The organism is Ruegeria sp. CL3, from assembly GCF_056536505.1.
The window spans coordinates 167,961-224,079 of the sequence record NZ_JBQFPT010000001.1 but is presented as its reverse complement, the minus strand read 5'-3'; the positions used below and the strand labels follow the sequence as shown (position 1 = coordinate 224,079).

Genomic DNA, 56,119 nt, shown 5'->3' with positions numbered 1-56,119 from the left:
CTGCGCGATGTCATCCATCGCGTCTTCATCCTTGCCCGAGGCTGCATTGGCATCCCCAAGGAACTTCACATAGCCGCCAAAGGGCAACAGCGCAATCTGCCACCGCGTGCCGCGCTTGTCCACGCGGCTCCACAGAACAGGGCCGAACCCGATCGAGAACACCTCGGCATGAATGCCGGACCAGCGCCCGACGATGTAGTGCCCATATTCGTGAACCGCGACGATCGCGGACAGGGCAATCACAAAGGCCACAATCGTCCAGAGCAAATTTCCGAACTGAGGGATCAGCGAAAGTACGTCCAAAACTCTATCCTGCTCGTTTGATCACGGCTTCATCCGCCCACTGCCGTGCGAGATGGTCCGTTTGCTGTACGTTATCAAGGGTCAAAGGGGCGTTAATAAGGCCATCTTCGGCATCAAATCGGTCCAGAACGCGTGAGACGACCTCCGCCATGGTCGTGAAACCGACCCGGCCCGCGATGAAGTGATCCAGCGCGCGCTCTTTCGCGGCGTTGAAAACCGCCCCCGAAAGGCCGCCTCGGGCCATCACGTCGCGCGCCAGTTTCAGCGCGGGATAGCGGTTCAGGTCGGGATGGGAAAAGCGTAACTGGCTGAGTTGCGCCAGATCCAGCCGCTCAACCGGCAGATCGCGGCGTTCGGGCCAGTGCAGAGCATAACCAATTGCATGCCGCATATCAGGCGGGCCAAGATGTGCCATCAGCGCCCCGTCCCGAAACCCGACCATCGCATGCACAATGGATTCAGGATGTACCAAGACCTCGATCTGGTACGGGTCGACGCCAAAGAACTCTCGGGTTTCAATGACTTCAAGCGCTTTATTGAACATGGATGCGCTATCAATCGTGATCCGCTGCCCCATGTCCCAGTTTGGATGGCTGGAGGCTTGCGTAACGGTAGCGGACGCCAGCTCTTCGAGCGGCCAATCCCGGAACGCTCCGCCGCTTGCAGTGATGATAACGCGTTCGACCGCGTCCATATCCTCACCGACCAAAGCCTGAAACACCGCTGAATGCTCACTGTCGACGGGCAGCACACGCGCATCGTTCTCGCGGGCCATCTGCAACACAAGGGCGCCCGCACAGACTAAAGTTTCTTTATTGGCAAGCGCCAGCGTTGCGCCTTGTTTTAACGCCTCAATTCCGGGGGCGAGACCGGCGGCGCCAACGATCGCGGAAAGCACCCAGTCCGCGGGGCGCGCGGCGGCCTCAACGATCGCGCTCTGACCCGCTGCCACCTCGATCCCGCTGCCCTGCAATGCATCGCGTAGGTCCTGCAATCGGTCCTCAAACGCGGTGACGGCGAGTTGCGCGCCAAGCCGCCGGGCATCCTCGGCCAGTTGCTGGATATTTGCGCCACCTGTCAGGGCGACCACGTCATAGGCTTCGATATCGCGCGCAATGAGGTCAATCGCATTCTGACCAACTGATCCGGTCGCCCCAAGGATCGAGACTTTGCGCATCACATCTCTCCGGGTGCGTAAACCAGCCCCGCGATCAGCACAAACAACGCCGCGCCCATCATGCCGTCAAACCGGTCGAGAAACCCGCCATGCCCCGGTATGAGGTTCGAGCTGTCCTTGACGCCGAATTTCCGTTTGACCGCGCTTTCAACGATATCACCCGCCTGGCTGGCCATTGATGCCAGAATCGAGACCAGAACGAATGGCACCCCAAACCCGCCATACAATGCGAAGCCCGCGCCAACCAGGCCCGCCGCGACCCAGCCACCTGCTGTTCCTGACCACGTCTTCTTGGGGCTGACCTTGGGCCAGAATTTCGGGCCACCAATGGCCTTGCCCACGAAATACCCGGCAACATCCGTGGCCACGACGACCGCAATCAGCCAGACCATCCAGCCGAAGCCCATGTTTTCACGGATGGAGATGAAACCCAGACCAGCGCCCGCGATCCACAAGGCGAACAGAAAGTACAACCCGCGCGAACGGGTGACCTGCCCTGCCCCGACCAGCGCCGGAGCCACCAGAAACGGCAACTTATAGAGCGGCGGCACGTGATAGCTGATGATCACCGCAACCCCGGTCAGAATACCGAGTTGCATGGCCATGCCTCCGCGCTGCGGTTCGATCATGCGTACCAGTTCCCAGGTCATCAAACCGCAGGCAACCGCGATGAAGCTTTCAAACCACAACCCGCCCAGCCATACCTCAACCGCGCCGATTGCGACCAAAACGACTGCGGACAGAATCCGTGCGGTCAGATCAGACCATCGGCCTTCGCTCATGCCAGAACCGCTCCGAAACGCCGCTCGCGCGAGCCGTAGTTGCGGCACAGACGCTCCAATTCGGCCGCAGTGAAATCCGGCCAGAGCGTGTCAATAAATTCGTATTCGGAATAGGCCGACTGCCAGAGGAGAAAATTTGAGATCCGCGCCTCTCCGCTGGTGCGAATGACCAGATCGGGATCGGGAAGAACGCGTGTATCCAGATACTTGGGCAGGGTTTCTTCATCCACATCCTCGGGCTTCAGCCGCCCTTCGGCCACATCCCGTGCAAGACGTTTTGTGGCCCGCGCCACCTCATCCCGGCCGCCATAGTTCAACGCGACGGTCAAATGGACCAAATCGTTGTCCTTCGTTGCCTCTTCCAGCGAATCCATCAGGTCGATCAGCTTGGCATCCAAGCGGACCCGATCACCGATAAAGCGCACGCGAATGCCGTTCTCGGCCAGAGTGCGCGTTTCCTTGATGATGTAGCGCCGAAACAGGCTCATGAGGCCAGCAACTTCGACCTGAGTTCGCTTCCAGTTTTCCGTCGAAAACGCAAAGACAGTTAGGTATTTAATGCCCAACCCCGGACAGGCCTCGACCACCTCACGTACGCGCCGCGCACCTGCGTGGTGACCAAAAAGCCGAGGCCGGCCACGCGCCTGCGCCCACCGACCATTGCCATCCATGATAATTGCGACATGCTTTGGGCCAGCCTGCACGTCCGTATGGGGATCCTTGGGCATCAGTACCGGCTCAGACCTGCATGATTTCCGACTGCTTGGTCTCAAGCGCGGCATCAACAGCTTTGATCATCGTGTCGGTCAGATCCTGAACTTCGCTCTCCCAGAACTTCTGATCATCTTCGGACATTCCGTCCGATTTCGCTTTCTTGATCTGATCCATACCGTCCCGGCGCACGTTGCGGATCGAAACCCGCGCGCTTTCGGCATATTGCCCGGCAACTTTGCCCAACTCGCGGCGGCGCTCTTCGTTCAGTTCCGGGATCGGCAGCATGATGATTGTGCCGTTCAGCTGTGGATTAATACCCAGCCCGCTTTCACGGATCGCCTTTTCCACCTTGCCCACAAGGCCCTTATCCCAGACATTCACCGTCACCATCCGAGGTTCAGGCACATTGACCGTGCCAACCTGGTTGATCGGTGTCATCGAGCCATAGGCATCCACCATCACCGGCTCCAGCATCGAGGCCGAGGCCCGCCCGGTGCGCAGAGAGGCAAATTCAGTTTTGAGATTGGACATCGCGCCGTCCATGCGGCGTTTCAGATCGTCGGTGTCCAGTTCGAAGTCGTCAGACATGCTGCTCACTCCCCGTCTTCAAGTGCTGTTTGGATGGGTCTTAAGCCATCGCATTTGGGATGTATAGCAATCATGAGCATGAATTGTGGCAATGACCAGAACTGTTTCGGTCCTTTTGCCGCCCAGAAGGTTAAGCCAGGGCAGTTCTGCCCCGGCTGTTTTCTTGGATCAGGCGTTTACGTCGACGACAACGCGGCCCTTGACCTGACCTTTCAGAATATCCGCACCCAGTTGCGGCAAATCGGACAGAGCTGCCGGATGCACCATGGCCTCCAGCTTGTCCATCGGCAGGTCGGTCGCGATGCGCTGCCAAGCTCGCAAGCGGTTGTCATAAGGCTGCATCACGCTGTCGATCCCCAAAAGGTTCACACCGCGCAGTAGGAAGGGAATCACTGTTGCAGGCAACCCCGCACCGCCAGCAAGTCCAACTGCAGCGACCGAGCATCCGTACTTCATCTGCCCTAGAACACGCGCCAGCATATCACCGCCAACGGCGTCAACACAGCCCGCCCAGGTTTCACTTTCAAGCGGGCGCTTCGTGGTCTCGTTCAGCTCTTCACGCGGCACGATGGTCGTGGCACCGAGCGATTTCAGGTAATCTCCGGTCTCGGGGCGTCCAGTCACAGCAGCGACCTCGTAGCCCAGCTTGCCCAAAATGGCCGTCGCCACCGAACCAACGCCGCCTGCAGCACCAGTCACCAACACAGGCCCGCGATCCGGCGTCAACCCGTGATCCTCCAGCGCCATGACCGCCAACATGGCCGTAAACCCGGCTGTTCCAACGGCCATCGCCTGCCGAGCGTCCAGCCCGTCCGGCAAGGGTACCAACCAATCGGCCCGAGCGTTGGCCTTCTGCGAATACCCGCCCCAATGGGCCTCACCCACACGCCAGCCGGTCAGAACCACCTTGTCACCGGGCTTGTAGCGGTCGTCCGAGGACGCCTCGACCGTCCCGGCATAGTCGATACCGGGAATGTGCGGATAGTTCCGAACCAGACCACCACCCTTGGCCGACAGGCACAAACCGTCCTTGTAGTTCACCGTTGAATACTCAACAGCGACCGTCACCTCTCCGTCAGGCAGATCCTCCAGCGAGAGCTGCTTCACCGAGGGGCTGGCCAAACCGCTTTCTTCATCTTTCTCCATAACCAACGCATTGAACATATTGCTATCCTTTCATTTTTTGGCGGCCAGCCCAATCCTTCACCTGGCCCAAAATATCCCGGGGGAGTCGCGCAGCGACGGGGGCAGAGCCCCCTGCCTCCGCTAGATCCAAAACTGCCCCTGCACCGTCGCGCCCCTCATACCGTCAGGCGTTTCAACCTCGACCTTGGTTCTGGCGTCCCAATGGCTCAACTTGACCATACCTATCGAAACATTGGTCGAGAAATCCGGAGACCAAGCAGAAGACGTCACCTGACCCACCTGCTTTCCGTCCGCAAGAACAGGCCACGGCTGAACACAGGGCGGCACCGCATCTCCGTCAATTGCAATCGGTCTGATCTGCTGCACCGGGCCCTCCTTGGCCACACGCAACAACGCATCCCGACCCACACAGCCAATGGCGGTATGCGTATTGCAGAACTTGCCCAGCCCGCATTCATGCGGTGTGTTGTCGTCGGTCATGTCATTGCCGTAGGACAGCAACCCACCTTCGATCCGCTCGATCAGGTTGGGACACCCGGCCCGTACGTCCAAGTCTTCGCCCGCCGCGAACAGAGCGTTCCACAGAGGCATACCGATGTCGCTGCCCTCGACATAAATCTCGAACCCGCCCTGTTTCGAGTAGCCCGAGCGGGCAACCGCAAGATCGCGCCCTTCGAATTCGAACATGTCGAACTTGAAGAAACGAATATCACGTACACGGTCTCCGAAAACGCGGGCCATCAGTTCATCTGCTTTTGGCCCCTGAACGCCCAAGGGCGACACGTCCGGCTCATCAACCAGCACATCCAGACGATATCCGTTGGCCAACCCTTTGACCCATAGCAACAAATCGCTGTCGGCGATGGAGATCCACCAGCGGTCCTCCGACAGCTTCACCGCCACGGGATCGTTCAGCATACCACCAGTTTCGTCCACAATCGGCACGTAGAAACACTGCCCGGGAAGCATGCCACGCAGGTCACGCGGTGTCAGCATCTGCATCAGACGGGCAGCATCCGGCCCGCGCAGCTCAACCTGACGCTCACAGGAGACGTCCCAGACCTGAACGTTCTTTTTCAGGTGATGGTAGTCGGCCTCGACACTTTCAAAGACCGTCGGCAACAACATCCGGTTGTAAACCGTGTAGCCTTTGACACCAGCGGCTTCAACGCCTTCGGAAAACGGCGTGCGACGCAGGCGACGAGACAGGGATATTTGCGGCATTCAGCCCTCCTTTGGCATGAAGCAAAGATCGCTGACCGGGGCCTCGGAACCGGCTTCGGTCAGCATTTTGTGGAGTTGTCCACGATGATGGGTTTGATGATTGAAGAAATGCATCACACATTGCGCGTAAGGCAATGTAACATCAGCCTCTTTTGCGGCTGAGTACCAAGTGAAAGGACCGGAAAGAACCTCATCGCCAAGCGTATCCGACCAGTCCGAGATCCGGTCATCCATAGCCACGCGCAGAGCCAGCCAGCTGTCGAGATCGGGGCAGAGATGCACGCTTTCGTGGATGCCGCCTCCGGGTCGGTGGATGTTGCTTTCTGGTCCCGGCCCTTTGTCAAAGCGTGACATCCAGATCCAGTCGCCCCACAGCAAATGGTTCGCTGTACCCATAATCGAGCCGAAAAACGCACCGCGTTCCTGCACCAATTCCTCGGGCGAAAGCGCTTGAAGAAATTCTGCCAACTGGCTGTTTTGCCAATGGTTATAGCGCGCCATTTCCCTTGCATAGGCTCCAGTAATCATCACTTAGGCCCATGCCAGTCAATCGGGCAGATCTCGGCGGATTTACCACCGAAATCCCAGACGCGCCCATAATCGCGCACTTTCGATTTATTTCCGCGCGCAACGATGATGTCTGGCCCCATCCAGTATTTGGAGTTCGACACCATCACCGGATGCTCAGGGTCTTTACCGCCCAGCATCTCGATCTCGCCTTGGATTTTACGACCGATCGCGATCCTTCGCTTGTTGCCGTCCCGTTCGATCTGGACCGGAGCACGTTCAGCCCCGATGATCTCACTCACCAGCATGGTGAACAGGCCAGTGGTGCCGCCGGCCTGACCGCTAAAAATCTGCAGCAGCCCGTTATAGGCCTTGCCGCTGGCCCGTTCATCGACATAGGCGGCGACTTTCCACTGCCCCTCGCCCATGCGACCCGGGATATCGACCAGAAGACCAACATTCAGGCCCGACAGATCCTCGCCCTCATAATGCCCTTCGTCGATGATCACACCCATCCACGCGTGGCAATGACCCTCGGTCGGAGGGTGCGCGCCCAATGAGACCACACAAGGACAGAACACATCGCATGAGCAGTTCAGGATCAGCTCGCCCTTGATGGACCAGTCCGTCGGGCTCATCTCACGCCGTTTGGGGTTGGGCATACGGCTGTCGATCCGCTGACTAATCGGAAGCCGGTCGGCCTCGGGTTTTCTGTTTTTCGCCATCAGCTTATCCTCCGTAAGCAAAGGGATAGATCAGCAGCGCAATACCGCCTGCGATCAGTATGAACCCCATGGGTCGGGTCACAGCATGCCCGATCTGGGGGAGTTTTTCCAAAACCATGAACAGTGTCGCCAACCCCATCCACAAAAGGCTCATGACGCCACCAACAAAGCCGAGCGCCATGAAGCCCCAGCAGCAACCGACGCAGAACGCGCCCAGGCCCAGCCCCATTCTCACACCGCCCGCAAAGCCGGTTTTCCAATGGCTTAAAAAATACGTCATTGGGGCGTGACAGACGCCGTGGCAAACCTCTTTCGCGCGAGTGAACTGGAAGGCGCCGACCACGATCAGCAGCCCTCCGGCCACCCAATGGGACTTGGCGATGCCCAGCATATCGACAAACCCACCGAACAGCAGGGCGAGTTGCACAGCCGCAATGAACGCCGCAAATCCCACCCAGACGATGAAATACCCGGCCAGAACGCCCAGCCATCCAGCCCGCGTACCATTGGCGCTGCGTATCAGGTCGTCATAGCTGCGGAGCGTCGGCACAAGCGTCGGCAGCATCATTGCAGCCATCATGATCGCCCACATCCAGAACAAAGGTCCGAACTCGGCCATGGGCATATACATATCCATGCGTGGGTCCATCGCCGCCATGGCCTGTCCCATCGGCCCTGGCCGGCCAATGAAGTCAAGGTCCATGTCGCGGCTCATCGAGAACATGACCCACCACGCCCACAGGATCACAGCATAGAACGCCAGCCACATTCCGCTGCGGAATAATGCGCGACTCATGTGATCCTCCGACTCAACTCTCTTGCTTTTCAAATGTCAGACTTTTAAATGTCAGACAAATAAAATTTTCAGACCGGCTGTAAAATGAAGATAGACCCCGCCAATCCCGCAGACCTCTCTGCCCAGATTGCACAAGCCATTCGGAACGCGATAGTGTCCGGAGAATTGATCGTGGATGAGCGCCTGCCCTCTGAATCGGAGCTTGCGGATCAGTTCCAGGTGTCGCGACCTACGGTTCGAGAGGCCCTGAAGCGCTTGGCTGCTCAGTCCCTGATCCGCACCCAACGCGGTGCAACTGGTGGGGCCTTTGTGAACCGGATCAGCTTTGAGGACGCCTATTCGCAGCAAATCACCACCTCGACCCTGCTTCTGTCGATGAACGCCGTCAGTTTCGATACGGCCTGTGAGGCGCGGTATGCGCTGGAACGCGCCTGCGCGCCCTTGTCGGCCGAACGCCGCACCGCGGATCAACTGGCAACAATGCGGGCCGAGATTTTCCGTCAGGCTCAGCCGGGCCTGACAGATGAGGCATTCTGCGCCTCAGACGTCGCCTTTCACCGCGCGCTGGTTGATGGCGCGGACAATCCAGTGCTGTCCTATCAACTCGCGGGTGCGGTCGAGGCCATGCAGCCGCTGATGAACATGATCACCTTCACCGCGCGCTCACGCGAAGAAATAATCGCGCTGCACACCAAGATAGCCGACGCGCTTGAGGAACGCGATGCCCCATCGGTGGACGCGACGCTGATCGAACTTGAAACCTATACGCGCCAGCTGGCCCGGGATGTGGCCGAGCGCAAACGTAAAACCGCCTGACACCCAGGCCCGAAATCTGACGCAGACCAACAGGCAGAAAGGAAGCACGAGCAGGCAGGATGTCACCCGGCGCTAAGACCGGAACTCTCAGAACGAATTGAAGATCAATGATCTTACGGGAGGATGTTATGAACACAAGACCGGACCCAACCTTTTACCCATCTGCCAAGCTGGCGATGGAGGGCCCCACTGAGACGCTTGCTTTTACGCTGATGCTCAGCCCGGATTTTTCGCAACCTGACGGGCTGGCGGTTGTGAATGTCGATCCAACTTCTGACGACTATGGAAAAATCGTCCATCAGGTCATCATGCCGGAAAAAGGCGATGAGTTTCATCACTTTGGCTGGAATGCTTGCTCTTCCGCGCTGTCACCGCTGACGGGCCACGCGTTTCTGGAACGGCGCTATTTGATCATTCCGGGCATCCGCTCCAGCCGGATCTACGTGATCGACGTGAAGACCCCGCTTGAGGCCAAAATCCACAAGATCATCGAACCCGAGGAAGTCTTTGCAAAGACGGGGTATTCTCGCCCTCACACCATTCATTGCGGGCCTGAGGGCATCTATGTCAGCACCCTAGGTGGCGGCGGAGAGGACGGGACCGATGGCCCTCCGGGTATCTTCATCATGGATTGCGAAAGCTTCGAGATCATCGGACGGTATGAGATCGAGCGCGGCGTGCAAGACAAGCACTATGATTTCTGGTGGAACCTGCCTCGCGACTACATGGTCAGTTCTGAATGGGGTCTGCCGCCACAGTTCGAGAACGGGATCGTGGCCGAGGACCTGCTGTCGAACAAATACGGACACAGCATCCATTTCTGGAACCTGCGCAGCCGCACCAATATCCAAACCATTGATCTGGGGGAAAACCACCAGATGGCGTTGGAGATTCGGCCCGCACACGATCCGGTCAAGCAGTATGGGTTCTGCGGCGTCGTTGTGGACACAACCAACCTGCAAGGCGCGATCTTCACATGGTGGCGAAACGACGACGGCACGTTTGAGGCCAAGAAAACCATCACCATTGACCCGCAGCCGGCCGACCCGGATGACCTGCCAGACTTGTTGAAAGGCTTCTCGGCCGTTCCACCGCTGGTGACGGATATCGACCTGAGCCTCGACGACAAATACCTCTATGTCGCCTGCTGGGGCACCGGTGAGATGCATCAATATGACGTCTCGGACCCGATGAACCCGACACTAGCGGGCAAGGTTGAAATTGGCGGGATCGTCAAAAAGACCAAACATCCAAACGGTCAGGACTTTGGCTATGGCCCGCAGATGGTTGAAATCAGCCGCGACGGCAAGCGGGTCTACTGGACAAACTCGCTCTATTCCACTTGGGACGACCAGTTCTATCCGGGTGAACGGGGCGCAGCCATGGTCAAAGCCGACGTCGGCGAGAACGGCGGTCTGACCTTGGATCCCAAGTTCTGGGTCGAGTTCCCCGAAGGCTATCGCAGCCATCAGATCCGGCTGGAGGGCGGAGACTGTTCGACCGACAGTTTCTGCTACCCCTCGGTCTGAGTTGGAATTTCTGATGACATCAACGGCTGGCCTCTGGCTGGCCGTTGTTCTCAGCGGCGCCTATCACGGGCTGAATCCCGGTATGGGCTGGCCGCTTGCTGTCTCCTCCGCGTTGATGGAGCAGCGCCAATCGGCCCTCTGGCGTGCGTTGGCGGCCCTTGCGGGCGGTCATTTCCTGGCGATGCTGGGAGTCCTGCTGCCATTTGCGATGATGGCCGTGTTGATCGACTACCAACGCGAAATCCGCATCGGGGCTGCGCTGATCGTCATTGCGATGGGGCTGTATATTGCCGTCACGCGCAACCACCCTCGGTTTTTGTCGCGCGTGCCGCCCAGCAAACTCGCGCTGTGGTCCTTTCTGGTCGCGCTCGCCCACGGCGCAGCCTTGATGCTGGTTCCGATCTATCTGGGCCTGTGCAACTTGGATGAGCTGGACGCCGGGCATCAGGCTATCTCTCAGATCATGACAACAAATACCCTGCTGGTTCTGGCGGTGGCCGCGCTGCACACGGCCGCCATGATCCTGGGAGGTGGCCTTCTGGCCTATGGCGTCTATCGCTGGCTTGGGCTTCAATTCCTCTCACGCACCTGGTTCAACCTTGAACTCATCTGGGCACTCAGCTTGATTTTGGTCGGCGTGTTGGGGCTTTGGTCCGCAATCTAGTCGCCGCACGATCACCTTGCACATGTTTTGAAAAACCGCTTTGTCCTGCTTTGAAAGAAGTTAGGAGTTTTCGAAGTGTCCCAGAACACGCGTCCCACGGAATTGCTGCGCCAAGGTAAGGCAGCCGACTGGCAGGCCGCTACCACCCATGCCTTCACGCGCGAGCTGTCAGAAGGCACCCTGCCCGAGGACAAGATGCGCTGGTATCTGCAACAGGACTATCAGTTCGTCGATGGCTTCGTCCGCCTGCTGGCCAGCGCCATTGCACACGCGCCCACCCTGGCCGACAGCGTTCCCGCCGCGCAGTTTCTTGCGGTGATTACTGGGCCTGAAAATACCTACTTCCTGCGCTCGCTCGAAGCGCTGGGCACCCAACCCAGCACCGACCCTGCCCCCGCTACCAAAGCCTTTCAGGACCTGATGGCCGAGGCCGCAGCCTCGGGCCGGTATGAGAACATGCTGGCGGTTCTGGTTGTCGCCGAATGGGTCTATCTCAGCTGGGCCAGCGCGGAAAATCCGCCGAAACCCGACCTACCCTTCTGGTTCGCGGAATGGATCACGCTACATGCCGGAGAAGGTTTTGAGGGCGTGGTCGAGTATCTGCGCGGGCAGCTCGACAAGACCTGGCCCACCTTGACGCCAGAGGCGCAAGCCGAAGTAACACGGCTGTTCCACCGGGCGGTCGAGCTGGAGAAAGACTTCTTTGACGCCGCCTACGCGGTGTAACCGGACAAAGGCACAATCATGGTACATATCCTCAACGTCATCGCGGCTCTGCTGACCATCGGCTTTGGCCTGTTCGGCTTTCTCGCACCTTTGCACACCGCGACGGCGCTGGATCTGGCCCCGACGAACAGCAACATGGGTCTGAGCGAGATGCGCGCCTCGGTCGGAGGGTTGTTCGTTGTCACGGGCATCGCCGTGATCTGGCTAAACCACCCAATGGCATACGCCATGCTGGGCGTAGCCTATGCCGGGGCGGCTTTGGGACGGTTCGTGTCGGTGCTGCTGGACAATCCACCACTTGCTAAGGCCATGATTTTCGGGGGAATTGAACTGATCCTGGCCGTCTGGCTGATCGCCGCAAATCTGAACCGCACCCCGTGATTTACAGTGCTCAAAGGGCATTTCCGGGTTTGCATCCCGAAATCTCCTCACCTATATAAGTTCTGTCCTTCGGGACTATGGACATAAACGCGCTCGTAATAAGCGGATCGGACCCGGGGGCGGTACCCGGCGGCTCCACCAAACATCCTTCGTTTGAGGATTTTGGGGCCGAAATAGGATCGACGAACGTCTAAAGGGGTTAGCTTTGTCTCGGCTGTCTGCCACCGTTATCGGCGAAACTAGTACAATTGCAAACGACAATCGTGCTCCGGTTGCAGTTGCTGCGTAAGCAGTAACAAGACCGAAACTTAAGCCCTTGCGCCTAGCCGCGTAAGGCGGGGTTCGCAGGTACCTGGCAACAGAAACCTGCATTTCCCCTACCTTATGTCTGCGTTTATTTCGGCTCAGATTCAGAGTTTATTCATCTCTTTTGTCCAAAGTCATCCCAGACAGACAGGAGGGCCGGGATGACCCACTCAGATATCTTGAAAGCGTGGTATTCGGAAGTTTGGGAACAAGGGAATACCGATGCAATTGATCAGTACTTTGCGCCGGACACCATGGCCGAGGGGCTGATCCCCGAAATGCAGGTTGGGGCCGGTGATTTTCGCGATCTTGTGATGGCCTTCCGGCATATTCTGGGTGAAATCTCGGTCGAGCTGCCAAAGATCATCGAAAACGGGGATTGGGTGTCTGCCATTTTGCACGTCAAAACCTTCCGCGCCGACAACGGTGCCCCGCTGGAGGTGACGGGCCAGGTCATGGCCCGCTTCAAAGGCGAAAAGATGGTCGAGGCCTACAACCAGTTCGATTTCATATCGTTTTTTGAACAACTTGGTCAGTTTCCGCAGGATACCCTGCCCGTCTGCATGACCGGTCAGCGACTGGATTGGAGCTGAACACCCAAGCCGCCTTGACCCCCAAGTTTCTGACGCGATAGCTAAGGCCATACGTGCCGCGCGCATTCGGTGCGCGGCCGCTATTGCAGGGAAATGGATCATGCTTCGTGATCGAAAAATCCAGCCATCCGAGCGCATTTTGACCGTTGGGCTAACGTGACATGACGCCATCGGTGCGCGAGCTTGTTCTGGTCTTCGGCAGAATTGGCCTTTTGTCCTTCGGCGGCCCTGCGGCGCAGATATCCTTGATGCATCAGGAGTTGGTAGACCGTCGCGCCTGGTTGTCCGAGGAAACCTATTTGCGCGCTCTTTCCCTATGCATGTTGCTGCCGGGGCCAGAGGCGATGCAGCTGGCCACTTATGCGGGCTGGCGTCTTCGGGGCGTGACCGGAGGGTTGATTGCTGGCACCCTGTTTGTTCTGCCGGGGGCAATAGTCATCTCTGCGCTGGTTCTGCTCTATGCGAGCTTCGGCACCCTGCCCCTTGTGCAAGCCGGTTTTCTGGGGATCAAGGCCACGGTCATCGTGATCGTCCTTCAAGCGCTCCTGAACCTGTCACGAAAGGCTTTGACCGACACGGAACACCGCCTCATCGCGGGGATCGGATTCCTGGGCATCTTCCTGTTCAACCTGCCCTTCCCACTGATCATTCTGGCCGCAGCACTATGGGGCTATGTGTCTTTCAAAGGACCCGTCGCGCAGCAACCCCCCCCCTCGCGCGCAAGTTTTTCCGGCACCCTACGCACGGTTGCCATTTGGGTGCCGCTCTGGCTCGGACCATTGGTCCTCCTGTCCCTGTCCGGTCATCAATTGCTCAGTGATCTGGGATGGTTCTTCGCGCGTCTGGCCGTGGTGACCTTTGGCGGGGCCTACGCGGTTCTGGCTTACATGACCCAGACCGTAGTTGACCAATACCAATGGATCAGTACCGGTCAGATGATCGACGCACTGGGCCTTGCGGAAACCACCCCCGGCCCGTTGATTCTGGTCACGCAATTTGTCGCGATGCTGACCGGACAAATAAACGGTGGGGTCTCACTGGCCTTCGCCGCAGGTGCGGTTGCGCTATGGGCGACGTTCGTACCGTGTTTCCTTTGGATCTTTCTCGCCGCTCCGTATTTGGACAAACTGGCGACGCGCCCTCGGCTCTCTGCCGCTTTGCATGGCATCACGGCAGCCGTCGTAGGTGTGATTCTCAACCTCTCCGTGTGGTTCGCCTTGAACGTTCTATTCGGTGCGCTCACGCAATACAGTTGGGGGCCTGTCTCGATACCTCTGCCTGTTTGGGAATCGCTAAACCTCACTGCGGCTGCGCTCACTATCGCCGCTGGGGTATTGATTTTTCGGGCAAAATTAGGGATGGCAACAGTTCTGGCACTAATGTCCGTCGCTGGCATCGCTATCCAGCTTTTATGATCAATCCGGCGATACCCGCCCTTTCGTTTCCAGCTAAAACGCCTATGCTGGATGCAACCACTTTCGAGGATGACACATGTCGCAAGACATCGACTATGGAAACCTGATGCACACCGCCATGCGCGGGCTGATCAAAACCGTTCTGACCGGCGTCTCTGAAACCGGCTTGCCCGGCGCGCACCATTTCTTCATCACGTTCGATACAAAAGAAGACGGCGTCGACATCGCAGACTGGCTGCGTGACCGCTATCCCGAAGAGATGACGATCGTGATGCAGCACTGGTTCGAAAACCTCGAGGTCGGCGAAAACGGCTTTGCGATTACGTTGAACTTCGGCGATGCGCCGGAACCGCTCTATATCCCCTACACGGCTATCAAGACATTCGTGGATCCGTCCGTCGAATTCGGCCTGCGCTTTGAAGGCCCCGAGGATGACGACGCGGAAGAGGAATTCATAGAAGAGACAATCGAGGTCGAAGAACCCGAGGTTCATCACGACGCCGACGTCGTCTCATTGGACAGCTTCCGCAAATAGGCAATCAAGCCCCGCGCCCGTCGCGGGGTTTATTTTTTTTGCAAAAAGGTCTCGACCGCGCGGGATTTGTCTCCGTTGATGAAGCGCGAGAAAGACAGGTTCAAGCCGCCCTCGGCCAGGGTTCGATCATATTGCTGCAACTCGTAGCCGCCCTGCGCATCAATAAACAGGGAAAACACGGTCATCGTGTCCCCTTCAATCCGGCCCCAGACAAAGGGTTCTCCTTTCATTGGGTCCAGAGGCACCTCATGCCCGAACACATTCCGTTGCATAGCAGCCGAAAACACATCGGGCCGGTCCGAGGACACAAAATCGACTGAGAATTTCTGTTGCTTGACCCGCCCGTCCAGCTTGTAGGTCGTTGTGGTCCAGCTGACATTGAACCCGTGGCGGGTCTCATGGATCGAAACGCTCATATCCCGAGGCGTTGCAGTTCCATCTACGTCGACAACATTGGCGGATCCGGTGTAGTCCCCGACGAAGGGCGTGATACTGGATGCGTTTGCCAGCGTGCCCAGCAGGACCAGCCCCATAGCCAACAACATGGTTTTCAACGGGATCATCCGAGCTGAGATTGGCATTTCATCCTCCACGATGGCCACACATATATTGTAGCTCAGCAGCACGCGCGCACAATGGTGCTTACGCGCGCGATTAAAACAATTTCACCCGCCTTGCGCCTATACCTTGGGTTTTGTTGAGTTTAAGCTGCGCGCAACTGGCCAATTGCGTTGCGGCGCGGCCTTGGCTAAACGGCATACAACTGCATACCAGACGGAGTACCCGATGTCTCAGACCCGCACCGAATCCGACAGCTTTGGCCCGCTCGAGGTTCCCGCTGACAAGTACTGGGGGGCGCAGACGCAGCGCTCGATTATGAACTTCCCCATCGGCTGGGAGAAGCAACCCGTGGCCATCGTGCGCGCTCTGGGCGTGATCAAAAAAGCCTGCGCAATGGAGAACAAAGCGACCGGCAAGCTGGACGCTAAGATCGCCGACGCGATCATTCAGGCCGCTGGTGAGGTGATTGAGGGCAAGTTCGACGACAACTTCCCTCTGGTCGTATGGCAGACCGGCTCGGGCACGCAGTCCAACATGAACTCGAATGAAGTGATCGCAAACCGCGCGATCGAGATTCTGGGCGGTGTCATCGGCTCGAAAGACCCAGTTCACCCCAATGATCACTGCAACATGGGCCAATCGTCGAACGACACGTTCCCCACCGCCATGCATATCGCAACTGCGGTCAGCGTACGCGACGTGCTGCTGCCCGGTCTGACCAAATTCGCCGAAACGCTTGAGAAGAAGGCCGCTGAATTCGCGGGTATCATCAAGATCGGTCGCACTCATACGCAGGATGCGACTCCTCTGACGCTGGAGCAGGAATTCGGAGCCTACGCCCATCAGATCCGTCAGGGCATTACCCGTGTTAAGGCTGCAATGCCCGGTATCTACGAGCTGGCGCAAGGTGGAACTGCCGTTGGAACCGGGTTGAACACCCATGGTGGATGGGACGAAGCCGTCGCCGCCAACATGGCTGAAATCACTGGCCTGCCCTTTGTAACCGCTCCGAACAAATTTGAAGCCCTAGCCGCGCATGACGCCATGGTCTTCTTGTCCGGTGCATTGGCGACCATCGCAGGGTCTTGCTACAAGATCGCCAACGATATTCGCTTGCTAGGCTCAGGCCCCCGCTCGGGTCTAGGAGAACTGATTCTGCCTGAAAACGAGCCAGGATCGTCTATTATGCCTGGCAAAGTGAACCCGACACAGGCCGAAGCCCTCACTCAGGTGGCCGCACATGTCATGGGCAATGATGCTGCGATTAAGTTCGCGGGCTCCCAGGGTCATTTCCAGCTGAATGTCTATAACCCTATGATGTCCTACAACCTTCTGCAGTCGATCCAACTGCTTGGCGACGCCACCGACAGCTTTACCGAACGGATGCTATCGGGCATTCAAGCCAACGAACCGCGCATCGACAAGCTGATGAAGGAATCGCTGATGCTGGTGACCGCTCTGGCCCCGACCATCGGCTATGACAACGCCACCACGGTTGCCAAAACGGCGCATAAGAACGGCACCACCCTCAAGGAAGAGGCCGTCGCGCTGGGCTTTGTCGATGAAGAAACCTTTGACGCCGTTGTGCGCCCCGAACAGATGATCGGCCCGAAAGACTGATGGGTAAGCCGGTCAACTTGAACCGGTATCGGAAAGAGAAAGCGCGGGCCGAGAAAAAGGCCCGCGCGGATCAGAATGCGGTCGCCTCTGGGCGCAGCAAGGCCGAAAAACAGGTCGTGAAGCTGCATAAAGACAAGCAGAACCGCGATCTGGACAATCACGAGCTGGACGAATGAGCGGTCCTCCGGTCAAACGCTCGCTGACCCTTAAGGGGCATCGAACATCGGTCTCGCTTGAGGATGAGTTCTGGCGGGCGTTTCGCGACATTGCCGAAGAAAAACAACAACCTATCAATGCGTTGGCTGCAGACATTGATGTCGCACGCGACCCTGAAACAGGGTTGGCATCGGCCATTCGTGTTTTCATTCTGAACTGGTACCGCGACAAGCTTTGACGCTTGTCAGAGCCCAAGCTTTGAGTGTAGCCTAAGTGAGAACAAAATAGGTACATTTATGAGCAAAGCAGTTTTGGGTCCTGATGGCCTCACCCGGTGCGCATGGTGTCAAGCGGCACCCGAGTTCTTCGACTATCATGACACGGAATGGGGTTACCCGGTGTCCGATAATCGACGACTGTTCGAAAAATTGTGTCTTGAGAGTTTTCAGTCCGGCCTCAGCTGGCGCACGATCCTGAACAAGCGCGAGAATTTTCGCCGGGCCTTTTGCGAATTTGATTTCAATAAGATGGCCGAGTTTTCTGAGGTAGATGTCGAACGCCTTTTGCAAGATGCAGGTATCATCCGCCATCGCGGAAAGATCGAAGCCGTGATCAACAATGCCCGACGCGCGCAGGAGTTGGTGGCGCATGAAGGTTCCCTCGCGGCCTATGTCTGGCGGTATGAACCGACCTCACCGCCAGAGCCACAGACCGCCAGCACCTCAGCCGAGTCAGTGGCGATGTCGAAAGACCTGAAAAAGAAGGGCTGGAAGTTTGTCGGCCCCACCACTGTTTTTGCCTTCATGCAGGCGATGGGGCTGATCAATGATCACGCGATAGGCTGCGTCAGCCGGGAAAAAGCGGCGCAGATGCGCCGCGATTTCATCAAACCGGTTTAGGCGTCAGGCCGACGCTTTAAAGATCTTGTCGATATTGCTTCCAAGGGCGGCGTTGAATTCCGCATCCGATTGCTGTTTCGCAAGCCCCTCGGTCAACGCGCGAGAGAAAGACGCGATCATCTTGCCGTTCTGACCCAGCAGATCACAGGCCTGCTCGGTCGAGTAACCACCTGACAAGGCCACGACACGTAGAACACGCGGGTGATCGGCCAATTCGTCAAAGAGGTTCGCGACGCTTGGGATGGTCAGTTTCAGCATGACCTCCTGCCCTTCAACCAGCTGGTCGAGGTTTTTCAGGATTTCGGCTTTCAGGATATCTTCGGCCTCGGCCTTGGTTTCCGAGTTGATGTTCACTTCGGGCTCGACAATCGGCACCATGCCAGCGTCGGTCACAACGCGAGCCACGTCGAATTGCTGGGCAACAATGGCGGCGATGCCTTCGGCGTTGGCTTCATGGATAACCGAGCGTTCCTTGGTGCCAAACACGCCTTCCGTTTGGGCCAGTGTTTCGGCCAGCCCCGGGATCGGCTTCATCATCTGAACACCGTTCGAAGTGTCTTCCAGACCTTTGTCGATCTTCAGGAACGGCACGATCCCTTTGACGGACCATAGGTAATCGGCGACCTTGCGACCTTCGATCTCTTCGCCAAGGGTGCGTTCGAACAGGATCGCGCCGATCACTTTGTCCTTGGTGAAGTCATCCGCCAGGATGATCCGCGCGCGCATGTTCTGGATTTCGCCGAACATCTCCTCTTCCGAGGCGTATTGCGCGGCATCCACGCCGTAGAGCGCCAGAGCTTTCGGGGTTGATCCGCCGCTTTGATCCAGTGCTGCAATAAAGCCTGCTCCATCTGACATCTGCGCGCGCTGTTCTGCTTTGGACATAGTATTTTCCCGTTCAAGACTGATTCCGATTTCCTTCACCGCATACAGCACAGTTATGGGTGATGGTAGTTTGTTAGCGCTCAACCACGCGCAACCATATGCCATCCCGCGATCTGACCGTCAGATGAGCCACCGGAACGGGCGTTTTGTCCGGGATTGTTTCGAATCTGAAATGGCGCAGCAAAGTGGAAAGGATCAAAGGCCCCTCGACCATCGCAAACCCGGCCCCGGGACAGACGCGCGGGCCTGTCGAGAAGGGTATATAGGCCTCACGCTGACAGGTTTTGCCGTTTTCCGTGCTCCAACGATTGGGATCGAAACCATCCGGGTTGTCCCACAGCCGCTCTTGCCGATGCAGATGCCAGGGGCTGATCACGATCTGCGACCCTTTTGGAATGTCTCTGTTGCGAAACCTCTCGGGGCAACTAGCCTGCCGGACCATCATCGGCACTGGCGGATAGAGCCTGAGGGCCTCACGGAACACGTCGCGGCTGAGTTTCAGCTTGGACATCACCGCGAAAGAACGATCGTCAAGTGCTTCAGCTTCCTTCGCTAGTCTCTCCTGCCACTCGGGGTAAAGCGCCATCAGGTAGAGCGTCCACGCCAAAGCCGAGGCGCTGGTTTCGTGTCCGGCCAGAAAGAAAATCGCAACCTGATCGACCATCTCCTCCGGCTCAAAACACTTGCCGGTTTCCAGGTCAGGTGTCGTCATGATCTTGGTTGCCAGATCATCGGGCGCGCGATGCGCAGCAATCGCCGCAGCCCGATCTTTCGTCAGATTGGCAATCAGGGAACGAATCTCTTGCGCGGTCTTACGAGTCTTTCGCGAATGAAATCGGGGCAACCAGCGCGGGAGCGGCACAAAAGCGGCCAGGTTCAACAAGGGCTGCTCGCGCTGATACGCTCGGAACCTATCAAATACCTGTGCGGCGATGTCGTGTTCGATAGGCACGGAAAACAGAGTTCGGAAAATCACGTCAGCGGCGGCATGGCTGGTGACCTGTTCGCACTCGACTTGCGTTCCCACCAAAGGTCGCAGCCGATCCACACAAGCGTCTGCGGCGGCGAGCATGGCCGGGAACGTATCCTTCAGACGTCCGCCCTCAAAAGCGGGGTCAATGATACGGCGCTGGCGTTTCCACACCGCGCCATTGGTCAGAAACACGGACTCCCCCAGCAATGGCCGCAGCCCTTCACTGATACGATGGGATTTCGGAAAATCATCCGGGCGTTTCTTGAGGACCTCATCCACCAAATCCGGTTGATTGATCATGTAGGACCGGAAAAACGGCGTGCGAAACTCAGCCATCCACGCGCGATAGAGGCGTTGAGGCTGCGCCGACAATAGGTCCTGCCGGAACAATTTCAGATAACGCCAGAGAGAGACACGATCCGAACGAGACTGCGGCTTGGGCGGCTTCATCGGCTCGTTTCCGTGTATTTCGAGACCGGCGTCTCGATCCGGCTATTTGACGGCGCGCGGTCTTTAAACCGTTCTGCCAATGTCAGAGGTCCCGCAGTGATGCGGAAATAGTCATATGTTCCCGGTCGATCAAAGGCGCAGAGGTATTGAAAATGCAGCCGAAAGAACCTCCACCGCAGGGCTTTCGATCGCTCGGGCGACAGCGTCTGTGTAAAGGCGGCGGACAGGACCAGAGGCCATTTCTTGTCGGGACCAGAGACTCCGCTAACGGCAACCGGGTCACATAGGGCGAAAGAACACCCATCACCGGGCGCTGAGACATCCACCCATGTCAAAGCCGTTTGAGTAGACAGGAACTGAAGGTCCGACCTGAGTTTCTGTGCTTTGGGCAGGAACGAGACCATAGGCACCACTTGCCCGAGTGTCAGAAACGACAGTGCTGGCCCACTTGCGGTCTGTCTACGCAGAACATCCGCCAGAACAGAAACGCCAAGATGCGCGCCCGAGCTATGGCCGACGACCAGAACCTCATCAACATCCGTCTTTAGCGCGGCCTCGATCAAATCCGCGAACTCCTCCAGGCGGTGTTGCAGTTTGCCCGGAATCTCCCCCTGAAATTGCGCCGAGTATGCGTAATCATGCATCAGGTAATAGGCGAAAAGGCGATTGTCGATTTTGCGGAACCAGCGCAGCAAGCCATAGGCCAAAGCCAAACCCGGCAGCAGCCCCCACCATCCAGCCAGAGTGACCGCAAGGATCACGATCAACACGGCAGCGAGAAGTTGCAACAGCAGCATCCCCACCGGATAGAGCGCAGCAATCACCGGGCCCTTCCTGAGCTGCCGCAGCCTTTTTAACGTACCCGATGAGATATAGGTCCACGCCGTCTGACCAAGCTGCAAATAGGTCGCGAGAATCGAGCCCGACATGCTGTCCTGCACGATATCGGACCAGACCAGAACCTCGACATCTGTTTGAACCTCAACCCCATCCTGAACAGATGAAACATGCCAGCCAAACGGGCCGTCGCCCGTCTTTGGCGCAAGGTTGATCTGGTATCCCGAGATCTCAGCCTGCGCTTGCGACTCGGTCCGATACAGCTCGCGGTAACGCCGCGCGGGGATCGGGTCGTAGCCGGGAATGTAAAACACATGCCGCCTGCGCAGCTGTGGCTGATTTATCTGACTGCTCATGGCCTTACCTTCTGCTGCGCAGGTTAACGCAGCATTGCGGCCAAGGTAAGGTGGATCAGCCCAGAACCGCCAGCGCCGGGAAGGTTTCCAGCAGCCACCAGCTGAATTCGGTGAAGAGGCCCGTGATCAGCATGATGCCCACGAACAGAAGAAGCCCGCCCATGACCTTCTCGATCGTGCCCATATAGGGTTTGATCCGGTTCATGACACCCATTGAGCGATTCAGGAACATCGCAGCCAGCAGGAACGGAATACCCAGACCCGCCGCATAGACGCCGAGCAACAAAGTGCCCCGCGCGACCGATGCCTCAGACGCGGCCAACGACAGGATTGCACCCAACTGAGGGCCAATACACGGCGTCCAGCCAAAGGCAAACGCAAGACCCAGAATATAAGCGCCAAAGACCGAGCCGCCGGAGTCTCCGGTTTCAACCCGCGCTTCGCGATCCAGCAGAGGGATACGGAACACGTTCAGAAAGTGCAGGCCAAAGACAATCACCACCGCACCCGAGAGCTTGGCGAAAAGCACCTGATTTTTCAGAACAAACGCCCCGAAGGCCGAGGCGGTAAAGCCAAGCAGCAGGAACACGGTCGACAGCCCCAGAACGAAGAACAAGGCGGTCAAAGTCGCCTTGCGCCGGGCGCGGGCCTGATCCTGCATCTCGTTGATGCTGACGCCGCTCATATACGCCAGGTACGGCGGCACGATCGGCAGCACACAAGGCGACAGAAAACTGATCAAACCGCCGATCAGGGCGATGAACATAGCAGGCAGCAGACCCGCGTCGATGATATCTATTCCGAACATGTTTCAGCACATATGGTATGAAGGCGGCTTCGTCACGGGGCTATTCGGTCACATCCTCGTGGTTGCGCGCTGGACACTGCGCCTTGGGCGAAATATCTGAGCCTTATGTCTAATCCTACTGAAACCCTCGATGCCCTGGGCCTGTTGTGCCCTTTGCCTGTGTTGAAAGCGCGCAAAAGGTTGAAGTCCTTGCCCGGTGGAGCAGTATTGCGCGTGCTGGCAGATGATCCTGCGGCGATAGTTGATGTCCCGCATTTTTGTTCGGAGAGCGGCCACACCCTACTGTCGCAAGGCGAAGAGAACGGCCATCAGGTGTATCTGATCCAAAAAGCGGGCTAAGTCGCAAGCAATCGAATCGAAAAAGGCGGGCCTCAAGCCCGCCTTTTCTTTTTTAGCTTCTCATTTTAGCTTCCGAGCGACCACCAGCCGCGCCGTTTAGGCTTGGGCGGCTCCGCCGGTTGTTCCGGCTCTTCCGCAACCGTTTCCAGAACGGGTTCGGCTGGGGTTTCCTCAACTACGGGTGCGGCTTCAGCCTCAGCAACCTCTTCGACCGGGGCGGGTTCCTCAGCCGGTTGAGCTTCGACCGGTTCTTCTGCTTCCACCGCCTCGGCAGGCTCTGCCGTTTCAACAGCTTCAGCAGTTTCTTTGGTGTCTTGAGCCGGTTCCGGTGCGGCTTCTGTAACCTCCGCGACGTCCGATGGAGCCTCTTCGACCTGTTCCGGAGCAGCCTCAGCCTCGGCAACCACATCGGCTGCTTCCACTGGGGCGTCTTCCTTGGCCTCTGCCTCCTGTTCAGGGGCATCCTGCGCTTCGGATTCCACGTCTTTCTTCTTGCGACGGGGCGCACGGCGACGCTTGGGCTTGGCGGGCTTTTCGTCCTCGTCCGATGCCTCAGCAACGTCTTCCGTCTTGGCTTCGTCTGAGGAAGCCTCGGCAGCCGTGTCTTCAGCTGCTTCCGATGCCTCAGCCTCTTGCTGATCGTTACCGCCCTTCTTGCGGCGACGACGACGGCGCTTGCGCTTGGGCTTGGCTTCTTCTTCGGCCTGAACCGCCTCTTCTTCGGCCTCTTCCTCTTCGGTTGCGTCAACCAGATCCATCAGTGATGCATCGACGGAGACGACCGGAGCGGTCGCTTCGGGCACGATCCGGCTGGCGGTCTTGAACTTCTCCAGCGAGAAATCGGGGCTGACCAGATGCATGTCGCCTTCGACGCGCACGGACAGACCATAGCGTGCCTCTATCTGGGCGATATGTTCACGCTTCTGGTTCATCAGGAAGTTGGCAATGCTGACCGGGCAGCGCACCAGAACCTCGCGAGAGCGGCGGCGGGTGCCTTCCTCTTCGATCTGGCGCAGGATCGATAGCGCCATGTTGTCGTCCGAGCGGATCAGGCCGGTACCATGACAGGCCGGGCACGGCTGCGTCGTCGCCTCAAGCATACCGGGGCGCAGACGCTGGCGGCTCATCTCCAGCAGGCCAAAGCCCGAGATACGACCCACCTGAATGCGCGCGCGGTCGGTTTTCAGCTTGTCCTTCAGACGTTTTTCGACCGCAGTATTGTTCTTGCGCTCGTCCATATCGATGAAGTCGATTACGATCAGACCGGCAAGGTCACGCAGACGCAACTGGCGTGCCACTTCCTCGGCGGCCTCAAGGTTGGTCTTGAGCGCGGTTTCCTCGATCGAGCCTTCCTTGGTCGCCCGGCCCGAGTTCACGTCGATCGCCACCAACGCCTCAGTCACACCGATCACGATATAACCACCGGATTTCAGCTGTACGGTCGGGTTGAACATCCCGGCCAGATAGCTTTCCACCTGATAACGCGCGAACAGAGGCAGCGCGTCCTCATACCGTTTCACGTTTTTAGCGTGAGACGGCATGATCATCTTCATGAAGTCCTTGGCGATGCGGTAACCGCCCTCGCCTTCGACCAGAACCTCGTCGATGTCGCGGTTATAGAGGTCGCGGATCGACCGTTTGATCAGGTCGCCTTCCTCATAGATTTTGGCGGGCGCTATGGATTTCAGCGTCAGCTCGCGAATCTGCTCCCACATGCGCTGCAGGTATTCATAGTCGCGCTTGATCTCGGACTTCGTGCGTTTGGCCCCTGCGGTCCGGATGATCAGGCCGGCGCCAGTTGGCACGTCAATCTCGGCAGCGATTTCCTTCAGCTTCTTGCGGTCGGGCGCATTGGTGATCTTGCGGCTGATGCCGCCGCCGCGTGCGGTGTTAGGCATCAGGACGCAGTAGCGACCGGCCAGCGAAAGATAGGTGGTCAGCGCGGCGCCCTTGTTGCCCCGCTCTTCCTTGACGACCTGCACCAGCAGAACCTGGCGCACTTTGATCACTTCCTGGATCTTGTAGCGGCGCGGGCGCGGCTTGCGCGGAGGACGGATATCCTCGCTGTCGTCCTCATCGGCGACCGATTCAATCGAATCATCCTTGGCGGTCGCATCAGACTTTTTCTCTTCGTCGTCTGAGTCGTCACCTTCGGCAGGCTCTGTCTCAGTGGTTTCTGCCTCAGGCTCAGCCTGCGCGGCTTCCTCAGAGTCAACCTCGGCTTCTTCCGCATCAGCAGTAGCTTCGGGCTGTTCTTCCGCCTCGGTTTCAGCCTGCTCTTCAGAGATCGCCTCAACGGTCTCGACTTCAAACGCCTCAACCTCTGCTGTCTCTTCCGCATCAGCCGGAGCGTCAGTGGCCTCAGTCGCTTCATCCTCAGAGGGTTCTTCCACCGGAGTCTCGGCAACCGTCTCCATCGGAGAGGTCCCCTCGGGCACTGCCAGATCATCGTTCTCTTCGCTGTCGTCGAGATCAATGGTCTCCATACCCGTTGGCTCGGACGAGACATCCAAGGTCTCGACCGGGTCGTTCGACTTGACGTCCGCTGCTTTGCTGCGCGACCGCGAGCGGCGTTTTTTGGGTTTGGCTTCCTCGGCCTCATCACGCGCCTTCATCGCCTCGGCATAGGCGCGCTCTTCCTCCATCAGCGCCTCACGATCGGCGACGGGGATCTGATAATAGTCGGGATGAATTTCCGAAAACGCCAGGAAACCATGACGATTGCCGCCATAGTCCACGAATGCCGCCTGCAGAGACGGTTCGACCCGAGTAACTTTTGCTAGATAGATATTGCCAGCAAGCTGGCGTTTGTTTTCGGACTCAAAATCGAACTCCTCGACCTTGTTTCCGTCAACCACCACAACCCGAGTTTCCTCGGCGTGGGTGGCATCGATAAGCATTTTCTTAGCCATGTGTCCTTGATGCACCGCGCCAAACGCGTTGTCCTGACCCATCCAGGCGGACAGGCACTTTTGGGGAGGTGTCTTGTACGGGCGATATCAGACGGCGCGCGGCAGGGTCTGGCGCTGTGGCCCCCTGCCCGGTCTCTCAAACGTTGCGCGCGCGTCATCGCGGTTCTTCTCCGACAGGCGCGATCTTGGTCGCCGCCTGCCCATTTATTCCTTTCACCCGGAATTTTCCGGGTTCAGGCACTCCATTGCCCCGACGGGGGCACAATCGGTCTGCCATGCCGTGAAAGATCGATCATCACATGCGGCACAGCAGCGAAACTCAAAAAAGCGGGACCTATGGGCGTCAAAATCGCCATGCCCGTTCGGACACAATAAAAGCAGTCCTGTGGAAAAGACAATGGGCAAACGTCATGCGACCGAGAAAGCAATATAATTGACAGCGAGGTCGCAAACAGAACAGACTTAAATCCAACACTGCTCAGGATGGGTCTGCAAGTCCGAGGAACTGAATGCCCAACGAAGTTTGGAAAATACGTCTGATCAGCCGTACCATTGGCGCGGATCGTGGTCGTGCCGCACGGGGACGCCCAGCACAGGTCTGATTTTGATCGCAATCTCAATCACCTGAATAATCGGATACCCACAATGAACGAACAAACTCGCAGCTCTGCAAGAACTGGCGGACGCGCAGCGCGTCGTGCTGCCCGCGCCGCGGCCCTGCCCGACCACTTGCGCCCGGTCCGCCCGGGGATGGAGGGCGGCACCTACAAACCTCTGACCCAAGCGCAGATGGAGCGTATTCACGAAGCGGCACTTCAGGCTCTGGAAACCATCGGGCTGGCGGACGCTCCGCAAAGCGGGATCGACTATCTGGTGGGCGCTGGGTGCACTCTGGGTGACGATGGGCGCATTCGTTTCCCTCGGGCATTGGTCGAAGACACCATCGCCAAAGCAAACCGCTCGGTCACCTTGTATAGTCGAAACGGCAAGACCGATCTGGAGCTGAGTGGGACGAAGGTTCATTACGGCACGGCGGGTGCCGCGGTCAGCATGGTCGACGTGGATGGGCGGAACTACCGCGACTCGACCGTACAGGATCTGCACGATGCTTCTCGCATTTGCGAGCAGCTAGACAATATCCACTTCGTTCAGCGCCCCATGGTGTGCCGTGACATCGCCGACAACCTCGAGATGGATCTGAACACGATCTACGCGGCATGCGCAGGTACGTTTAAACATATCGGCACCTCCTTTACCGAACCCAGCCACGTTGCCCCGGCGATGGAGATGATCCACATGATCGCCGGCGGTGAGGATAAATGGCGCGAACGTCCGTTTATCTCGAACTCGAACTGCTTTGTTGTGCCACCTATGAAATTCGCAACTGAAAGCTGCGAAGTCATGGAAGCGGTCATCAAAGCGGGAATGCCGGTCCTGTTGCTGTCCGCTGGCATGGCCGGAGCAACCGCACCGTCGACCATCGCAGGGGCCATCACTCAAGCCACAGCGGAATGCCTGGCCGGTCTGGTCTACGTAAATGCCGTGGTGCCTGGCGCGCCCGCCGTCTTTGGCACATGGCCCTTCGGTTTGGACCTGCGCACCGGGGCGATGTCCGTGGGATCGGGCGAACAGGCGCTGCTGAGCGCGGGATGCGCCCAGATGCACAACTTCTACAACCTTCCGGGCGGAACCGCCGCCGGAGCATCGGATTCGAAACTGCCCGACATGCAGGCCGGGTGGGAGCAGATGTGTTCAAACGTCATGACCGGCCTATCCGGCGCCAACATGATCTATGAGGCCGCCGGTATGCATGCGTCCCTTCTGGGGTTCTGTCTTGAAAGCCTGATCCTGGGCGATGACCTGATCGGACAGGCACAACGGTGCGTGCGTGGGATCGAGGTGTCGGACGAAACTCTGGCGCTGGATCAGATCGCCGAGGTTTGCCTGGGCGGCCCTGGCCACTATCTGGGCACGGATGCGACGCTCAGCCGGATGCAGGCGGATTATGTGTATCCAACGTTCGGCGACCGCACCTCACCCAAGGAATGGGCCGAATTGGACAAGCCTGACCTGATCCAAAAGGCAATCGCGCGAAAAAACGAAATCCTCTCCAGCCCGTCTGCAGCGAGTTTCGACCCTCTGCTGGACGCGGAAATTCGCGCCAAATTCAACATTCACTTACCTCTGTAAAAAATTGAAAAGCGGCCCGATTTTTCTCGGGCCGCAAAGTCATCTGGGCAATCAGCCGTTGCTTGGGGGTAGCAAACCGGCTTCTTGCGCGATGGCGATTTCATCCGCGTCCAATGCGCCATCCCCATTTGCATCCATGGCCGAGAACGTATCGGCGTCAACCTCGGGCACGACGGCTTGAACCTCTTCGATGGTCAACACGCCATCTCCATTTGCGTCGGCTGCCGATTGCGCAGTGGCCAGAGTGGGCAGTGCGAGCGCAACAGCCGCCAGAGCGGTCAGATATTTCGGTGTCATAAGTTTGCCTCCTGAGTGAATTTTTGGATTTTGCGTCCGGACGAGCGCAAGAAACCTCAGGATTTGGCCAGCGTCACCCGCATAACGAGATTACGACCACTTCGCGCCAATCTCCGCGTGTTTGACCGAGTCGCCTCTGCGGCTTGTTGCCGGGCAAAAATCCCCCATCGCGCCTCGGCAGAACTTGCCCGATGGTTTTGAGGTGATCTGGCAAAACTCAGCTTAGCAGCCAGTCGTTGGACAAAAAGAAAGGGGGCCGAAGCCCCCTGTCAGTTTCGCCTTCCAGGCTCATTTCGTTGACCGCCCGGTATTTTTTTGCCTGCGGCCTGGACTGCGCATGGGGCGAGCGCACCCGCCCCGTGAAAGAGTGGGAGGGAGCAATATTCCGCCCCACCCTGTTCCCGGCCAACACGGGCATGTCGGCCGAGTGGAACATGGCTTTGATGGTAAGTCTCAGCGCCATGCTCCGTATTCGTCGGGGCCGGTACATAAGGCAGCGACCGACCCCTGCACCCCGGGTTGCCGGGGCGCTAAACTCAGCTACACCCGCTTGTTGCACCGCAGGTGTTGCACTTCATGCAGGTGCCGTTGCGCACCAGCGTGTAGTTTCCGCATTCGCCGCAAGGGTCCCCTTCATAGCCCTGCATCTTGGCTTTGGTCCGTGCGTCCATGCCGGTCGCCACGGCGGTTTCTGCCGACGCTTCAAACGCGGCTGCCGGTTCGGACATACCATTGAGCTCGGCTTGCGGATTGAACATCGCCAGATCCTGCGGCAGACGTTTCCGCAGATAGCCTGTCGAACTGATTTGCTTCAGCACTTCCAAGGACTTGGACGCCGCAGTGTCACTGATCTCGGAGACATTCGAGACACCTTCTTCCTCACCGCGACCCAGATCATCGAAGCTCGCGCCTTCGGGTTTCACATGGGCCAGATCAGTGCGGTCCAGATAAGACACGGCCAGTTCACGGAAGATGTAGTCCAGGATCGACGTCGCGTTCTTGATCGAGTCGTTGCCCTGCACCATCCCAGCCGGTTCGAACTTGGTGAAGGTGAAGGCGTCGACAAACTCCTCCAGCGGCACACCATATTGCAGGCCGACCGACACGGCGATGGCGAAGTTGTTCATCATCGCCCGGAAGCCAGCTCCTTCCTTGTGCATGTCGATGAAGATTTCGCCCAGCTTGCCGTCTTCAAACTCACCGGTGCGCAGATAGACCTTGTGGCCACCAACGATCGCCTTCTGGGTGTAGCCCTTGCGGCGATGGGGTAGTTTCTCACGATGGCTGCGGATCATTTCTTTGACCACAACCTTCTCGATCACCTTTTCGGCCAGAACGACGGCTTTTTCCTGCGTCGAGCCGCTTTCCAAAACTTCTGCCGCTTCGTCGTCATCCTCGACCAGCGCTGCGGCCAGAGGCTGAGACAGTTTCGAGCCATCACGATAGAGCGCGTTCGCCTTCACACCCAGCGACCAGCTGAGTTCGTAGGCCTTCTGGCAATCCTCGATGGTCGCTTCATTCGGCATGTTGATCGTCTTGCTGATCGCACCCGAGATGAAGCTCTGCGCTGCCGCCATCATGGTGATGTGGCTATCAACCCCAAGGAAACGCTTACCTTTCTTGCCGCACGGGTTGGCGCAGTCGAAGATCGAATAGTGTTCCTCTTTCAGATGCGGCGCACCTTCCAGCGTCATGGTTCCGCAGACGTGGTCGTTCGCTGCGTCAATATCGGCTTTGGTAAAGCCCAGATGACGCAGCAGATCGAAAGTCGGATCGTTCAGCTTGGTCGCCGGGATGCCTAGTACGCCGGTGCAGAAATCCTCACCCAGCGTCCATTGGTTGAACACGAACCGGATGTCGAAGGCGCTTTCCAGTGCGGCATCCACCTTAGCCAGCTCATTCGGGCCAAAGCCGTGGCCTGTCAGCGAGGTATGGTTGATGCCCGGCGCGTTGCCGATCGTGCCGTGACCAACCGCATAACCCACGATCTCTTCAATCTGAGACGAGGAATAGCCCAGCTTCTCCAGCGCCGACGGCACCGAGCGGTTGATGATCTTGAAGTAACCGCCACCCGCGAGCTTCTTGAACTTAACCAGCGCAAAGTCCGGCTCGATCCCGGTGGTATCGCAGTCCATCACCAGACCGATGGTGCCAGTGGGTGCGATCACGGTCGCCTGCGCGTTGCGGTAGCCGTTCTTTTCACCAAGGCTGAGCGCTTCGTCCCAGGCCGACATGGCAAGATCAACCAGACGCTTGTCCGGGCAGTTGCCGTGATCCAGAGGCACCGGCTTGACGGCCAGTTTCTCATAGCCCTCGGTCACGCCCTGAGACGCGCGGCGGTGGTTGCGGATGACACGCAGCATGTGATCGGCGTTCCGCTCATAGCCTTTAAAGGCACCCAACTCACCGGCAATCTCAGCCGAGGTCGCATAGGCCACACCGGTCATGATCGCGGTCAGCGCACCACAGATGGCCCGGCCTTCATCCGAGTCGTAGCTGTAGCCCATGTTCATCAGCAGGCCGCCGATGTTTGCATAGCCCAGACCCAAGGTCCGGAAATCATAGGAGAGTTTCGCGATTTCCTTCGACGGGAACTGCGCCATGGTCACAGAGATTTCCAGAGTCAGGGTCCACAGGCGCGCCGCATGCATGTAATCGGCCGCCTGGAACTCACCATCCTTCAGGAAGGTCAGCAGGTTCATGGACGCCAGGTTACAGGCCGTGTCGTCTAGGAACATATATTCCGAACACGGGTTCGAGCCGCGAATCTCACCATCTTCTGGGCATGTGTGCCATTCGTTGACCGTGTCATGGAACTGGATGCCCGGATCGGCGCAAGCCCATGCTGCGTGGCCGACCTTTTCCCACAGATCGCGTGCCTTGACGGTCTTGGCGACGTTGCCGTCGGTGCGGTTGATCAACTCCCAATCGGCGTCTTTCTCAACAGCGGTCAGGAACGCATTGGTTACGCGGATCGAGTTGTTCGAGTTCTGACCCGAGACCGAGCTATAGGCCTCCGAATCCCAGTCCGTGTCGTAGGTGGGGAACTCGATGCTGTCGTGACCCTGCCGCGCATAATCCAGCACGCGCTTGATGTAAGTCTCGGGGATCGCGACCTTTTTGGCCTCACGAACCGCTTTCTTTAAACTATCATTCTTGTTGGGATCATACGCATCGTCCTGCGCACCGTCCCAGCTGCGGATGGCCTCGAAAATGCCGTTCAGCATCTTCTCGTGCATCTTCGATCCGGCAACGATCGAGGCCACCTTCTGCTCTTCGATCACCTTCCATTCGATGAATTGCTCGATGTCCGGGTGATCCGCATCGACGATTACCATCTTTGCTGCTCGACGGGTTGTCCCGCCTGATTTGATCGCGCCAGCGGCGCGGTCGCCGATCTTGAGAAAGCCCATGAGGCCCGAGGATTTGCCGCCACCCGACAGCGCCTCACCTTCTGCACGCAGATGGCTGAAGTTGGTACCGGTGCCAGAGCCATATTTGAACAGGCGCGCCTCGCGCACCCACAAATCCATAATGCCGCCTTCGTTCACCAGATCATCATCGACGGACTGGATGAAGCACGCATGCGGCTGCGGATGCTCATATGCGGATTTCGATTTGGTCAGTTTGCCGGTTTTATAGTCGACATAGTGATGCCCCTGCGCCGGGCCGTCGATACCGTAGGCCCAGTGCAGACCGGTGTTGAACCACTGCGGCGAGTTCGGCGCGGCCCGCTGGGTCGCCAACATGTAGCGCATTTCGTCAAAATAGGCGCGCGCGTCTTCCTCTTCCGAGAAATAACCGCCTTTCCAACCCCAATAGGCCCAAGCGCCTGCCAAACGGTCAAACACCTGTTTCGAAGATGTTTCACCTTCGAACTCGGCATCGTCGGTCGGGATCGAGCGCCACAGGAATTCAGGAACGTCCTTTTCTTTGACTTTCTTCAACTTGCTGGGAACGCCAGCCTTGCGGAAGTATTTCTGCGCGATGACATCGCTGGCCACCTGGCTCCAGCTTGAGGGGACCTGGATATTGTCCAGACGAAAGACAATTGTGCCGTCAGGGTTTCGAATCTCGGAGGTTGCCGAGACGAAATCGAGGTCCGCATACGCATCCTGCCCTGATTTGGTAAATTTTCTTTCAATCTTCATGTCCGCCGCCTTTTAATGTCCGTCAACCCACGCTGCGGCTTGGGAAATGCAAAGCCACCAGCAATGCCGAACCTGACAGACGCAAAGGACTAGCCGCTGCCCGTATGAGCGCGATACCGCCGCTGCGGTTGCACAAATATAGTCGTGTGCGTTCCGTCCCTGCCCTGCGCCCTCTCCGGCTTTCATACCAGATGTAGTGGCGTCATATTCGGCCCATACAATCTGGCGTATCTTTGCATATCAGGTCAACGACCTTTTTAAGTCATTTTTGAAATCTTTTGTGTTGACCTGTTTGTTGGGTGCTGGGCCACCTGATTCCTCCACAGAATGATCCACGGCGAGACGTCGCCGATCGCAAAACCGGCAAGAAGAAATTGCCTTTTTGCCAGCATGGTTATCCGGGTTTGATCATCCAGTCCTGTGCTGGCTAAGCTGGCAGGGAATCAGGTTGTGGCCTTTCGGCCATATCCTCGCGTCAACCCATTGAACAAAGAGCAGGCAAAACGATGAAGTTGCTTCACCTCGCCCCGATAGGCGCCCTGATCGCGGCCTGCACAGCACAAGAATTGCCAACGTCGTCGCGTAGCGCTCAATTCAGCGCCTACCCCGACAGGTTGTTCGAAACCTTCCAGACCAGTTGCGAAGGCCCCGGTGAGACGTTCTTGAAGATCGACGCCAATTCTTATGAGTGCCGCGAGTTTCTACCACCGGATACCACAGCCTTTTTGATTCTCAGCTATGATGGCTCGCACGAGGATTTGCCGCAGAGCATCATGCGCATGACCTCAACCAAAACCTCTGGCGGGTACCGCGTGGATGCGCGGTTGTTCTTTCAAGTGCCGCAAAAAAGCGGCGCAACCGTCGAAGTTCCCGTTGAAAGCAAAACGCTGGATAAAGCGCTGAGCGCGCTCTACCAAGCGATGGGTGGTTCACCAACATAAGTGAAGAAGTGGTCGGGGCGGCAGGATTCGAACCTACGACCCCCTGTACCCAAAACAGGTGCGCTACCAGACTGCGCCACGCCCCGGACCGTGCGCCGTTCCTAACGATGCTGATCTGATTTGAAAAGCCCTAACAGGGCCAAATCGCACTCGCTTGTGAAAAAATTTCGTGTCGCATCTGGGTGCCGGGCTGAATGCCATAACGCGCAGACAAACCGGCGTTGATTTCAAGCACGGCAAAGATGTCGCCACCCCCTTCAATCGGGGTCAGATCACCGGGAATCGCACCTTCATGCACGCGGGTCACAACGCCCGCGTGATCGACGAAAATCATATCCAGAGGAATCAGTGTGTTCTTCATCCAGAACGCCACCTGTTGCGGTGGATCGTAGACGAAGAGCATGCCCGACCGGTTCGGCAAATGCTCGCGAAACATAAGCCCGCGCGATTTCTCGGGGCCGGTCACGGCCAGTTCGACGTCAAACCGGACATGAGTCTGATCGTTGCGCAACTCTACCCGGTCAGGACGACATTCGGCGGCCACGCTTTCTGCCAGAAATATCACGCATACTGCCAGAGAAGCCCAAAACCGCATCATGGTGTTAGTGATCCAGCGCCGCTTCCCAAGCCAAGACCTGAGCCGCCATACGGCCCCGTTTGCCATCAATCACCCGCATGGCCAACGCCTCGCCCGGCTGCAGATCGGCAAGGCCAGAACGGCGGAGAACTTCGATATGCAAAAACACATCCTCATCCCGGCCGAACACATTGGCGAATCCGAATCCCTTGCCCTTGTCGAACCATTTCACCCGCGCAGCTTCCAAAGGCGCCGCCGCAATCGCCGCCGGATCCAGCTCGGCAAAGTCGGCCAACATCATTGAGTCGGCGCGCGCAGGGGGATCAACGGCAACAACTTCGACAGCCTGAACACCGCGATCCGTACGATGGGTCATGATCTCGATGCCTGCCCCATCGGCGACCGAGCTCTGCCCGAAATTCCGCAACACGTTCACATGCAACAGAATATCCGGGCCGCCTTCATCAGACACAACGAACCCGTATCCCTTTGCGGGATCGAACCATTTTACGTGTCCACGAACGCGGTACATGTTGTTCAGGTCTTCAGGCACGGTGTTCCCATCGAATGATTTAGTAGTGCGTTAAGGTTTCGGTTTTTATGGCAATGGCAGGCAAATTCAAGCTGAAAAAAACCTTTGATTTCGGTCTGTTGCATTTCGCGATACGTGAACGTCATGGATTTAACCTCTGCACTTCCCAAGCGGAACCCGGATCAACCCTCCGCCATCTGAACCGATCATGCAGGCGAAATGCGCCATCGGCCCAGAATTCAATTTCGGTCGGAACCAACCGGTATCCTCCCCAAAACGGAGGGCGCGGTGGATTGGCCCCAAGTTTTGCTGTCACCTTGGCAACCTCGGCCATCAGGGCCGTCCGGCTGCTCAGGGGTTGCGACTGCTTAGACGCCCAAGCACCCAGCCGACTTTTCAGCGACCGTGACGCATAATATTCATCCGCCTTGGGCCCGCTTTCCCGACTGACTATACCACGAACGCGAATCTGACGCCGCAAAGATTTCCAATGCATGACAAATGCAGCTTTTTCGGCCTGATCCAACTCAGCCGCTTTGGCACTTTCATAGTTGGTATAAAAAACAAAGGCCTCCGGCTCGATGTCTTTCAAAAGAACCATGCGCGCGTTCGGCATGCCGTCTTTGTCAACGGTCGCCAGGGCAATCGCGTTCGGGTCATTCGGTTCATTCTGTTCGGCCTCACCCAGCCACCGCGCCGCTATTTCAAACGGATCGGAGCCAGCAAAAATGCCATCACGCTCGGTCATTTCCATCCCCTGGAAAGTATTTGTCGGAAGCCTAGGGCGATTACCCGCCGCGGGCAAGACCACACGGCCTTGAAGCAGGGCAGTCAATGGCATAAACCCATCGCAACATAACGCGACGACAGGCGGAGAACCAATCATGTCAAATCAGTTGATGGCCGGAAAACGCGGCCTCATCATGGGACTGGCCAATGACAAATCAATCGCATGGGGAATCGCCCGCGCCTTGTCCAACGCCGGGGCCGAGCTGGCCTTTTCTTATCAGGGTGATGCTCTGAAAAAACGTGTTGACCCTCTGGCAGCGCAACTCGGCAGTGAAATCGTGCTGCCATGTGATGTCAGTGACGAGGGGTCGATCGACGCTCTGTTTACTTCACTGGAAGAGAAATGGGGCAAGCTGGATTTCGTAGTCCACGCCATCGGTTTCTCGGACAAGAACGAACTGCGCGGTCGCTATGTCGACACCAGCCGTGCAAATTTCAAACTGACCATGGATGTGTCGGTCTATTCCTTTACCGCCGTGATGCAGCGGGCCGAAAAGATGATGTCCGAGGGCAGCAGTGCCATTACGCTCACCTATTACGGTGCCGAGCAGGTCATGCCCCACTATAACGTGATGGGTGTCGCCAAGGCTGCGCTTGAGGCTTCGGTCAAGTATCTCGCCGAAGATTTGGGCAAGGACGGTATCCGCGTTAACTCGATCTCGGCCGGACCGATCAAGACGCTGGCCGCCAGCGGCATCGGAGATTTCCGCTACATCATGAAGTGGAACGAATACAACTCGCCCCTGCGCCGCAACGTGACGATCGACGATGTGGGCAACTCGGCCCTGTATCTGCTGTCCGACCTCAGCAGCGGTGTCACCGGTGAGAATCTGCACGTGGATTCGGGGTATCACATCGTTGGTATGAAAGCCGTCGATGCCCCGGACGTTGAAAAGGGTTAAGATAAAATGAGCGCCAAAGACCGCCTGCCCCACGAAAAAGGCTTCCACATCAGCTGGGACCAAATTCACCGCGACTCGCGCGCTCTGGCGTGGCGGCTGGATGGTCAAGGCCCGGATGACGGCGCATGGCGCGCCGTTGTCGCGATCACCCGCGGCGGCATGGCCCCCGCCATGATCGTCAGCCGCGAGCTGGACATCCGCACCGTCGATACAATCAGCGTACGCTCGTATCACCATCAGGAACAAGGCGAGGCCGAAGTTTTGAAGGCACCAGATGCAAATCTGATGGGCGATGGTGAAGGCGTTCTGATCATCGACGATCTGGTCGATAGCGGCAAAACGCTGGAACTGGTGCGCGCGATGTACCCTAAGGCGCATTTCGCCACCGTCTATGCCAAGCCCAAAGGCCGCCCCATGGTGGACACGTTCATCACCGAAGTCAGCCAGGACACGTGGATATTCTTCCCCTGGGATATGGCCCTGCAATATGTCGAGCCTTATCGCGGCACCGACTAACTTCTTCTGTTCAAAAATACCTCGGAGTGCGAGGCAGAGCCTCGCAAAGATTCTGCCATGTCCCAAACACGCACCCGGTCCACCTTCCCGCCACCAGTGATGGAGGCACGGCGTTGGTTGGACGGGGTCGTGTTTCCTGATGACCGGCCCCTCATCAATGTCAGCCAGGCTGCACCGGTTGACCCTCCGCCGTTGTCCATGCGGGAGGCCATGGCAGAGTTCGCTGTAAACGAAGACAGCGCCCATCTCTACGGACCAGTGCTCGGCAATGCCGATCTCCGCGCCGAATTGGCCGCGGAAATCAGCAATCACTATGCCGGGCAGGTTTCAGCAGATCAGATCGCCATAACGTCGGGCTGCAATCAGGCATTCTCAGCTGTGATTTCATCGCTCACCGACGAGGGGGATGAGGTCATCCTCCCAACTCCATGGTATTTCAACCATAAAATGTGGTTGGACATGGCGGGCGTGCGGGCCATTGACCTGCCCACGGGCGACGATCTGCTCCCCGACCCAGAGGCGGCGCGCGCTTTGATCACCGAAAAATCACGCGCCATTTCTCTGGTGACCCCAAACAACCCGGGCGGCGTCGAATACCCGGCCGAACTGGTCAGCGCCTTCTACGATCTCGCGCGCGATGCAGGTATTCGCCTGCTGGTCGACGAAACCTACCGCGATTTTGACAGCCGCAGCGGTCCTCCGCATGACCTGTTCCAAAAGCACGGCTGGGATGAGACGCTGGTGCATCTTTATTCCTTCTCCAAAGCCTACCGCCTGACCGGACATCGCGTCGGCGCGGTTGCAACCAGCGCAAGCCTGCTGGCCGAGGCCGAGAAATTTCTAGACACCGTCGCTATATGCCCCGGTCAGATCGGCCAGTTTGCCGCCCTGTGGGGCATGCAGAACCTCTCGCAATGGCTTGCCGGAGAGCGGGACGAAATCCTCGACCGCCGCGCCGCGATTGCTGAGGGTATGCCTCAGCTTGAGGCCAAAGGGTGGCGCCTGCTGGGTCTTGGTGCCTATTTCGCCTATCTCGAACACCCGTTCGACCTCCCGTCGGACGAGCTGGCGCAAAGACTGGTGCCCGAGGCCGGTATCCTGCTGCTGCCCGGCACCATGTTCATGCCTGATCATGACCCGGCTGGAAAACGTCAGGTGCGTATTGCCTTTGCCAATCTCGACCGCGCCGGGATCGTCCAATTGTTCGACCGGTTGCAGGCTCTGTCCTTCTAAGCTTGCCCCCCGGCGGTGCCCGTCGTATTCAGGGCCGCAACCAACAGGGCAAGCAGTAAGAGGGCATCATGGCCGCAGGCAAAAACAGCATCTCGAAAACCTTTGTCTGGATTCTGATGGGCCTTCTGTTCGTAGGCCTCGCAGGGTTCGGCGCCACCAGCCTGACCGGCACCATCCGCACGGTTGCGCAGGTCGGGGATGAGAGTGTCTCGGTCGACGCCTATGTCCGCGAGCTTCAGCGCGAAATCCGCGCGGTTGAGGCACAGACCGGCCAAGCCCTACAGATGTCTCAGGCGCGCGAACTGGGTCTGGAACAGCTCGCCCTGTCCCGACTGACTGCTCTGGCCGCGCTAGACAATGAGGTCGGTCAATTGGGCCTGTCCATCGGCGACGAGAACCTACAGGACGAGATCGTCTCGATCCCGGCCTTTCAAGGCGTGAACGGCACGTTCGACCGCGAAGCCTATCGCTTTCAGCTGGAACAGGTCGGGATGACAGATACCGAGTTCGAATCGGACTTGCGCAAGGAATCCTCGCGCACCATCGTACAGGGCGCGATCATCGGCGGTGTTGAAATGCCCTCAACGCTAACCGATACTCTGACAAACTATATCGGCGCGCGCCGCAGCTTTACCGTGGCGACTTTGGGTGCGGACGCGCTGGAAACACCAGTGGGCGATCCAACCGATGCGCAAATTCAAGCCTACTATGACGAGAACACCGACCAATTTACCCTGCCCCGCACCAAGCGTCTGACCTATGCGATCCTGTCTCCGGAAATGCTGCTGGATACGGTCGAGGTAGATGAGGACACGCTGCGCCGCCTCTATGATGAGCGCGCCGATGAATACCAGCAGCCCGAGCGCCGCTTGGTCGAACGCCTGAACTTCCCGGACGAAGACTCCGCGAACAACGCAAAGGCCCAACTTGAAGTCGGCGGCACCACCTTCGAGCAACTCGTACGCGAACGCGAGCTTGAGCTGAGCGACATTGATCTGGGCGACGTAACCCGCGACGATCTGGGCGAGGCCGCGGATGAGGTCTTTGCCGCTGAGCTGGACTCGGTCGTTGGCCCTCTGCCCTCCGTATTCGGCCCGGCGCTGTTCCGCATCAACGGTTCGCTGGCCGCCAACAACGTCCCGTTCGAGGATGCCGAGCCTGCCCTGCGGGAAGAACTGGCCTCGGACCGCGCGCGTCGTCTGATCGAGGCACAATCCGAAGACATCAACGATATGCTCGCCGGTGGCGCCACGCTGGAGGAGCTGGCACAGGAAACCGATATGGAGCTGGGCCAAATCGACTGGACCCGCGACAGTGTGGATGAAGTCGCCGCATATGACGGCTTCCGCAGCGCGGCTGAGGCCGTGCGCGAAGGCGACTTCCCCGAGATAGACTTCCTCGAAGACGGCTCAATTTTCGCGCTGCGTCTGAACGAAGAACTGGCGCCACGCCCAGAGCCTCTGGACAGCGCCCGTGACCGCGTCGCCGCTGCCTGGATTGCCGCCGAGACCGCCAAAGCACTGCAAGAGCAGGCCAATTCTGTTGTCACCACCCTGGCAACTGATGGCGATTTCACCGCCACCGGCCTGCCGTTCCGCGTGGAAAACGCCCTGACGCGGACTGCGTTTCTGGATGACGTCCCCGCAAATTTCATGAACGAAGTCTTCGAAATGGAGCCGGGCGACCTGCGCGTCATTGGCGGCGAAGGAATTGCCCTGATCGTTCGTCTGGACGAGGTTCTGCCCCCGGCCGAAAGCGATGAGCTGCGCCAACTGAGCGACGCATTGGCCGCGCAAATGAATCAGGCACTGGCGCAGAACATCTTTGACGCCTATGTGCGCGACGCGCAAACCCGCGCGCGCCCGGTTGTCGACCAGCAGGCCCTGAACGCCGTGCAGGCGAGTTACTAGACGAGACCCAAATGGCCCTGACACCCGAATATGAAAGCTTCGCGCGCGCTTATGAAGCGGGCGAAAACCAGGTCGTCTATACGCGTCTTGCGGCCGATCTCGACACACCTGTCTCGCTGATGCTGAAACTGACAGGGGCGCAGAAAGATGCCTTTGTGCTGGAATCGGTCACCGGAGGCGAGGTACGCGGGCGTTACTCGATCATCGGTATGAAGCCTGATCTGATCTGGCGCTGCCGGGGCGAGGAGTCCGAACTGAACCGCTCGGCCCGGTTCGATGGCGAAGCCTTCACGCCGCAAGACGGTAATCCGATGGACAACTTGCGCGCGCTGCTGGCCGAAAGCCGCATCGACCTGCCCGATGATTTGCCCCAAGCGGCGGCTGGGCTGTTTGGCTATCTCGGCTATGACATGGTCCGTCTGGTAGAGTATCTGCCCGATGTGAATCCCGACCCGCTGGGCTTGCCGGATGCCATCATGCAGCGCCCCTCGGTCATTGCGGTGCTGGACGGCGTGAAAGGCGAAGTGACCGTCGTGTCCCCGGCGTGGGTGACCGAAGGCCAGTCAGCCAAGGCCGCCTATGCGCAGGCTGCCGAGCGTGTGATGGACGCGGTGCGTGATCTGGAACGCGCCATGCCTGCCGAAACCCGAGATCTTGGGGACGCGCATGAGGTCGCTCCACCTGTGTCGAATTTCACCAAATCCGGCTATATGGAAGCGGTCGAAAAGGCCAAGGAATACATCCGCGCAGGCGATATCTTTCAGGTCGTCCCAGCCCAACGCTGGACGCAGGACTTCCCGCTTCCGCCTTTCGCGCTCTACCGGTCGCTCCGCCGTACGAACCCATCGCCCTTCATGTTTTACTTCAACTTCGGCGGCTTTCAGGTCGTGGGCGCAAGCCCAGAAATTCTGGTGCGCGTCTTCGGCAGCGAAGTGACAATTCGCCCGATCGCCGGTACGCGACCGCGTGGTGCCACCCCGGAAGAGGACAAGGCGAACGAGCTAGATCTGTTGGCTGACAAAAAGGAACTGGCCGAGCATCTGATGCTGCTGGATCTGGGTCGAAACGACACTGGCCGCGTCACCAAGATCGGCACTGTTCGCCCAACCGAAGAGTTCATCATCGAACGCTACAGCCACGTGATGCATATCGTCTCTAACGTGGTCGGAGAGCTGGCCGAGGACAAAGACGCGTTGGATGCGTTCTTTGCCGGGATGCCTGCGGGCACCGTCTCGGGCGCGCCTAAAGTGCGCGCGATGGAGATCATTGACGAGCTGGAGCCCGAAAAACGCGGCGTTTATGGCGGTGGCGTTGGCTATTTCAGTGCGGGCGGCGATATGGATATGTGTATCGCCCTGCGTACGGCCATCGTGAAGGATCACAAGCTTTATATTCAAGCCGGTGGCGGCGTGGTCTATGACAGCGACCCCGAGGCCGAATATATGGAAACGGTCCATAAATCCAACGCCATAAGACGCGCGGCGGCGGACGCGGCCCGGTTCACGGGCAACCGCAACTCATAAAGAAAGGGCGGCTGATCACAGGATCAACCGCCCTTCTCTTTTCTGCTGACACGTTACTGAACTTCGCGTTTCATAACCGCTGAGATCGGCGCCATGGCAACCCGGTTGCCGCGGTCCTCAAGCCCCCATAGCAGCAGGGCCGAGATCGTCTCGGGGCGCACGCGTCCCAGCATTACAACCGTCCCCTCCTGCCCGGCGCGGAATGCTGCCTGATCCAGGAAACGACGCATGATCTTCGGATCCTGCCGCGCACCATCGATATCGCGGAACACCACGCCAGAGGGGATGCCGTTGCGCGCGGCCAGTTTCTGGACCGTGTTCAGCCCGTTATCCTGCGTGATCAACCCGCGACCGGTGGCCGCCGCAATCGACGCAACCTGATCGGCCAGTTTCCGGTTGCCCTGAATTCCGCTTTCGACCCCTTCCAGAATACCTACTGTCTCGTGCAGCGTGTCCAACCATACGGCCATCGATACCTCGGCGTCCTGCGCGCTGGCGGATTCATGCAGATCGGCCATGGCCAGAACCTCAAACCCGGCGGCGCGATGGCGGGCCATTTTCTCGGCGGCGTCGGGATCAGAGGGGCTGATCGCGAAGCTGACGGGATACGGGAAGTCCTGCAAAGCTTCGGCTCCGAAAGAGCCCTCATCATCGATCAGGATAATCGACATAAGAGGCTTGGCTTCGGGGTTCTCAAAGCTTGCAGCGTAGTCCTCGATCGGCTTTCCGGTCATCTCATCTACGACCGCTTCATCGGTTTCGACCGGGGCATCGTCCCGTTCGGTCAGGGGAACAACGCGCGTGCCGACCAGTGTGTTGGTCGAGGTCGTGTCTTCTCCGCCGATCTGGGGAAGTGCGGCCAGTTTGGGCAGATTGCGGGGCAAGGTGTCCTCATCCCCTTCCACAGCGATTGGGCTGTTTTCAAAAGGATTCTCTTCATCCAGCTCAGCCTCTTCCGGCGCAAGCTGCGATGGCAGTTCGGGCAAAAGCGTTGCCACATCTTCTGGCTCGGCAGAGGGTTCCGGGGCTTCATCCACAACAACCGGCGCCGCGTCTGTTTCCGGCAAGGCGGGGGCGGTTCTGGGTGCCTGCGGAGCAGCTGGCGCGTCGGTCATGACGGTCACGCTGGTTTGGTCTTCGGCCTGAGGTTCCTGCAACTCGTCGCCGGCCTCAGCCACGACGGGCTGTTCGTCGGGCACCGTTTCCAGATCGGACAGATCAAGCGCCTCATCCGGCTCTTCGGCGGGTTTCGGCCCAGCAGGCGGCAATTCCACAAGATCCGCGTCCGACGGGGTCTCGGCAATTTGTTCCGGAGCCTTGGGTGTTTCAACATCCACCGGCTCGGGTGCCTGAGTCTTGACCACCGGCTTATTGGCCAGCGGCGTGTTGAGCGACAACATCACTCCCACGATCAAAACAACGACCGCCCCGACGATCATTCCTCCGAAAAATCCACGCATTGCTCGTGCCTCTCGACTTTAGTCTTGCCTCGCCCATCCTGCGCCATCTTTTGTGGCGCTCGACCTGATGGCGGGTCAAGAACGGGATGTCCTCTTGACGCTGCCTCACAAGCCTGAGCATGTATGTCCCGACATTATACCGTGGCCCGGGGCTGCATCGCCAGCCTGAAATGCCCAAACGAAGACAAGTGCCAAATGCTGCTGCTGATCGACAACTACGACTCGTTTACCTACAACCTGGTGCATTATCTGGGCGAACTTGGGGCCGAAATGGTCATTCGCCGAAATGATGCGCTGGACGTACAAGAGGCCATGGCGATGAATCCCGCCGGAATTCTGCTGAGCCCCGGCCCCTGCGACCCGGATCAGGCGGGCATCTGCCTTACCCTGACCGAAGCCGCAGCCGAGACCAAAACTCCGTTGTTGGGTGTTTGCCTTGGGCATCAGACCATCGGGCAGTCTTTTGGCGGCAAGGTCGTGCGATGCCATGAGATCGTGCATGGCAAAATGGGCACCATGAACCACACCGGCAAAGGTGTTTTCGCCGGGCTTCCTTCGCCCTTTGAGGCCACGCGCTATCACTCGCTAGTGGTTGAACGCGAGAGCCTGCCCGACTGCCTCGAGATCACGGCAGAGCTGGAAGACGGCACCATCATGGGGATGCAACACAAAGAGCTGCCCATCCACGGTGTCCAGTTCCACCCGGAATCCATCGCGTCCGAGCATGGCCACGCCCTCCTCAAGAACTTCCTGCAAGAGTTGAAAGTCCCCGCATGAGCGACGCCCTGAAACCGCTGATCGGAGCGTCCGCCGACCGCCCTCTGACCCGTGCCGAGGCCGAGCAGGCCTTTGCCATCCTCTTCGACGGCGAAGCCACGCCCAGCCAGATCGGCGGTCTGTTGATGGCAATGCGCACGCGCGGTGAAACGGTTGAGGAATACGCCGCCGCCGCCGCCGTGATGCGCGCAAAATGCAACGCGGTGAAGGCACCCGAGGGAGCGATGGACATCGTCGGAACGGGCGGTGATGGCAAGCACACCCTCAATATCTCCACCGCGACGGCCTTTGTGACTGCCGGGGCCGGTGTGACGGTCGCCAAACACGGCAACCGCAATCTCAGCTCGAAATCGGGGACCGCTGATCTGCAGTCGCAGATGGGGATCAACGTGATGGTCGGCCCTCAAGTGGTTGAAAAGGCGCTGAATGAAGCCGGTATCTGCTTCATGATGGCCCCCATGCATCACCCTGCGATCGCTCATGTCATGCCCTCGCGACAAGAGCTTGGAACCCGCACGATCTTCAACATTCTCGGGCCATTGACCAACCCTGCATGCGTGAAGCGTCAGCTAACCGGTGCCTTCACGCGCGAGCTGATCCGCCCTATGGCCGAAACGCTGGGTCTGCTGGGGTCTGAGCGCGCGTGGCTGGTACATGGTTCAGACGGCACGGATGAACTGACAATCACCGGCATAAGCTGGGTCGCCGCTTTGGAAGACGACCGCATCAAGGAGGTCGAACTGCATCCCGAAGATGCTGGCCTGCCCGTCCATCCGTTCGAAGACATCGTCGGCGGCGCACCCGAAGACAACGCCGTCGCGTTCCGCGCTCTGCTCGACGGCGCGCCCTCGGCCTACCGCGATGCGACGCTGTTGAACGCGGCGGCCGCTCTGGTCGTGGCTGATGCCGCGTCAGATCTGCGCGAAGGTGTTGAAATGGCTGCTGAAAGCATCGACAGTGGCAAAGCAAAAGAAAAAGTTACCGCGCTGGCGCGGATCACACAGGAAGCTGCATGACCGAGACCGTTCTGGACAAAATCAAAGCCTACAAGCTGGAAGAAATCGAAGCGGACAAGGCGCAAAAATCCCTGGATGAGCTTGAAAGCGAAGCCAGGAGCGCACCCGAGGTTCGCGGCTTTGCCGAAGCTCTGCGTAAAGCCGCCCGGTCTGGCTATGGCCTGATTGCCGAGGTGAAAAAGGCCAGCCCGTCCAAAGGTTTGATCCGTCCCGACTTTGATCCGCCGCTTCTGGCGAAAGCCTATGAAGAAGGCGGTGCGGCCTGTTTGTCGGTTTTGACCGATACACCCAGTTTCCAGGGTTCGAAAGACTACCTGACCGCCGCACGTGCCGCGACCAACCTGCCCGCGCTGCGCAAGGATTTCATGTACGACCCCTATCAGGTCGTCGAGGCGCGTGCCTTGGGCGCCGACTGCATCCTGATCATAATGGCCTCGGTCGAGGACACTCAGGCCGCCGAGTTGGAACAGACAGCGTTCGACTGGGGTATGGACGTCCTGATCGAGGTTCACGATCAGGAAGAGTTGGAGCGCGCAACAGAACTCAAGAGCCCGCTGATCGGGATAAATAACCGTAATCTCAAGACCTTCGAAACCACTCTGGATACAACGCGTCGCCTGTCCAAGCTGGTGCCCGGAGATCGCACCATCGTATGTGAAAGCGGCTTGAGCACACCCGAGGATCTGGCGGATATCGCCCGCTACGGCGCGCGCTGCTTCCTGATCGGTGAAAGCCTGATGAGGCAGAATGACGTCACCGCGGCCACCCGCCACATCCTCTCAAACCCGCTGATCCCCGGGGTGATGTGATGCCGCTCACTCACTTTGATGCGCAGGGGCAGGCTCATATGGTCGATGTCTCGAACAAAGAGGTGACCGACCGCGTGGCCGTAGCCGCCGGTCACATCAAGATGGCTCGAGAAACGTTTGATTTGATTTCAGAAGGTCGCGCCAAAAAAGGTGACGTTCTGGGTATCGCACGGCTTGCGGGGATCATGGGGGCTAAGAAAACCCCGGACCTGATCCCGCTTTGCCACCCTCTGCCGGTGACCAAGGTCGCGGTCGAATTGACGCTTGATCCCGACCTGCCCGGCGTTCAGATCGAGGCGACCGTGAAAACCTCTGGTCAGACAGGGGTTGAGATGGAGGCACTGACCGCCGTCTCGACCGCAGCGCTGACCGTTTATGACATGACCAAGGCGGTCGACAAGGCGATGGAGATCGGCGGCATTCGCGTTTTGCTGAAAGATGGCGGCAAATCAGGGCGTTACGAGGCGACATGATCACTGTCGAAGACGCCCGCGCCCTGCTTTTTGATCTAGTTGAAACGCTTCCCGTAGAAACCGTCCCTCTGGCCGAGGCCGCAGGTCGCGTGCTGGCGAAGGACGTGAGCGCTACGCGTGATCAACCGCCTTTCGCGGCCTCATCAATGGATGGCTATGCGGTCAAAGCGGCCGAAGTCGAGCTGCACGCCATGTTCAAACTGGTGGGTGAATCGGCCGCCGGAAACCGCTTTGACGGCGTGGTGGGTCCGGGTCAGGCCGTGCGTATATTCACCGGCGCGCCAGTACCGGAAGGCACTGATTTCGTTGTGATTCAGGAAGATGTCGACCGTAAGGGCGACCTGATCACCATCAGCGATGATCCCGGGCGAAAGACCAACATCCGACCGGCGGGCATTGACTTCACAAAGGGCACCACAATCACCGCCCCGCGCGTGATCCGCCCGGAAGATATAGCGCTCATGGCGGCTATGAATATCCCTCAGGTCCCGGTTGCGCGGAAACCTCAGATCGCGTTGATCTCGACCGGGGATGAACTGGTGATGCCCGGAGAGGTTCCGGGTCCGGATCAGATCATCGCGTCGAATACGTTCGGTTTGAAGGCGCTGTTGGAGCGTGAAGGCGCGCATGTTCGCATTCTCCCTATCGCGCGGGATACAGCATCGTCGCTGGAAACCGCCTTTGGGCTGGCCAAAGGTGCGGATTTGGTGGTCACGATCGGAGGCGCCTCTGTCGGCGACTATGATCTTGTCTCTGACGTCTCCGAGGCGTTGGGCATGGATCGGTCCTTCTACAAGATCCGCATGCGGCCCGGAAAACCTCTGATGGCCGGTCGCATGGGGGATGCAGCGATGGTCGGGTTGCCCGGAAACCCTGTGAGCGCAATGGTTTGCGGCTATCTGTTCCTTGTTCCGTTGGTCCGGCGAATGCTCGGGTTGGAGGCCTTACTCAACCCGTTCAAAACGGCCGTACTGACCGAACCGCTTGCAGCCAATGGTTCGCGTGAACATTACATGCGCGCTATCCTCGATGAAAGCGGCATTCGCGCCTGCGCAGATCAGGACAGTTCCTTGCTGAGCGTTCTGGCCGACGCCAATGCCTTGCTGATGCGTCCGCCCAAGGATCCGGCCTTGCCCGTAGGGGCCCAAGTTCAGTACCTGTCACTGTAGAACATCCTCAAAAACGTTGACACAAAACGTGAACATGCGTAGAACAAATGCAAACGCATAAGCGACGAGGTATGAGCGATGCTGACCAAGAAGCAGCTGGATTTGCTGGAATTCATCCACAAACGTGTACAAGCAGACGGCGTTCCGCCTAGCTTTGACGAAATGAAGGCGGCGCTGGACCTTCGATCGAAATCCGGCATCCACCGACTGATCACAGCGCTTGAAGAACGCGGCTTTATCCGGCGTCTGGCACACCGCGCTCGCGCGATTGAGATCGTGAAACTGCCTGAAAGCCTGGGCGGAGAACCCACGGCGGGCTTCAACCCACGCGTGATCGAGGGCGACAAGCCCGAAGGCACGCGCCCTGCGAATTTCGAGCCGGTTTCGGTTGATGCGATGGAGCTGCCCGTTATGGGCCGGATTGCCGCCGGTGTCCCGATTGAGGCAATCAGCCATGTCTCGCACAAGGTGGCCGTGCCCGGCCCGATGGTCTCGGGCCAAGGGTCGCACTATGCACTTGAAGTACGTGGAGATTCGATGATCGACGCCGGGATCAACGACGGCGATGTTGTGGTGATCCGCGAAACCTCAACCGCCGACAATGGCGATATCGTCGTTGCTCTGGTCGAGGATCAGGAGGCGACGCTGAAACGGTTCTTCCGCCGTGGCAAAGCCATCGCGCTGGAGGCTGCGAACCCCGCCTATGAAACCCGCGTTCTGCCGCAGGAAAAAGTAAAGGTTCAGGGCCGTCTGGTCGGATTGATCCGGACCTACTGATTGCCCGTTTTCGCGCGGGTCCCCGTGGATTTCGGGGACCACAGCCGATCGCCGGTCATCTCGGCGCTTGACGTGATTTTGCCGCCTGAGATTAACAGGCTTCCGGTCTCATACAGCCGGTCCGGGTCGAAAATGGTGCAATTTCCACTAAGTTTCAGATCGACCGAAGACACAATGATCTGACCGGTTTTGCATTCGTCAAACGCAAGCGCCGCGCGTTTGCCGGTCAGGTGGATCACCTCGGCCCCGGTCAGAGCGATCCTTTGCACACGATCCGCGTGGCCCAGCCATCGACTGGCCGCCTGGCCTTGTGTCAGACCGTCTCCGTCATTCTCAAGCCAGACTGTCGCCGCGAACCCGCTGCCCTTTTCTTTGCTGAGCGCGCGGCCCTCAGTGGTCATGACGCCGACCAGCCCACCGGATTCGGCGATCAGAACCTCAGGTCGGCTACCCGAAGTCCAAAGCGCGAAGGCCAGGACCACCGGAGCCACCCCAACCCATCGCGCGCGACCCCGCCACAAAGCCAGCCAAAGCGCCCCTAGCGCGATCATGGGCAGAACAATCCAAGGCGGGCGGATCACATAGCCCAGAGATCCGTCCAACCCGGACACCCACTCCGCGATCATCAAAATCCAACGCAGTCCTAACCCCATTAAGTTTAGCGCGATCCACTCCAGCCCAAAAGGCGACAATAGCGCCGCGACAACTGCCGCGGGGACGACGACGGACCCCATGACAGGCACCGAAAGCAGATTGGCCAGCAGGCCGTAATGCGACATTGTATTGAAATGCGCGGCTCCGATTGGTGCGGTAGCAAGGCCCGCGATGGCAGAGGACATGAGAAGGCCAACGACGGCTTTGGACCATTTCGGACCTCGCATGGGTCCGAAATCACGCAGCGCTCCGAATACAGCGACCAAAGCGGTTGTCGCCGCGAATGACATTTGAAAGCCGGGGCTGAGCAGGGTTTCGGGGCGCAGGGTCAACACAATCAATGCGGCCACAGCGACTGCCCTTAGCGAAATGGCGCGCCGGTCGATCAGAACTGCTCCGAACATGACGCTGACCATGACAAAGGCCCGCTCGGTCGCAACATTGCCGCCGGATAGCATCAGGTAGATCACAGCCGCGAACAGCGCACAACCAGCGGCAAGTTTGCGGACGGGCAAACGGAGGGCCAAAACGGGGATTGCAGACAATCCAATGCGGCAGGCCATGAACACAAACCCGGTTAGCAACCCCATATGCAGGCCTGAAATCGCCAGCAGATGCGCAAGATTTGACGCGCGCAGCGCATCGAGCGTGTCTTGCCCCATGCTGCTCCGGTCTCCTGTCGTGACGGCGGCTGCGAACCCTCCGACCTCGTCCGGAAGATGGGCGCGCACATGGTCCGAGATTGCCATGCGAATGGCCGTGACCCGAACGCCCTGCAACGCGTCCTGCGGCGGCGCGATGGTCATCACCGGCACCCGCGTGTACCCGACAGCACCAAGCCCCTGAAACCAGGCGTGACGGCGGAAATCGAACCCTCCGGGCTCGACAGGGCCTTGCGGCGGGGACAGATGCGCCGTGGTCATGATCCGTTTTCCCGGCGCGATGGGCCCGACCTCGGAATGAACGGAAAGACGGATGCGCTGCGGACGTCGGTGCTCTGGCACGTCCCCTACCCGCACCTGATCCAACGTCAATCGCAGCGCATCCGAGGCGGAGCGGTCCATGGCGACGACCCTCCCCTCGACAGGGCCATAGTATCGCCATGACAGAACCGGTTCCGCCACCATGTGGGCGCGGGCACCCGCAAGCAGAAAGCCAGCCGCTACCAGCGCCCCCCCGATTGCCAACGCGCCCCATCCGGCGGGCAACACACGACTCAAGCCGATCAAAGCCAATCCTGCGACGGCCAGACCCAGGTACAAAGTTCCCTCTGGTTCGAACCGCAATCCGAAATAGAGACCGATCCCAAGGGCCAAACACACCGGAGACCACGGAAACAAAAACCCGATCTGGTTCAGCAGCGCCAACCGGACCTGTGCGAGAACACGCATGGTTGCCCCCGTCCTTGAGGCTCGTTAGACAGGCACCAAGCTAAGCCCATCGCGGTTACCAAAAGGTTAATCAACACAATGTCCGATCAGGTCGTCACCCGTTTCGCCCCTTCGCCTACCGGTTTTCTTCACATTGGCGGCGCGCGTACTGCGCTGTTCAACTGGCTCTATGCGCGTGGTCGTGGCGGCAAGTTCCTGTTGCGAATTGAGGACACGGACCGCGAACGCTCGACCCCCGAGGCCACGGCGGCGATCCTGCAAGGGATGGAGTGGCTGGGTCTGGATCATGACGGAGATGTCATTAGCCAATTCGAAGGGGCTGCGCGTCATGCCGAAGTTGCGCATCAGCTTCTGGCCGAGGGCAAAGCCTATAAGTGTTTCTCGACTCAGGACGAAATCGCGGGTTTTCGTGAGCAGGCGCGGGCCGAGGGTAAATCGACCCTGTTCCGCAGCCCATGGCGCGATGCCGACCCGGCCACGCATCCGGATATGCCCTTCGTGATCCGCATCAAAGCCCCGCAGGACGGCGCCACGGTGATCCGTGACCAAGTGCAGGGTGACGTGACCATCCGAAACGACCAGTTGGACGACATGGTTCTGCTGCGCTCGGACGGCACACCGGTCTATATGCTAGCGGTTGTTGTGGATGACCACGACATGGGCGTAACGCATGTGATCCGGGGCGACGATCACCTGAACAACGCCGCGCGCCAGATGATGATCTACGAGGCAATGGGCTGGGATGTTCCGGTGTGGGCTCATATCCCGCTGATTCACGGGCCGGACGGCAAGAAGCTGTCGAAGCGTCACGGTGCCTTGGGCGCGCAGGAATATCAGGCGATGGGCTATCCCGCCGCTGGTATGCGAAACTACCTGACCCGCTTGGGTTGGAGCCACGGGGATGACGAGTTTTTCACCGATGAACAAGCCAGGGAGTGGTTCGATCTGGGCGGAATCGGCAAAAGCCCGGCGCGGTTCGATCTGAAAAAGCTCGAGAACCTGTGCGGCCAGCATATTGCGATCTCAGATGATGCTGCGCTGCGGCATGAAATCGAAGCATACTTGGCGGCAGCCGACCTGCCACCTCTCTCAGAAACACAATCCAGTGATCTGGAAAGCGCGATGTATTGTCTCAAGGACCGCGCTCGGACTTTCCCGGAACTGCTTGAAAAAGCGCATTTTGTACTGACCTCGCGCCCCATCGAGTGCGATGAGAAAGCCCAAAAGGCACTGTCATCTGTATCCGATGGTATACTGAGTGAATTGACGCCGCAGCTGCAAAATGTTAGCTGGTCCCGGAACGAGCTGGAGGAGGCTCTGAATTCCTTTGCAGAAGCAAAGGAGGTCAAGTTCGGTAAGCTGGCAGGCCCGCTTCGGGCGGCATTGGCGGGTCGGGCAGTCACTCCTTCGGTTTTTGACATGATGCTTGTGCTGGGGCGCGATGAAACCCTGGCGCGGCTTTCTGAAGCAGCGGATTAAACCCAATCTTCATATTCGGGTAACGCTGTACCGCTAACACACCCGGGCTGCGCGCCCGCGCGCAGTCATTGCCCGCAGGTCAGGGCGATGAACTGACCTGCGCACAAATGAAGAAGGGACAACCATGACTGATAGCAATAAGACAGCAACTCTGACCGTCCATGGCAAAGAGTATGAGTTGCCCGTTCACTCTCCAACTGCTGGGCCTGATGTTGTCGATATTCGCAAGCTCTATGGTCAGGCAGGTGTGTTCACCTACGATCCCGGCTTTACTTCGACCGCCAGCTGCGACAGCACCATCACCTATATTGATGGCGATAAGGGTGAGCTGCTGCACCGCGGCTATCCGATTGATCAACTGGCAGAGAAATCCCACTTCCTCGAAGTCTGTTATCTGCTTCTTTACGGAGAGCTGCCGGTCGCAAAAGATCTTGAAACCTTCGAATCCACGATCACACGTCACACCATGCTGCACGAACAGATGCAGTATTTTTACCGTGGCTTCCGTCGCGACGCGCATCCGATGGCCATCATGGTTGGCGTCGTCGGAGCGATGTCGGCCTTCTATCACGATTCGACCGATATCTCGGACCCGCATCAGCGCGAGGTCGCCTCGCACCGCCTGATCGCCAAGATGCCAACGATTGCGGCCTGGGCCTACAAGTATCACACCGGTCAGCCCTTCGTATATCCGCGCAACGATCTGGACTATGCATCGAACTTCCTGCGCATGTGCTTCAGCGTTCCGGCCGAAGAATATGAGGTCAACCCGATCCTCAGCCGTGCGATGGACCGTATCTTTACCTTGCACGCCGATCACGAACAGAACGCGTCGACCTCGACCGTGCGTTTGGCGTCCTCTTCGGGCGCGAACCCGTTTGCCTGTATCGCGGCCGGTATCGCCTGCCTCTGGGGTCCGGCGCATGGTGGTGCGAACCAGGCCTGCCTTGAGATGCTGGAAGAGATCGGCACCGTCGATCGCATCCCCGAATACATCGCGCGCGCCAAAGACAAGAATGATCCGTTCCGCTTGATGGGCTTCGGTCACCGGGTTTACAAAAACTTCGATCCGCGTGCGAAGGTGATGAAGCAATCGGCGGATGAGGTGCTGGATCTGCTGGGTGTTGAAAACAACCCCAAGCTTCAGGTCGCCAAAGCGTTGGAAAAACAGGCTCTGGAAGATCCGTATTTCGCCGAGAAGAAACTGTTCCCGAACGTGGACTTCTATTCGGGCATCATCCTCGAAGCGATGGGCTTCCCAACCTCGATGTTCACACCGATCTTCGCCCTGTCGCGCACAGTTGGCTGGGTCAGCCAGTGGAAAGAGATGATCGCCGATCCTCAGAACAAGATTGGCCGCCCGCGTCAGCTGTATCTGGGCGAAACACTCCGCGACTACGTGGATATCGAAAAGCGCTGAACCGCGCGTTAAACCAAACAGAACCAAGGCCCCGGACGTTCTCCGGGGCCTTTTTTTGATCCTGAATTGTTGTAGCGCTGCGTCACTTGCACCGGCGGTTTTTGCGCCTGCTTCTCTCAGCCTAAGACCATGGATATGGTCTCGTGACGTTGTAGAAACCGTGTGTTGCGATGGTATGTCGGTTCCTTCAAATAGCCATTCTGGCGTTCTTTGCGTTTCCGGCGTCTGGTTTGGCGCAAGGGATTCTTGAGGACATTTTCAAACAGATCCAGCGCGAAAACGCGGCGGGTTCTCTGGCGATTTTGGGCCTTGCTGGCATCCCTGATGACTCGGCCAGTGCGATCTCCCTGCAATCGAACACGGGAAACCGCGAGTATGATTTCAAATCTGCGCAATTGGGCGGTGGCTTTCGACTGAGCGAAGGCGTGCCCATCTACCTTGAAGGCTATATAGGCTATGCGCGCTATGACCCGGTCCTGTTCTTTTCTGGCTCCGGCGAAACCACCACGTTGCCACTTAAATGGACAAGCGCCGCTGTAACAGGCGGTATCGGTTACCAATTTGACTTAGGAGAGCGCTGGAAACTGACGCCCATGGCGCATATTTCGATTGGGCGCACCCAATCTGACACGTCAGTCGCTGCCCAAGTGATCGCCGAGCGGCTTGGCATAGAGGCTGATTTCCTCGAAAGCGGCGGTCTCTGGGCCGGAGGTGCGGGCGGCTCCCTGACGCTGGACTACGCACGCCCTCTGACCAATGACCGAGAGTTCGAGATGAGCCTTCGCTACACGCATATCGAATACTGGCCCATTGGTGATGACGAAGACCTCCTCGTGCAATCAACGGCTGCAAATGCAGTGCTTTGGTCACGGTACAGGTTTCCGACAGGCGGTCGGATGTTTGGTCGACCGGTGCGTTGGGTCGGGGATCTGTCTATCTCTTACCTGGTCGGGGATCAGTCGATTGTTCTGGGCACAGATTGGCTGGCCCGCGTCGGCGGCGGGATCGAGGTTGACCTCTCCGACACCTGGGTTCCATGGGTAAGCACAACCCGGATCATGGTCCGCTACTATGGCAGCGACACGGTCAACGGGTTCACAGCCGGGATCGGCATCAGCTTCTGACGCGCGGTCTAAAACAGGCTCATCTGATCGCCCGGCTGCGCAGGTTTTGCGAAAAGATCGCGACGCAGGTCTTCGGATTTCACCTTCAAGCCCAAACGTTTGACGGCCACCTTGAAGCGCTTTGCGATCAACTCGGCATACTCGCCTTCTCCGCGCATCCGGTGTCCCCAGCGCGGGTCATAGTCGCGCCCGCCATGCATTTCCCGCAGCCGTGCCATGACCTTTTCGGCCCGCGCGGGCTCATGTTCGGCCAGCCAGTCCTGCCAAAGGGCTGACACCTCGCGGGGCAGACGCAACATGATCCAACTCGCGGTGTCGGCACCGGCCTCATGCCCGGCCTCCAGCAGAGTCTCCAGTTCGTGATCCGTCAACCCGGGCACAACGGGCGAGGTCATCACCCGCACTGGCACCCCTGCTCCGGTCAGACGTCGGATGACCTCCACCCTCCGTTTGGGAGACGGAGCGCGCGGCTCCATCCGGCGAGAGAGGTCAGCGTCCATAGTTGTCAGGGATATCCCGACGCGTACCAGCCCCAGCGCTGCCATGGGCGCAAGAATATCCATATCCCTCTCGATCAGTGTCCCTTTAGTCACGATCGCTATGGGGTGGTTGAAATCCCTCAGAACCTCAAGACAGGCCCGCGTGATCCCGCGTTCTTTTTCAACGGGTTGATAAGGATCGGTGTTAGTGCCCAATGCAATCGGCGCGACCTTGTAGGACCGTGCGGACAATTCCTTGCGCAGTACCTTGGCTGCATTGCCACGCGCGGTCAAACGGGTCTCAAAATCCAGCCCTGCCGACAGTCCAAGGTAGGCATGACTGGGCCGCGCAAAGCAATAAACGCAACCATGTTCGCACCCCCGATACGGGTTGATCGAGCGGTCGAACGGCAGGTCGGGAGAGCGATTATAGGTGATCACACTGCGCGCCACCTCGTCCCGGACCTCGGTCCTCAGAAGCGGTTGGTCTTCTTCGATGTCCCAGCCGTCATCCGTTTGGACCGTGGCAAGTTTTTCAAAGCGACCCGCGTCGTTGGATGCGGTCCCCCGAGCGCGGATATTGGTTTGAGGTTGCATTTGTTCGCCTTACGTTCTCATACTATAGGTAAGCGAATACTGAACGCGAGGCAACCACCCCCTGTTTTAGCTAACCTGAGCCAGACACAGGATGATCATGCATATTATTCTGTCGCCCGATGCCGATTTTTGACATAAACGTCGGTCCCGAAACCGCCGAGGTCGCAATCGTCACAGTAAATCTGCGACGTTTTGGCCAAAACGAAAAAAATGCCACCCCGGACCAAGGGTCCGCACAGCTCAGGAAAACACCCCATGTCCGACGAAGAAGACATCATCCTGTCCGAACTGAACGACGAAGAGCTTGTTGAACAGATGTTCGACGATCTCTACGACGGCTTGAAAGAAGAGATCGAAGAAGGCACCAACATCCTTCTCGAGCGCGGCTGGACCCCCTACGACATCCTGACCAAAGCTCTGGTCGGCGGCATGACCGTGGTTGGCCACGACTTCCGCGACGGTATCCTGTTCGTGCCCGAGGTTCTGCTGGCCGCCAACGCCATGAAAGGCGGTATGGCGATCCTGAAGCCTCTGCTGGCTGAAACAGGCGCACCGCGCGTGGGCAAGATGGTCATCGGCACCGTGAAGGGCGACATCCACGACATCGGCAAAAACCTTGTTTCGATGATGATGGAAGGCGCTGGCTTCGAAGTTGTAGACATCGGCATCAACAACCCGGTCGAGAACTACCTGGAAGCGCTGGAAAACGAACAGCCCGACATCCTGGGCATGTCGGCCCTGCTGACCACGACCATGCCTTACATGAAGGTTGTGATCGACACGCTGGTCGAGCAAGGCGTTCGCGATGACTACATCGTTCTGGTCGGCGGCGCACCGCTGAACGAAGAGTTCGGCAAAGCCATCGGCGCTGACGCATATTGCCGTGACGCGGCTGTGGCTGTTGAGACCGCTAAGGACTTCGTCTCGCGCAAGCACAACCAGCTGGCGGGATAAGAACACCGTTTCTGTTCTGAAAGGGCCGCTCGATTTCGGGCGGCCTTTTTGTTTCAAGCCGCGTTTTCGGGCAAAATCACCCGGACCAGCCAGGCAGAGGACTCCGGAATGTCGCATAACCAGCATCCCGATGACGCCCGTCTAACGACCGATGGATATGACGAAACCGGCAAGGGGCGTATCCTTTTGCTGGCCTGCGGGGCCTTGGCGCGCGAGATTCTGGACCTCAAGAACCGCAACGGCTGGGACCATATGG

Annotated in this window: 55 protein-coding genes, 1 tRNA gene and 1 other RNA gene (2 of these 57 only partly in view); 32 read left to right on the top strand and 25 right to left on the bottom strand. The window is 58.5% G+C overall.

The window, feature by feature from the left end; genetic code table 11:
- The 10 genes from rseP to ACR0NO_RS01090 all read right to left on the bottom strand — a co-directional run.
- Window positions 1–303: the start of an RIP metalloprotease RseP gene (gene rseP, locus ACR0NO_RS01135; protein WP_170700583.1), read on the bottom strand. 1,050 nt of this gene lie to the left of the window's left edge; 303 of the gene's 1,353 nt are visible here — the first part of the coding sequence; it begins with the start codon at window positions 301–303; the stop codon falls past the left edge of the window.
- A 4-nt stretch (window positions 304–307) separates the two neighbouring features.
- Complete coding sequence (gene dxr / locus ACR0NO_RS01130; protein WP_480722701.1) at window positions 308–1,480, bottom strand: 1-deoxy-D-xylulose-5-phosphate reductoisomerase; 1,173 nt, start codon at window positions 1,478–1,480, stop codon at window positions 308–310.
- Entirely contained in the window at window positions 1,480–2,262 is a 783-nt protein-coding gene (locus tag ACR0NO_RS01125) for a phosphatidate cytidylyltransferase (protein WP_480722700.1), read from the bottom strand. The genes dxr and ACR0NO_RS01125 overlap by 1 nt, the downstream gene beginning before the upstream one ends.
- Window positions 2,259–2,990 carry an isoprenyl transferase gene (locus tag ACR0NO_RS01120; RefSeq protein ID WP_170458293.1) on the bottom strand — a complete coding sequence of 244 codons (732 nt, stop codon included), beginning with the start codon at window positions 2,988–2,990 and terminating at the stop codon, window positions 2,259–2,261. Before ACR0NO_RS01120 ends, ACR0NO_RS01125 begins: the two co-directional genes overlap by 4 nt.
- Window positions 2,991–3,000: 10 nt before the next feature.
- Window positions 3,001–3,564, bottom strand: coding sequence for a ribosome recycling factor (gene frr, locus ACR0NO_RS01115; protein ID WP_170373774.1), 564 nt, complete (start codon window positions 3,562–3,564; stop codon window positions 3,001–3,003).
- A 168-nt stretch (window positions 3,565–3,732) separates the two neighbouring features.
- Window positions 3,733–4,728 carry an acryloyl-CoA reductase gene (gene acuI / locus ACR0NO_RS01110; protein WP_170487026.1) on the bottom strand — a complete coding sequence of 332 codons (996 nt, stop codon included), beginning with the start codon at window positions 4,726–4,728 and terminating at the stop codon, window positions 3,733–3,735.
- A gap of 102 nt (window positions 4,729–4,830) precedes the next feature.
- The gene (locus ACR0NO_RS01105; RefSeq protein ID WP_170665090.1) at window positions 4,831–5,934 is read right to left on the bottom strand and encodes a dimethylsulfoniopropionate demethylase; all 1,104 of its coding nucleotides are present in this window, start codon (window positions 5,932–5,934) and stop codon (window positions 4,831–4,833) included.
- A complete protein-coding gene (locus ACR0NO_RS01100) occupies window positions 5,935–6,462 on the bottom strand; it encodes a DinB family protein (protein ID WP_480722699.1) in 528 nt (175 codons plus the stop codon). It abuts the gene before it with no gap.
- The gene (locus tag ACR0NO_RS01095; RefSeq protein ID WP_170458301.1) at window positions 6,462–7,166 is read right to left on the bottom strand and encodes a DUF1326 domain-containing protein; all 705 of its coding nucleotides are present in this window, start codon (window positions 7,164–7,166) and stop codon (window positions 6,462–6,464) included. Before ACR0NO_RS01095 ends, ACR0NO_RS01100 begins: the two co-directional genes overlap by 1 nt.
- A 4-nt stretch (window positions 7,167–7,170) precedes the next feature.
- Window positions 7,171–7,962, bottom strand: a complete 792-nt coding sequence (locus ACR0NO_RS01090; protein WP_480722698.1) for a DUF2182 domain-containing protein — start codon at window positions 7,960–7,962, stop codon at window positions 7,171–7,173.
- An 84-nt stretch (window positions 7,963–8,046) separates the two neighbouring features.
- On the opposite strand from ACR0NO_RS01090, the gene ACR0NO_RS01085 reads away from it, so the two are divergent.
- The 9 genes from ACR0NO_RS01085 to ACR0NO_RS01045 all read left to right on the top strand — a co-directional run bounded on the left by ACR0NO_RS01085 (window position 8,047) and on the right by ACR0NO_RS01045 (window position 14,927).
- Window positions 8,047–8,778 (top strand): GntR family transcriptional regulator, encoded by a 732-nt coding sequence (locus ACR0NO_RS01085; RefSeq protein ID WP_170641685.1) that lies wholly within the window; start codon window positions 8,047–8,049, stop codon window positions 8,776–8,778.
- Between the two features lie 128 nt (window positions 8,779–8,906).
- Window positions 8,907–10,307, top strand: a complete 1,401-nt coding sequence (locus ACR0NO_RS01080; protein ID WP_480722697.1) for a selenium-binding protein SBP56-related protein — start codon at window positions 8,907–8,909, stop codon at window positions 10,305–10,307.
- A 13-nt stretch (window positions 10,308–10,320) separates the two neighbouring features.
- Complete coding sequence (locus ACR0NO_RS01075) at window positions 10,321–10,971, top strand: hypothetical protein (protein WP_170373782.1); 651 nt, start codon at window positions 10,321–10,323, stop codon at window positions 10,969–10,971.
- Window positions 10,972–11,046: 75 nt separating this feature from the next.
- A complete protein-coding gene (locus ACR0NO_RS01070; RefSeq protein ID WP_480722696.1) occupies window positions 11,047–11,697 on the top strand; it encodes a TenA family protein in 651 nt (216 codons plus the stop codon).
- Window positions 11,698–11,715: 18 nt separating this feature from the next.
- Window positions 11,716–12,078: a DUF4345 family protein gene (locus ACR0NO_RS01065; protein WP_170665087.1), complete on the top strand. Its 363-nt coding sequence runs from the start codon at window positions 11,716–11,718 to the stop codon at window positions 12,076–12,078.
- 25 nt (window positions 12,079–12,103) lie between these two features.
- Window positions 12,104–12,451: a transfer-messenger RNA gene (gene ssrA, locus ACR0NO_RS01060) on the top strand.
- Between the two features lie 94 nt (window positions 12,452–12,545).
- Complete coding sequence (locus tag ACR0NO_RS01055; protein WP_480722695.1) at window positions 12,546–12,977, top strand: ester cyclase; 432 nt, start codon at window positions 12,546–12,548, stop codon at window positions 12,975–12,977.
- A gap of 161 nt (window positions 12,978–13,138) precedes the next feature.
- The gene (gene chrA / locus ACR0NO_RS01050; RefSeq protein ID WP_480722694.1) at window positions 13,139–14,392 is read left to right on the top strand and encodes a chromate efflux transporter; all 1,254 of its coding nucleotides are present in this window, start codon (window positions 13,139–13,141) and stop codon (window positions 14,390–14,392) included.
- Window positions 14,393–14,468: 76 nt separating this feature from the next.
- On the top strand, window positions 14,469–14,927 hold the full coding sequence (locus ACR0NO_RS01045) for an SspB family protein (RefSeq protein ID WP_480722693.1): 459 nt from the start codon (window positions 14,469–14,471) through the stop codon (window positions 14,925–14,927).
- A 29-nt stretch (window positions 14,928–14,956) separates the two neighbouring features.
- Here ACR0NO_RS01045 and ACR0NO_RS01040 read toward each other — a convergent pair whose 3' ends face one another.
- Window positions 14,957–15,472: a hypothetical protein gene (locus tag ACR0NO_RS01040; protein ID WP_480722832.1), complete on the bottom strand. Its 516-nt coding sequence runs from the start codon at window positions 15,470–15,472 to the stop codon at window positions 14,957–14,959.
- Between the two features lie 241 nt (window positions 15,473–15,713).
- On the opposite strand from ACR0NO_RS01040, the gene fumC reads away from it, so the two are divergent.
- The 4 genes from fumC to ACR0NO_RS01020 are packed head-to-tail and all read left to right on the top strand — an operon-like array spanning window position 15,714 to window position 18,163.
- On the top strand, window positions 15,714–17,108 hold the full coding sequence (fumC, locus tag ACR0NO_RS01035; RefSeq protein ID WP_480722692.1) for a class II fumarate hydratase: 1,395 nt from the start codon (window positions 15,714–15,716) through the stop codon (window positions 17,106–17,108).
- On the top strand, window positions 17,108–17,284 hold the full coding sequence (locus ACR0NO_RS01030; RefSeq protein ID WP_480722691.1) for a DUF4169 family protein: 177 nt from the start codon (window positions 17,108–17,110) through the stop codon (window positions 17,282–17,284). Before fumC ends, ACR0NO_RS01030 begins: the two co-directional genes overlap by 1 nt.
- Entirely contained in the window at window positions 17,281–17,502 is a 222-nt protein-coding gene (locus tag ACR0NO_RS01025; protein ID WP_170479303.1) for a ribbon-helix-helix domain-containing protein, read from the top strand. The genes ACR0NO_RS01030 and ACR0NO_RS01025 overlap by 4 nt, the downstream gene beginning before the upstream one ends.
- Before the next feature lie 58 nt (window positions 17,503–17,560).
- Entirely contained in the window at window positions 17,561–18,163 is a 603-nt protein-coding gene (locus ACR0NO_RS01020) for a DNA-3-methyladenine glycosylase I (protein ID WP_480722690.1), read from the top strand.
- A gap of 3 nt (window positions 18,164–18,166) precedes the next feature.
- Here the strand turns inward: ACR0NO_RS01020 and ACR0NO_RS01015 are convergent, their stop codons facing one another.
- The 4 genes from ACR0NO_RS01015 to ACR0NO_RS01000 form a co-directional block, all read right to left on the bottom strand.
- A complete protein-coding gene (locus tag ACR0NO_RS01015; RefSeq protein WP_480722689.1) occupies window positions 18,167–19,048 on the bottom strand; it encodes a fructose bisphosphate aldolase in 882 nt (293 codons plus the stop codon).
- Between the two features lie 73 nt (window positions 19,049–19,121).
- On the bottom strand, window positions 19,122–20,471 hold the full coding sequence (locus tag ACR0NO_RS01010; RefSeq protein WP_480722688.1) for a cytochrome P450: 1,350 nt from the start codon (window positions 20,469–20,471) through the stop codon (window positions 19,122–19,124).
- Window positions 20,468–21,664, bottom strand: coding sequence for a hypothetical protein (locus ACR0NO_RS01005; protein WP_480722687.1), 1,197 nt, complete (start codon window positions 21,662–21,664; stop codon window positions 20,468–20,470). The genes ACR0NO_RS01010 and ACR0NO_RS01005 overlap by 4 nt, the downstream gene beginning before the upstream one ends.
- 55 nt (window positions 21,665–21,719) lie before the next feature.
- Window positions 21,720–22,472 (bottom strand): cytochrome c biogenesis CcdA family protein, encoded by a 753-nt coding sequence (locus ACR0NO_RS01000; RefSeq protein ID WP_170373794.1) that lies wholly within the window; start codon window positions 22,470–22,472, stop codon window positions 21,720–21,722.
- Between the two features lie 105 nt (window positions 22,473–22,577).
- Here ACR0NO_RS01000 and ACR0NO_RS00995 point away from each other — a divergent pair, with 105 nt between their 5' ends.
- Window positions 22,578–22,811, top strand: coding sequence for a sulfurtransferase TusA family protein (locus ACR0NO_RS00995; protein WP_170373795.1), 234 nt, complete (start codon window positions 22,578–22,580; stop codon window positions 22,809–22,811).
- A 65-nt stretch (window positions 22,812–22,876) separates the two neighbouring features.
- On the opposite strand, the gene ACR0NO_RS00990 is transcribed toward ACR0NO_RS00995, so the two are convergent.
- On the bottom strand, window positions 22,877–25,723 hold the full coding sequence (locus ACR0NO_RS00990; protein ID WP_480722686.1) for an Rne/Rng family ribonuclease: 2,847 nt from the start codon (window positions 25,721–25,723) through the stop codon (window positions 22,877–22,879).
- Window positions 25,724–26,368: 645 nt separating this feature from the next.
- On the opposite strand from ACR0NO_RS00990, the gene ACR0NO_RS00985 reads away from it, so the two are divergent.
- Entirely contained in the window at window positions 26,369–27,913 is a 1,545-nt protein-coding gene (locus ACR0NO_RS00985) for a trimethylamine methyltransferase family protein (RefSeq protein ID WP_480722685.1), read from the top strand.
- A 51-nt stretch (window positions 27,914–27,964) separates the two neighbouring features.
- Here ACR0NO_RS00985 and ACR0NO_RS00980 read toward each other — a convergent pair whose 3' ends face one another.
- Window positions 27,965–28,210, bottom strand: coding sequence for an EF-hand domain-containing protein (locus tag ACR0NO_RS00980; protein WP_480722684.1), 246 nt, complete (start codon window positions 28,208–28,210; stop codon window positions 27,965–27,967).
- Between the two features lie 536 nt (window positions 28,211–28,746).
- Window positions 28,747–32,361 carry a vitamin B12-dependent ribonucleotide reductase gene (locus ACR0NO_RS00975; RefSeq protein ID WP_480722683.1) on the bottom strand — a complete coding sequence of 1,205 codons (3,615 nt, stop codon included), beginning with the start codon at window positions 32,359–32,361 and terminating at the stop codon, window positions 28,747–28,749.
- Between the two features lie 506 nt (window positions 32,362–32,867).
- On the opposite strand from ACR0NO_RS00975, the gene ACR0NO_RS00970 reads away from it, so the two are divergent.
- Entirely contained in the window at window positions 32,868–33,302 is a 435-nt protein-coding gene (locus ACR0NO_RS00970; protein ID WP_170665072.1) for a hypothetical protein, read from the top strand.
- Between the two features lie 9 nt (window positions 33,303–33,311).
- Here the strand turns inward: ACR0NO_RS00970 and ACR0NO_RS00965 are convergent.
- The 4 genes from ACR0NO_RS00965 to pdxH form a co-directional block, all read right to left on the bottom strand.
- Window positions 33,312–33,388 (bottom strand) — tRNA-Pro (locus ACR0NO_RS00965).
- 44 nt (window positions 33,389–33,432) lie between these two features.
- A complete protein-coding gene (locus ACR0NO_RS00960) occupies window positions 33,433–33,900 on the bottom strand; it encodes a DUF192 domain-containing protein (protein WP_480722682.1) in 468 nt (155 codons plus the stop codon).
- A 4-nt stretch (window positions 33,901–33,904) separates the two neighbouring features.
- Window positions 33,905–34,432 carry a cold shock domain-containing protein gene (locus ACR0NO_RS00955; protein WP_170638641.1) on the bottom strand — a complete coding sequence of 176 codons (528 nt, stop codon included), beginning with the start codon at window positions 34,430–34,432 and terminating at the stop codon, window positions 33,905–33,907.
- Window positions 34,433–34,553: 121 nt separating this feature from the next.
- A complete protein-coding gene (pdxH, locus tag ACR0NO_RS00950) occupies window positions 34,554–35,159 on the bottom strand; it encodes a pyridoxamine 5'-phosphate oxidase (RefSeq protein ID WP_480722681.1) in 606 nt (201 codons plus the stop codon).
- A gap of 136 nt (window positions 35,160–35,295) precedes the next feature.
- Here pdxH and fabI point away from each other — a divergent pair, with 136 nt between their 5' ends.
- The 5 genes from fabI (at window position 35,296) to trpE (ending at window position 41,284) form a co-directional block, all read left to right on the top strand.
- Window positions 35,296–36,102 carry an enoyl-ACP reductase FabI gene (fabI, locus tag ACR0NO_RS00945; RefSeq protein ID WP_170676115.1) on the top strand — a complete coding sequence of 269 codons (807 nt, stop codon included), beginning with the start codon at window positions 35,296–35,298 and terminating at the stop codon, window positions 36,100–36,102.
- Between the two features lie 6 nt (window positions 36,103–36,108).
- Window positions 36,109–36,618 carry a xanthine phosphoribosyltransferase gene (gene gpt, locus ACR0NO_RS00940; protein WP_170373804.1) on the top strand — a complete coding sequence of 170 codons (510 nt, stop codon included), beginning with the start codon at window positions 36,109–36,111 and terminating at the stop codon, window positions 36,616–36,618.
- Window positions 36,619–36,675: 57 nt separating this feature from the next.
- Window positions 36,676–37,851, top strand: coding sequence for an aminotransferase (locus ACR0NO_RS00935; RefSeq protein ID WP_480722680.1), 1,176 nt, complete (start codon window positions 36,676–36,678; stop codon window positions 37,849–37,851).
- A gap of 68 nt (window positions 37,852–37,919) precedes the next feature.
- The gene (locus tag ACR0NO_RS00930) at window positions 37,920–39,761 is read left to right on the top strand and encodes a SurA N-terminal domain-containing protein (RefSeq protein WP_480722679.1); all 1,842 of its coding nucleotides are present in this window, start codon (window positions 37,920–37,922) and stop codon (window positions 39,759–39,761) included.
- Between the two features lie 11 nt (window positions 39,762–39,772).
- The gene (gene trpE, locus ACR0NO_RS00925; RefSeq protein ID WP_480722678.1) at window positions 39,773–41,284 is read left to right on the top strand and encodes an anthranilate synthase component I; all 1,512 of its coding nucleotides are present in this window, start codon (window positions 39,773–39,775) and stop codon (window positions 41,282–41,284) included.
- 53 nt (window positions 41,285–41,337) lie between these two features.
- Here trpE and ACR0NO_RS00920 read toward each other — a convergent pair whose 3' ends face one another.
- The gene (locus ACR0NO_RS00920) at window positions 41,338–42,744 is read right to left on the bottom strand and encodes a divergent polysaccharide deacetylase family protein (protein WP_480722677.1); all 1,407 of its coding nucleotides are present in this window, start codon (window positions 42,742–42,744) and stop codon (window positions 41,338–41,340) included.
- Window positions 42,745–42,939: 195 nt separating this feature from the next.
- Here ACR0NO_RS00920 and ACR0NO_RS00915 point away from each other — a divergent pair, with 195 nt between their 5' ends.
- From ACR0NO_RS00915 to lexA, 6 genes are all read left to right on the top strand, one after another.
- The gene (locus ACR0NO_RS00915) at window positions 42,940–43,521 is read left to right on the top strand and encodes an anthranilate synthase component II (RefSeq protein WP_480722831.1); all 582 of its coding nucleotides are present in this window, start codon (window positions 42,940–42,942) and stop codon (window positions 43,519–43,521) included.
- Window positions 43,518–44,537 carry an anthranilate phosphoribosyltransferase gene (gene trpD / locus ACR0NO_RS00910; RefSeq protein ID WP_480722676.1) on the top strand — a complete coding sequence of 340 codons (1,020 nt, stop codon included), beginning with the start codon at window positions 43,518–43,520 and terminating at the stop codon, window positions 44,535–44,537. Before ACR0NO_RS00915 ends, trpD begins: the two co-directional genes overlap by 4 nt.
- A complete protein-coding gene (trpC, locus tag ACR0NO_RS00905) occupies window positions 44,534–45,346 on the top strand; it encodes an indole-3-glycerol phosphate synthase TrpC (protein WP_480722675.1) in 813 nt (270 codons plus the stop codon). Before trpD ends, trpC begins: the two co-directional genes overlap by 4 nt.
- Entirely contained in the window at window positions 45,346–45,819 is a 474-nt protein-coding gene (gene moaC, locus ACR0NO_RS00900; RefSeq protein WP_480722674.1) for a cyclic pyranopterin monophosphate synthase MoaC, read from the top strand. Before trpC ends, moaC begins: the two co-directional genes overlap by 1 nt.
- Window positions 45,816–46,988, top strand: coding sequence for a molybdopterin molybdotransferase MoeA (locus tag ACR0NO_RS00895; protein WP_480722673.1), 1,173 nt, complete (start codon window positions 45,816–45,818; stop codon window positions 46,986–46,988). The genes moaC and ACR0NO_RS00895 overlap by 4 nt, the downstream gene beginning before the upstream one ends.
- A 78-nt stretch (window positions 46,989–47,066) precedes the next feature.
- The gene (gene lexA / locus ACR0NO_RS00890) at window positions 47,067–47,765 is read left to right on the top strand and encodes a transcriptional repressor LexA (RefSeq protein ID WP_480722672.1); all 699 of its coding nucleotides are present in this window, start codon (window positions 47,067–47,069) and stop codon (window positions 47,763–47,765) included.
- Here lexA and ACR0NO_RS00885 read toward each other — a convergent pair.
- Window positions 47,759–49,810, bottom strand: coding sequence for a ComEC/Rec2 family competence protein (locus ACR0NO_RS00885; RefSeq protein ID WP_480722671.1), 2,052 nt, complete (start codon window positions 49,808–49,810; stop codon window positions 47,759–47,761). The two genes, lexA and ACR0NO_RS00885, sit on opposite strands and share 7 nt — an antisense overlap.
- Window positions 49,811–49,888: 78 nt before the next feature.
- Here ACR0NO_RS00885 and gltX point away from each other — a divergent pair, with 78 nt between their 5' ends.
- From gltX to ACR0NO_RS00870, 3 genes are all read left to right on the top strand, one after another.
- The gene (gene gltX / locus ACR0NO_RS00880; protein WP_480722670.1) at window positions 49,889–51,289 is read left to right on the top strand and encodes a glutamate--tRNA ligase; all 1,401 of its coding nucleotides are present in this window, start codon (window positions 49,889–49,891) and stop codon (window positions 51,287–51,289) included.
- Window positions 51,290–51,413: 124 nt separating this feature from the next.
- On the top strand, window positions 51,414–52,709 hold the full coding sequence (gene gltA, locus ACR0NO_RS00875) for a citrate synthase (protein ID WP_170373816.1): 1,296 nt from the start codon (window positions 51,414–51,416) through the stop codon (window positions 52,707–52,709).
- A gap of 230 nt (window positions 52,710–52,939) precedes the next feature.
- A complete protein-coding gene (locus ACR0NO_RS00870) occupies window positions 52,940–53,833 on the top strand; it encodes an autotransporter outer membrane beta-barrel domain-containing protein (RefSeq protein ID WP_419738028.1) in 894 nt (297 codons plus the stop codon).
- A gap of 8 nt (window positions 53,834–53,841) precedes the next feature.
- Here the strand turns inward: ACR0NO_RS00870 and ACR0NO_RS00865 are convergent, their stop codons facing one another.
- The gene (locus ACR0NO_RS00865) at window positions 53,842–54,909 is read right to left on the bottom strand and encodes a PA0069 family radical SAM protein (protein ID WP_480722669.1); all 1,068 of its coding nucleotides are present in this window, start codon (window positions 54,907–54,909) and stop codon (window positions 53,842–53,844) included.
- 255 nt (window positions 54,910–55,164) lie between these two features.
- On the opposite strand from ACR0NO_RS00865, the gene ACR0NO_RS00860 reads away from it, so the two are divergent.
- Window positions 55,165–55,863, top strand: coding sequence for a corrinoid protein (locus tag ACR0NO_RS00860; RefSeq protein WP_170373819.1), 699 nt, complete (start codon window positions 55,165–55,167; stop codon window positions 55,861–55,863).
- Between the two features lie 108 nt (window positions 55,864–55,971).
- Window positions 55,972–56,119: the beginning of a DUF1638 domain-containing protein gene (locus tag ACR0NO_RS00855; RefSeq protein ID WP_480722668.1), read on the top strand. The gene runs 512 nt beyond the window's last position; the window shows 148 of its 660 coding nt (coding positions 1–148); it begins with the start codon at window positions 55,972–55,974; its stop codon lies off the right edge, out of view.

Excerpts from the sequence above, each read along its gene's own strand:
- ACR0NO_RS01085 (WP_170641685.1), top strand. The coding sequence starts at position 8,047 with ATGAAGATAGACCCCGCCAATCCCGCAGACCTCTCTGCCCAGATTGCA.
- ACR0NO_RS01020 (WP_480722690.1), top strand. The coding sequence starts at position 17,561 with ATGAGCAAAGCAGTTTTGGGTCCTGATGGCCTCACCCGGTGCGCATGG.
- moaC (WP_480722674.1), top strand. The coding sequence starts at position 45,346 with ATGCCGCTCACTCACTTTGATGCGCAGGGGCAGGCTCATATGGTCGAT.
- ACR0NO_RS01045 (WP_480722693.1), top strand. The coding sequence starts at position 14,469 with ATGTCGCAAGACATCGACTATGGAAACCTGATGCACACCGCCATGCGC.
- frr (WP_170373774.1), bottom strand. The coding sequence starts at position 3,564 with ATGTCTGACGACTTCGAACTGGACACCGACGATCTGAAACGCCGCATG.
- ACR0NO_RS00990 (WP_480722686.1), bottom strand. The coding sequence starts at position 25,723 with ATGGCTAAGAAAATGCTTATCGATGCCACCCACGCCGAGGAAACTCGG.
- ACR0NO_RS00915 (WP_480722831.1), top strand. The coding sequence starts at position 42,940 with ATGCTGCTGCTGATCGACAACTACGACTCGTTTACCTACAACCTGGTG.
- ACR0NO_RS00980 (WP_480722684.1), bottom strand. The coding sequence starts at position 28,210 with ATGACACCGAAATATCTGACCGCTCTGGCGGCTGTTGCGCTCGCACTG.
- fumC (WP_480722692.1), top strand. The coding sequence starts at position 15,714 with ATGTCTCAGACCCGCACCGAATCCGACAGCTTTGGCCCGCTCGAGGTT.
- ACR0NO_RS01025 (WP_170479303.1), top strand. The coding sequence starts at position 17,281 with ATGAGCGGTCCTCCGGTCAAACGCTCGCTGACCCTTAAGGGGCATCGA.
- ACR0NO_RS00975 (WP_480722683.1), bottom strand. The coding sequence starts at position 32,361 with ATGAAGATTGAAAGAAAATTTACCAAATCAGGGCAGGATGCGTATGCG.
- ACR0NO_RS01095 (WP_170458301.1), bottom strand. The coding sequence starts at position 7,166 with ATGGCGAAAAACAGAAAACCCGAGGCCGACCGGCTTCCGATTAGTCAG.
- ACR0NO_RS00930 (WP_480722679.1), top strand. The coding sequence starts at position 37,920 with ATGGCCGCAGGCAAAAACAGCATCTCGAAAACCTTTGTCTGGATTCTG.
- ACR0NO_RS01010 (WP_480722688.1), bottom strand. The coding sequence starts at position 20,471 with ATGAAGCCGCCCAAGCCGCAGTCTCGTTCGGATCGTGTCTCTCTCTGG.
- fabI (WP_170676115.1), top strand. The coding sequence starts at position 35,296 with ATGTCAAATCAGTTGATGGCCGGAAAACGCGGCCTCATCATGGGACTG.
- ACR0NO_RS00895 (WP_480722673.1), top strand. The coding sequence starts at position 45,816 with ATGATCACTGTCGAAGACGCCCGCGCCCTGCTTTTTGATCTAGTTGAA.
- gpt (WP_170373804.1), top strand. The coding sequence starts at position 36,109 with ATGAGCGCCAAAGACCGCCTGCCCCACGAAAAAGGCTTCCACATCAGC.
- trpC (WP_480722675.1), top strand. The coding sequence starts at position 44,534 with ATGACCGAGACCGTTCTGGACAAAATCAAAGCCTACAAGCTGGAAGAA.
- chrA (WP_480722694.1), top strand. The coding sequence starts at position 13,139 with ATGACGCCATCGGTGCGCGAGCTTGTTCTGGTCTTCGGCAGAATTGGC.
- ACR0NO_RS00970 (WP_170665072.1), top strand. The coding sequence starts at position 32,868 with ATGAAGTTGCTTCACCTCGCCCCGATAGGCGCCCTGATCGCGGCCTGC.
- acuI (WP_170487026.1), bottom strand. The coding sequence starts at position 4,728 with ATGTTCAATGCGTTGGTTATGGAGAAAGATGAAGAAAGCGGTTTGGCC.
- ACR0NO_RS01000 (WP_170373794.1), bottom strand. The coding sequence starts at position 22,472 with ATGTTCGGAATAGATATCATCGACGCGGGTCTGCTGCCTGCTATGTTC.
- dxr (WP_480722701.1), bottom strand. The coding sequence starts at position 1,480 with ATGCGCAAAGTCTCGATCCTTGGGGCGACCGGATCAGTTGGTCAGAAT.
- ACR0NO_RS01005 (WP_480722687.1), bottom strand. The coding sequence starts at position 21,664 with ATGAGCAGTCAGATAAATCAGCCACAGCTGCGCAGGCGGCATGTGTTT.
- ACR0NO_RS00985 (WP_480722685.1), top strand. The coding sequence starts at position 26,369 with ATGAACGAACAAACTCGCAGCTCTGCAAGAACTGGCGGACGCGCAGCG.
- ACR0NO_RS01030 (WP_480722691.1), top strand. The coding sequence starts at position 17,108 with ATGGGTAAGCCGGTCAACTTGAACCGGTATCGGAAAGAGAAAGCGCGG.
- ACR0NO_RS00935 (WP_480722680.1), top strand. The coding sequence starts at position 36,676 with ATGTCCCAAACACGCACCCGGTCCACCTTCCCGCCACCAGTGATGGAG.
- ACR0NO_RS01090 (WP_480722698.1), bottom strand. The coding sequence starts at position 7,962 with ATGAGTCGCGCATTATTCCGCAGCGGAATGTGGCTGGCGTTCTATGCT.
- ACR0NO_RS01075 (WP_170373782.1), top strand. The coding sequence starts at position 10,321 with ATGACATCAACGGCTGGCCTCTGGCTGGCCGTTGTTCTCAGCGGCGCC.
- ACR0NO_RS01100 (WP_480722699.1), bottom strand. The coding sequence starts at position 6,462 with ATGATTACTGGAGCCTATGCAAGGGAAATGGCGCGCTATAACCATTGG.
- ACR0NO_RS00960 (WP_480722682.1), bottom strand. The coding sequence starts at position 33,900 with ATGATGCGGTTTTGGGCTTCTCTGGCAGTATGCGTGATATTTCTGGCA.
- ACR0NO_RS01065 (WP_170665087.1), top strand. The coding sequence starts at position 11,716 with ATGGTACATATCCTCAACGTCATCGCGGCTCTGCTGACCATCGGCTTT.
- trpE (WP_480722678.1), top strand. The coding sequence starts at position 39,773 with ATGGCCCTGACACCCGAATATGAAAGCTTCGCGCGCGCTTATGAAGCG.
- ACR0NO_RS00995 (WP_170373795.1), top strand. The coding sequence starts at position 22,578 with ATGTCTAATCCTACTGAAACCCTCGATGCCCTGGGCCTGTTGTGCCCT.
- ACR0NO_RS01055 (WP_480722695.1), top strand. The coding sequence starts at position 12,546 with ATGACCCACTCAGATATCTTGAAAGCGTGGTATTCGGAAGTTTGGGAA.
- ACR0NO_RS01105 (WP_170665090.1), bottom strand. The coding sequence starts at position 5,934 with ATGCCGCAAATATCCCTGTCTCGTCGCCTGCGTCGCACGCCGTTTTCC.
- ACR0NO_RS01040 (WP_480722832.1), bottom strand. The coding sequence starts at position 15,472 with ATGTTGTTGGCTATGGGGCTGGTCCTGCTGGGCACGCTGGCAAACGCA.
- ACR0NO_RS00885 (WP_480722671.1), bottom strand. The coding sequence starts at position 49,810 with ATGCGTGTTCTCGCACAGGTCCGGTTGGCGCTGCTGAACCAGATCGGG.
- ACR0NO_RS01125 (WP_480722700.1), bottom strand. The coding sequence starts at position 2,262 with ATGAGCGAAGGCCGATGGTCTGATCTGACCGCACGGATTCTGTCCGCA.
- ACR0NO_RS01120 (WP_170458293.1), bottom strand. The coding sequence starts at position 2,990 with ATGCCCAAGGATCCCCATACGGACGTGCAGGCTGGCCCAAAGCATGTC.
- gltA (WP_170373816.1), top strand. The coding sequence starts at position 51,414 with ATGACTGATAGCAATAAGACAGCAACTCTGACCGTCCATGGCAAAGAG.
- ACR0NO_RS01080 (WP_480722697.1), top strand. The coding sequence starts at position 8,907 with ATGAACACAAGACCGGACCCAACCTTTTACCCATCTGCCAAGCTGGCG.
- gltX (WP_480722670.1), top strand. The coding sequence starts at position 49,889 with ATGTCCGATCAGGTCGTCACCCGTTTCGCCCCTTCGCCTACCGGTTTT.
- ACR0NO_RS00860 (WP_170373819.1), top strand. The coding sequence starts at position 55,165 with ATGTCCGACGAAGAAGACATCATCCTGTCCGAACTGAACGACGAAGAG.
- ACR0NO_RS00865 (WP_480722669.1), bottom strand. The coding sequence starts at position 54,909 with ATGCAACCTCAAACCAATATCCGCGCTCGGGGGACCGCATCCAACGAC.
- ACR0NO_RS00920 (WP_480722677.1), bottom strand. The coding sequence starts at position 42,744 with ATGCGTGGATTTTTCGGAGGAATGATCGTCGGGGCGGTCGTTGTTTTG.
- lexA (WP_480722672.1), top strand. The coding sequence starts at position 47,067 with ATGCTGACCAAGAAGCAGCTGGATTTGCTGGAATTCATCCACAAACGT.
- trpD (WP_480722676.1), top strand. The coding sequence starts at position 43,518 with ATGAGCGACGCCCTGAAACCGCTGATCGGAGCGTCCGCCGACCGCCCT.
- pdxH (WP_480722681.1), bottom strand. The coding sequence starts at position 35,159 with ATGACCGAGCGTGATGGCATTTTTGCTGGCTCCGATCCGTTTGAAATA.
- ACR0NO_RS01015 (WP_480722689.1), bottom strand. The coding sequence starts at position 19,048 with ATGTCCAAAGCAGAACAGCGCGCGCAGATGTCAGATGGAGCAGGCTTT.